Origin of the sequence: Paenibacillus sp. FSL R7-0272, assembly GCF_037969905.1 — a bacterium.
GTDB lineage: Bacteria > Bacillota > Bacilli > Paenibacillales > Paenibacillaceae > Paenibacillus > Paenibacillus polysaccharolyticus.
On record NZ_CP150221.1, the window covers coordinates 2,189,277 to 2,246,947 of the forward strand.

The 57,671-nt window shown below is 45.7% G+C and carries 57 protein-coding genes, 1 tRNA gene, 1 other RNA gene and 2 pseudogenes (2 of these 61 cut by a window edge); 35 read left to right on the forward strand and 26 right to left on the reverse strand.

Annotated features, from left to right (window positions below):
- Nucleotides 1-634, reverse strand: partial view of a Gfo/Idh/MocA family oxidoreductase gene (locus MKY23_RS09710; RefSeq protein WP_154983084.1) — the 5' portion only. It extends 359 nt beyond the left edge of the window; only the first 634 of its 993 coding nucleotides appear in the window; it begins with the start codon at nucleotides 632-634; its stop codon lies beyond the left edge, outside the window.
- A gap of 222 nt (nucleotides 635-856) precedes the next feature.
- Between MKY23_RS09710 and MKY23_RS09715 the strand changes: the two genes are divergently transcribed.
- Nucleotides 857-941: transfer RNA gene (locus MKY23_RS09715), tRNA-Leu, on the forward strand.
- A 65-nt stretch (nucleotides 942-1,006) separates the two neighbouring features.
- Here MKY23_RS09715 and MKY23_RS09720 read toward each other — a convergent pair.
- Both MKY23_RS09720 and MKY23_RS09725 read right to left on the reverse strand, forming a co-directional pair.
- Nucleotides 1,007-1,198, reverse strand: coding sequence for a hypothetical protein (locus MKY23_RS09720; RefSeq protein WP_090920438.1), 192 nt, complete (start codon nucleotides 1,196-1,198; stop codon nucleotides 1,007-1,009).
- A gap of 189 nt (nucleotides 1,199-1,387) precedes the next feature.
- The gene (locus tag MKY23_RS09725; RefSeq protein ID WP_090920440.1) at nucleotides 1,388-1,984 is read right to left on the reverse strand and encodes a helix-turn-helix transcriptional regulator; all 597 of its coding nucleotides are present in this window, start codon (nucleotides 1,982-1,984) and stop codon (nucleotides 1,388-1,390) included.
- Nucleotides 1,985-2,431: 447 nt separating this feature from the next.
- Between MKY23_RS09725 and MKY23_RS09730 the strand changes: the two are divergent.
- The 9 genes and pseudogenes from MKY23_RS09730 to MKY23_RS09770 all read left to right on the forward strand — a co-directional run.
- Nucleotides 2,432-2,824: pseudogene (locus tag MKY23_RS09730) on the forward strand (phage holin family protein); the annotation flags it as partial.
- 316 nt (nucleotides 2,825-3,140) lie between these two features.
- Entirely contained in the window at nucleotides 3,141-3,428 is a 288-nt protein-coding gene (locus tag MKY23_RS09735) for a Dabb family protein (RefSeq protein WP_090920446.1), read from the forward strand.
- 174 nt (nucleotides 3,429-3,602) lie between these two features.
- Nucleotides 3,603-4,058 carry a HepT-like ribonuclease domain-containing protein gene (locus MKY23_RS09740; protein WP_090920449.1) on the forward strand — a complete coding sequence of 152 codons (456 nt, stop codon included), beginning with the start codon at nucleotides 3,603-3,605 and terminating at the stop codon, nucleotides 4,056-4,058.
- A 17-nt stretch (nucleotides 4,059-4,075) separates the two neighbouring features.
- On the forward strand, nucleotides 4,076-4,978 hold the full coding sequence (locus MKY23_RS09745; protein WP_339837580.1) for a DUF4261 domain-containing protein: 903 nt from the start codon (nucleotides 4,076-4,078) through the stop codon (nucleotides 4,976-4,978).
- Nucleotides 4,979-5,165: 187 nt separating this feature from the next.
- A pseudogene (locus tag MKY23_RS09750) lies at nucleotides 5,166-5,411 on the forward strand (YtxH domain-containing protein); the annotation flags it as partial.
- Nucleotides 5,412-5,848: 437 nt separating this feature from the next.
- The gene (gene racE, locus MKY23_RS09755) at nucleotides 5,849-6,658 is read left to right on the forward strand and encodes a glutamate racemase (protein ID WP_339839343.1); all 810 of its coding nucleotides are present in this window, start codon (nucleotides 5,849-5,851) and stop codon (nucleotides 6,656-6,658) included.
- Nucleotides 6,659-6,951: 293 nt separating this feature from the next.
- On the forward strand, nucleotides 6,952-8,178 hold the full coding sequence (locus MKY23_RS09760) for a M14 family metallopeptidase (protein ID WP_339839346.1): 1,227 nt from the start codon (nucleotides 6,952-6,954) through the stop codon (nucleotides 8,176-8,178).
- 313 nt (nucleotides 8,179-8,491) lie between these two features.
- Nucleotides 8,492-8,794: a heme biosynthesis protein HemY gene (locus tag MKY23_RS09765; protein ID WP_090920458.1), complete on the forward strand. Its 303-nt coding sequence runs from the start codon at nucleotides 8,492-8,494 to the stop codon at nucleotides 8,792-8,794.
- 21 nt (nucleotides 8,795-8,815) lie between these two features.
- Nucleotides 8,816-9,037 (forward strand): DUF1450 domain-containing protein, encoded by a 222-nt coding sequence (locus tag MKY23_RS09770; RefSeq protein WP_090920463.1) that lies wholly within the window; start codon nucleotides 8,816-8,818, stop codon nucleotides 9,035-9,037.
- Nucleotides 9,038-9,095: 58 nt separating this feature from the next.
- Here MKY23_RS09770 and MKY23_RS09775 read toward each other — a convergent pair whose 3' ends face one another.
- Nucleotides 9,096-9,542, reverse strand: coding sequence for a hypothetical protein (locus MKY23_RS09775; RefSeq protein ID WP_090920466.1), 447 nt, complete (start codon nucleotides 9,540-9,542; stop codon nucleotides 9,096-9,098).
- 158 nt (nucleotides 9,543-9,700) lie between these two features.
- Between MKY23_RS09775 and MKY23_RS09780 the strand changes: the two genes are divergently transcribed.
- A complete protein-coding gene (locus tag MKY23_RS09780; protein WP_308722085.1) occupies nucleotides 9,701-9,982 on the forward strand; it encodes a hypothetical protein in 282 nt (93 codons plus the stop codon).
- Nucleotides 9,983-10,114: 132 nt separating this feature from the next.
- Nucleotides 10,115-10,945 (forward strand): aldo/keto reductase, encoded by an 831-nt coding sequence (locus MKY23_RS09785; RefSeq protein ID WP_339837585.1) that lies wholly within the window; start codon nucleotides 10,115-10,117, stop codon nucleotides 10,943-10,945.
- 339 nt (nucleotides 10,946-11,284) lie between these two features.
- Here the strand turns inward: MKY23_RS09785 and MKY23_RS09790 are convergent, their stop codons facing one another.
- The 4 genes from MKY23_RS09790 to MKY23_RS09805 all read right to left on the reverse strand — a co-directional run bounded on the left by MKY23_RS09790 (nucleotide 11,285) and on the right by MKY23_RS09805 (nucleotide 16,069).
- Nucleotides 11,285-12,019, reverse strand: a complete 735-nt coding sequence (locus MKY23_RS09790) for a DsbA family oxidoreductase (protein WP_154958102.1) — start codon at nucleotides 12,017-12,019, stop codon at nucleotides 11,285-11,287.
- Nucleotides 12,020-12,108: 89 nt separating this feature from the next.
- Complete coding sequence (locus MKY23_RS09795; RefSeq protein ID WP_308722084.1) at nucleotides 12,109-12,534, reverse strand: cytidine deaminase; 426 nt, start codon at nucleotides 12,532-12,534, stop codon at nucleotides 12,109-12,111.
- A gap of 60 nt (nucleotides 12,535-12,594) precedes the next feature.
- A complete protein-coding gene (locus MKY23_RS09800) occupies nucleotides 12,595-14,646 on the reverse strand; it encodes an LTA synthase family protein (protein ID WP_339837590.1) in 2,052 nt (683 codons plus the stop codon).
- A 271-nt stretch (nucleotides 14,647-14,917) separates the two neighbouring features.
- On the reverse strand, nucleotides 14,918-16,069 hold the full coding sequence (locus tag MKY23_RS09805) for a class I SAM-dependent RNA methyltransferase (RefSeq protein WP_090920483.1): 1,152 nt from the start codon (nucleotides 16,067-16,069) through the stop codon (nucleotides 14,918-14,920).
- A 292-nt stretch (nucleotides 16,070-16,361) separates the two neighbouring features.
- On the opposite strand from MKY23_RS09805, the gene MKY23_RS09810 reads away from it, so the two are divergent.
- Nucleotides 16,362-16,994 carry an O-methyltransferase gene (locus tag MKY23_RS09810; protein ID WP_154886613.1) on the forward strand — a complete coding sequence of 211 codons (633 nt, stop codon included), beginning with the start codon at nucleotides 16,362-16,364 and terminating at the stop codon, nucleotides 16,992-16,994.
- Nucleotides 16,995-17,046: 52 nt separating this feature from the next.
- Here the strand turns inward: MKY23_RS09810 and MKY23_RS09815 are convergent, their stop codons facing one another.
- Nucleotides 17,047-17,619 (reverse strand): DUF1629 domain-containing protein, encoded by a 573-nt coding sequence (locus MKY23_RS09815; protein ID WP_154886611.1) that lies wholly within the window; start codon nucleotides 17,617-17,619, stop codon nucleotides 17,047-17,049.
- Between the two features lie 132 nt (nucleotides 17,620-17,751).
- On the reverse strand, nucleotides 17,752-18,963 hold the full coding sequence (locus MKY23_RS09820) for an asparaginase (RefSeq protein WP_308722081.1): 1,212 nt from the start codon (nucleotides 18,961-18,963) through the stop codon (nucleotides 17,752-17,754).
- Between the two features lie 408 nt (nucleotides 18,964-19,371).
- Here MKY23_RS09820 and MKY23_RS09825 point away from each other — a divergent pair, with 408 nt between their 5' ends.
- Nucleotides 19,372-20,574: a cytochrome P450 gene (locus MKY23_RS09825; RefSeq protein ID WP_339837597.1), complete on the forward strand. Its 1,203-nt coding sequence runs from the start codon at nucleotides 19,372-19,374 to the stop codon at nucleotides 20,572-20,574.
- Nucleotides 20,575-20,642: 68 nt separating this feature from the next.
- Here MKY23_RS09825 and MKY23_RS09830 read toward each other — a convergent pair whose 3' ends face one another.
- Nucleotides 20,643-21,863 carry an MFS transporter gene (locus MKY23_RS09830; RefSeq protein WP_154886605.1) on the reverse strand — a complete coding sequence of 407 codons (1,221 nt, stop codon included), beginning with the start codon at nucleotides 21,861-21,863 and terminating at the stop codon, nucleotides 20,643-20,645.
- A gap of 203 nt (nucleotides 21,864-22,066) precedes the next feature.
- Between MKY23_RS09830 and hemE the strand changes: the two genes are divergently transcribed.
- The 6 genes from hemE (at nucleotide 22,067) to MKY23_RS09860 (ending at nucleotide 28,539) form a co-directional block, all read left to right on the forward strand.
- Nucleotides 22,067-23,131: a uroporphyrinogen decarboxylase gene (hemE, locus tag MKY23_RS09835; protein ID WP_090924707.1), complete on the forward strand. Its 1,065-nt coding sequence runs from the start codon at nucleotides 22,067-22,069 to the stop codon at nucleotides 23,129-23,131.
- Nucleotides 23,124-24,074, forward strand: a complete 951-nt coding sequence (gene hemH, locus MKY23_RS09840; protein ID WP_221786514.1) for a ferrochelatase — start codon at nucleotides 23,124-23,126, stop codon at nucleotides 24,072-24,074. The genes hemE and hemH overlap by 8 nt, the downstream gene beginning before the upstream one ends.
- Complete coding sequence (hemY, locus tag MKY23_RS09845; protein ID WP_339837599.1) at nucleotides 24,074-25,501, forward strand: protoporphyrinogen oxidase; 1,428 nt, start codon at nucleotides 24,074-24,076, stop codon at nucleotides 25,499-25,501. The genes hemH and hemY overlap by 1 nt, the downstream gene beginning before the upstream one ends.
- Before the next feature lie 139 nt (nucleotides 25,502-25,640).
- Nucleotides 25,641-27,050, forward strand: a complete 1,410-nt coding sequence (locus MKY23_RS09850; RefSeq protein ID WP_339837602.1) for a CapA family protein — start codon at nucleotides 25,641-25,643, stop codon at nucleotides 27,048-27,050.
- 28 nt (nucleotides 27,051-27,078) lie between these two features.
- Nucleotides 27,079-27,831 (forward strand): glycerophosphodiester phosphodiesterase family protein, encoded by a 753-nt coding sequence (locus MKY23_RS09855; RefSeq protein ID WP_339839349.1) that lies wholly within the window; start codon nucleotides 27,079-27,081, stop codon nucleotides 27,829-27,831.
- A gap of 75 nt (nucleotides 27,832-27,906) precedes the next feature.
- A complete protein-coding gene (locus MKY23_RS09860) occupies nucleotides 27,907-28,539 on the forward strand; it encodes a fumarylacetoacetate hydrolase family protein (RefSeq protein ID WP_253495681.1) in 633 nt (210 codons plus the stop codon).
- A gap of 149 nt (nucleotides 28,540-28,688) precedes the next feature.
- Here MKY23_RS09860 and MKY23_RS09865 read toward each other — a convergent pair whose 3' ends face one another.
- The gene (locus tag MKY23_RS09865) at nucleotides 28,689-29,093 is read right to left on the reverse strand and encodes a hypothetical protein (protein ID WP_253495679.1); all 405 of its coding nucleotides are present in this window, start codon (nucleotides 29,091-29,093) and stop codon (nucleotides 28,689-28,691) included.
- 240 nt (nucleotides 29,094-29,333) lie between these two features.
- Between MKY23_RS09865 and MKY23_RS09870 the strand changes: the two genes are divergently transcribed.
- The 4 genes from MKY23_RS09870 (at nucleotide 29,334) to MKY23_RS09885 (ending at nucleotide 33,883) form a co-directional block, all read left to right on the forward strand.
- Nucleotides 29,334-30,143 carry a DUF92 domain-containing protein gene (locus MKY23_RS09870; RefSeq protein WP_339837607.1) on the forward strand — a complete coding sequence of 270 codons (810 nt, stop codon included), beginning with the start codon at nucleotides 29,334-29,336 and terminating at the stop codon, nucleotides 30,141-30,143.
- 14 nt (nucleotides 30,144-30,157) lie between these two features.
- A complete protein-coding gene (locus MKY23_RS09875) occupies nucleotides 30,158-30,736 on the forward strand; it encodes a TetR/AcrR family transcriptional regulator (protein ID WP_221786519.1) in 579 nt (192 codons plus the stop codon).
- A 69-nt stretch (nucleotides 30,737-30,805) separates the two neighbouring features.
- On the forward strand, nucleotides 30,806-32,743 hold the full coding sequence (locus MKY23_RS09880) for an ABC-F family ATP-binding cassette domain-containing protein (RefSeq protein WP_339837611.1): 1,938 nt from the start codon (nucleotides 30,806-30,808) through the stop codon (nucleotides 32,741-32,743).
- A gap of 195 nt (nucleotides 32,744-32,938) precedes the next feature.
- Nucleotides 32,939-33,883, forward strand: a complete 945-nt coding sequence (locus MKY23_RS09885; RefSeq protein WP_154886589.1) for a hypothetical protein — start codon at nucleotides 32,939-32,941, stop codon at nucleotides 33,881-33,883.
- Nucleotides 33,884-34,070: 187 nt separating this feature from the next.
- On the opposite strand, the gene MKY23_RS09890 is transcribed toward MKY23_RS09885, so the two are convergent.
- From MKY23_RS09890 to MKY23_RS09910, 5 genes are all read right to left on the reverse strand, one after another.
- Nucleotides 34,071-35,111: a M42 family metallopeptidase gene (locus MKY23_RS09890; protein WP_090924718.1), complete on the reverse strand. Its 1,041-nt coding sequence runs from the start codon at nucleotides 35,109-35,111 to the stop codon at nucleotides 34,071-34,073.
- Nucleotides 35,112-35,218: 107 nt separating this feature from the next.
- Complete coding sequence (locus MKY23_RS09895) at nucleotides 35,219-35,605, reverse strand: lipopolysaccharide assembly protein LapA domain-containing protein (protein ID WP_154886587.1); 387 nt, start codon at nucleotides 35,603-35,605, stop codon at nucleotides 35,219-35,221.
- 134 nt (nucleotides 35,606-35,739) lie between these two features.
- Nucleotides 35,740-37,530: an oligoendopeptidase F gene (gene pepF / locus MKY23_RS09900; protein ID WP_339837616.1), complete on the reverse strand. Its 1,791-nt coding sequence runs from the start codon at nucleotides 37,528-37,530 to the stop codon at nucleotides 35,740-35,742.
- Nucleotides 37,531-37,778: 248 nt separating this feature from the next.
- Complete coding sequence (locus MKY23_RS09905) at nucleotides 37,779-37,964, reverse strand: hypothetical protein (protein WP_090924720.1); 186 nt, start codon at nucleotides 37,962-37,964, stop codon at nucleotides 37,779-37,781.
- 3 nt (nucleotides 37,965-37,967) lie between these two features.
- Complete coding sequence (locus tag MKY23_RS09910; protein WP_090924721.1) at nucleotides 37,968-38,201, reverse strand: hypothetical protein; 234 nt, start codon at nucleotides 38,199-38,201, stop codon at nucleotides 37,968-37,970.
- 163 nt (nucleotides 38,202-38,364) lie between these two features.
- Between MKY23_RS09910 and MKY23_RS09915 the strand changes: the two genes are divergently transcribed.
- Entirely contained in the window at nucleotides 38,365-38,562 is a 198-nt protein-coding gene (locus MKY23_RS09915) for a cold shock domain-containing protein (RefSeq protein WP_056700251.1), read from the forward strand.
- A gap of 109 nt (nucleotides 38,563-38,671) precedes the next feature.
- Here MKY23_RS09915 and MKY23_RS09920 read toward each other — a convergent pair whose 3' ends face one another.
- Together MKY23_RS09920 and MKY23_RS09925 are read right to left on the reverse strand one after the other, a co-directional pair.
- Nucleotides 38,672-39,844 (reverse strand): MFS transporter, encoded by a 1,173-nt coding sequence (locus MKY23_RS09920; RefSeq protein ID WP_253495672.1) that lies wholly within the window; start codon nucleotides 39,842-39,844, stop codon nucleotides 38,672-38,674.
- A 104-nt stretch (nucleotides 39,845-39,948) separates the two neighbouring features.
- Nucleotides 39,949-41,289 carry a multi antimicrobial extrusion protein MatE gene (locus MKY23_RS09925; RefSeq protein ID WP_336122305.1) on the reverse strand — a complete coding sequence of 447 codons (1,341 nt, stop codon included), beginning with the start codon at nucleotides 41,287-41,289 and terminating at the stop codon, nucleotides 39,949-39,951.
- Nucleotides 41,290-41,469: 180 nt separating this feature from the next.
- Here MKY23_RS09925 and MKY23_RS09930 point away from each other — a divergent pair, with 180 nt between their 5' ends.
- Both MKY23_RS09930 and pfkA read left to right on the forward strand, forming a co-directional pair.
- Nucleotides 41,470-42,549, forward strand: a complete 1,080-nt coding sequence (locus MKY23_RS09930; RefSeq protein WP_186809557.1) for a tetraprenyl-beta-curcumene synthase family protein — start codon at nucleotides 41,470-41,472, stop codon at nucleotides 42,547-42,549.
- Nucleotides 42,550-42,602: 53 nt separating this feature from the next.
- Nucleotides 42,603-43,574 (forward strand): 6-phosphofructokinase, encoded by a 972-nt coding sequence (pfkA, locus tag MKY23_RS09935; protein ID WP_123064288.1) that lies wholly within the window; start codon nucleotides 42,603-42,605, stop codon nucleotides 43,572-43,574.
- Nucleotides 43,575-43,700: 126 nt separating this feature from the next.
- Here the strand turns inward: pfkA and MKY23_RS09940 are convergent, their stop codons facing one another.
- The 4 genes from MKY23_RS09940 to MKY23_RS09955 form a co-directional block, all read right to left on the reverse strand.
- Entirely contained in the window at nucleotides 43,701-45,050 is a 1,350-nt protein-coding gene (locus tag MKY23_RS09940; protein WP_336122306.1) for an MATE family efflux transporter, read from the reverse strand.
- Between the two features lie 275 nt (nucleotides 45,051-45,325).
- On the reverse strand, nucleotides 45,326-46,516 hold the full coding sequence (locus MKY23_RS09945) for a putative glycoside hydrolase (protein WP_221786524.1): 1,191 nt from the start codon (nucleotides 46,514-46,516) through the stop codon (nucleotides 45,326-45,328).
- 162 nt (nucleotides 46,517-46,678) lie between these two features.
- Nucleotides 46,679-46,873 (reverse strand): hypothetical protein, encoded by a 195-nt coding sequence (locus MKY23_RS09950; RefSeq protein ID WP_090924726.1) that lies wholly within the window; start codon nucleotides 46,871-46,873, stop codon nucleotides 46,679-46,681.
- A 167-nt stretch (nucleotides 46,874-47,040) separates the two neighbouring features.
- The gene (locus MKY23_RS09955) at nucleotides 47,041-47,862 is read right to left on the reverse strand and encodes a YitT family protein (RefSeq protein WP_090924727.1); all 822 of its coding nucleotides are present in this window, start codon (nucleotides 47,860-47,862) and stop codon (nucleotides 47,041-47,043) included.
- A 304-nt stretch (nucleotides 47,863-48,166) separates the two neighbouring features.
- Here MKY23_RS09955 and MKY23_RS09960 point away from each other — a divergent pair, with 304 nt between their 5' ends.
- The 4 genes from MKY23_RS09960 (at nucleotide 48,167) to MKY23_RS09975 (ending at nucleotide 51,617) form a co-directional block, all read left to right on the forward strand.
- The gene (locus MKY23_RS09960; RefSeq protein ID WP_154886576.1) at nucleotides 48,167-49,747 is read left to right on the forward strand and encodes a DEAD/DEAH box helicase; all 1,581 of its coding nucleotides are present in this window, start codon (nucleotides 48,167-48,169) and stop codon (nucleotides 49,745-49,747) included.
- A 202-nt stretch (nucleotides 49,748-49,949) separates the two neighbouring features.
- Nucleotides 49,950-50,768, forward strand: coding sequence for a DUF624 domain-containing protein (locus tag MKY23_RS09965; protein WP_154960063.1), 819 nt, complete (start codon nucleotides 49,950-49,952; stop codon nucleotides 50,766-50,768).
- Nucleotides 50,769-50,819: 51 nt separating this feature from the next.
- A non-coding RNA gene (ssrS, locus tag MKY23_RS09970) (6S RNA) lies at nucleotides 50,820-51,010 on the forward strand.
- Nucleotides 51,011-51,224: 214 nt separating this feature from the next.
- Nucleotides 51,225-51,617, forward strand: a complete 393-nt coding sequence (locus MKY23_RS09975; protein WP_090924730.1) for a DUF1499 domain-containing protein — start codon at nucleotides 51,225-51,227, stop codon at nucleotides 51,615-51,617.
- Between the two features lie 75 nt (nucleotides 51,618-51,692).
- On the opposite strand, the gene tpx is transcribed toward MKY23_RS09975, so the two are convergent.
- Complete coding sequence (gene tpx / locus MKY23_RS09980; protein ID WP_253495664.1) at nucleotides 51,693-52,211, reverse strand: thiol peroxidase; 519 nt, start codon at nucleotides 52,209-52,211, stop codon at nucleotides 51,693-51,695.
- A gap of 148 nt (nucleotides 52,212-52,359) precedes the next feature.
- Between tpx and MKY23_RS09985 the strand changes: the two genes are divergently transcribed.
- Together MKY23_RS09985 and MKY23_RS09990 are read left to right on the forward strand one after the other, a co-directional pair.
- Entirely contained in the window at nucleotides 52,360-52,986 is a 627-nt protein-coding gene (locus tag MKY23_RS09985) for a rhomboid family intramembrane serine protease (protein ID WP_090924732.1), read from the forward strand.
- 72 nt (nucleotides 52,987-53,058) lie between these two features.
- Complete coding sequence (locus tag MKY23_RS09990) at nucleotides 53,059-53,970, forward strand: LysR family transcriptional regulator (protein ID WP_090924733.1); 912 nt, start codon at nucleotides 53,059-53,061, stop codon at nucleotides 53,968-53,970.
- Between the two features lie 53 nt (nucleotides 53,971-54,023).
- Here MKY23_RS09990 and MKY23_RS09995 read toward each other — a convergent pair whose 3' ends face one another.
- Nucleotides 54,024-54,704: a zinc metallopeptidase gene (locus MKY23_RS09995; protein WP_090924734.1), complete on the reverse strand. Its 681-nt coding sequence runs from the start codon at nucleotides 54,702-54,704 to the stop codon at nucleotides 54,024-54,026.
- Between the two features lie 26 nt (nucleotides 54,705-54,730).
- Nucleotides 54,731-55,159: a MerR family transcriptional regulator gene (locus MKY23_RS10000; RefSeq protein ID WP_090924759.1), complete on the reverse strand. Its 429-nt coding sequence runs from the start codon at nucleotides 55,157-55,159 to the stop codon at nucleotides 54,731-54,733.
- Nucleotides 55,160-55,509: 350 nt separating this feature from the next.
- On the opposite strand from MKY23_RS10000, the gene MKY23_RS10005 reads away from it, so the two are divergent.
- Together MKY23_RS10005 and MKY23_RS10010 are read left to right on the forward strand one after the other, a co-directional pair.
- A complete protein-coding gene (locus tag MKY23_RS10005; protein ID WP_154886570.1) occupies nucleotides 55,510-56,907 on the forward strand; it encodes an ammonium transporter in 1,398 nt (465 codons plus the stop codon).
- Nucleotides 56,908-56,945: 38 nt separating this feature from the next.
- Nucleotides 56,946-57,671, forward strand: partial view of a DUF294 nucleotidyltransferase-like domain-containing protein gene (locus MKY23_RS10010; protein WP_339837629.1) — the 5' portion only. Its footprint extends 363 nt past the window's final position; 726 of the gene's 1,089 nt are visible here — the first part of the coding sequence; its start codon is at nucleotides 56,946-56,948; its stop codon lies off the right edge, out of view.

Genomic DNA, 57,671 nt, shown 5'->3' on the forward strand with positions numbered 1-57,671 from the left:
CTTCATCAAAAATCAAGGAAATACTCTGGTTAATATGTTTTCCATCTCTTACAGTCGTTCCTGTTACTTGCGTAGCTTCGCCAAACAAATAACGCATGAGATCCACCATATGTATGGCAGCCAGTTTCATAAACTGTTCTTCATTTTCACAAAAAGGCGTGCTATCTACGGCAAATTTCATCTGGAACGAGCGCACTTTACCGAGTGTTCTCTCATCAATGAGTGTCTTGAGTTTTTGATAGATCGGAGCATATCGTTTCATAAAACCGACCATGACCACAACAGCACCCTGATCTGCTGCTTGGGCCACCTTAGCGGCTTCTTCTGCAGTCCAGCCAAGTGGTTTGTCCACATAGACATGTTTACCTGCTTCAATGCATTCCAGCACAAGTTTGGTTTGATCCACTGGCTGAGCAACGACGACGACTCCGTCACAGGTTTCCTGCTTCAGCATCTGGCCGGCATGATCATAGGCTTGACCTGAACTGCCAAAGCGAAGCAGGGCAGCCCTAGATCGTTCAAGATTCCTTGTAGCCACAGCCTGAATGGTTGCACCCGCTTCGATCGCTGCAGGGTAAATATTCGTGGAGGCATGGAATCCGGCTCCGATAAAACATAGTTTTGAATTCAGCAAATGAAAGTCCCCTTCATTGGTATATGTGCTTTATGTCATTATAAAATTACTATTGATAAACATATCTGGTTTGAATTAGTGAGAAAAGGACATATGTCCCTCTAAGGGATTAAAAAAGTTGTTGCAATATAAAAATGTAACATGTATACTCTGAATTACGGTAAAACAAGGAGTTGTTTCACCGGATATACTTTTCATCGATGATGAAGAGATACATAATATGCGGTCGTGGCGGAATTGGCAGACGCGCACGGTTCAGGTCCGTGTGGGCTAACCCCCCGTGGAGGTTCGAGTCCTCTCGACCGCATAACAAAAAGGTTTGTATGTTGCCCGAATGGGCAATGTACAAACCTTTTTTCGTTTGCTTTTTCCTTAATGCTCCTGAATCTGGTTATACCAAATTTTACTGGTCAGCAATCCTGAAAGGATACCAGCTATACCGAATAGAGCAACACTGAGCATTAATTGAACGGGCGAGAAACGAAACAAAAACGCAATTCCACTACCAAAGGTGGTTCCAGCGAGAAAACCCAAGGCGACCCCCAGATGTTTGAATGACTTCATTGTATTCACCTGCTTCTAAAATAGAGTATGGAGTGGTCCATTTTTGTAATGCAATAATCCGCTCGCTACACAGTTTCATTTTGTGGTCTTTTCAGGTAAATTATGCATCGTTCATCGTCTTGGCGTATCCAACTAAAATAGGCTCTGGCCCCCGGGAGAGGGCGCAGAGCCTTTTGGCTGTTCGCTGTTTTATTGATTACGACGATCCTTAAGAATGACATCTGCGAACAGAATAGTTTTCGGGATGCGGAAAAATTGTTCCGCTTGTTCCTGAAACGCGGCAGAAGGCAGCGTTCCCTGATGCAGCCATTTGCGGAAAGTGCCGGGATGAACCCCGATCCAGTGGCTGACATCTGTCACCGACAAATCATGGACCATACACAGGCCTGTCAAAATACGGTTACTCACTGGAGAGCGGGTTACCGTCCGCTTCATAAAGCGGGAAGGCTCGGGTTGACAGATGACAGGACTGTTGCGCACGACCTCTTCATTAAAAAGAATATGTCGCGGGTAGCCAAGCAACTGACAAGTTTTGTCCAGATTGGTACTGCCGGGTATTCGCCCTTCATACACCCACGCGCTTACACTGCGTGAGGAGATCGAGAGGTCTTCAGCGAGCTGAGACAATTTAATATCGTTGGCCATCAGCACGGCAAGAAGAACACGATTGCGGATTTGACAGCGTGTCGGTTTGCGGAACCGTTTAACACGGACACCTTTTCCCAAATATTTACGGTTGATCAGAGACCACGCCTGGATGGAATGTTGTTCTGGTTGATTAGGCATATTTCCTCCGATTTTTTTAACCAAATACTACAATAAATAAAGGGGTACTTTCAAGTGCCGCAATTACTGGTTTGAAAACCGCTTGTGCGTCATTCTACATGAAAGAGGGAACTACGAACTAGACCTCTTGCGAAACACATCCTAGTATATTCCTAGATTACAATGATTCACTAAAAAAGATGGAATGAATTGTACGAGATTACAAATTAATTAGTTCTATTTACCCACTCATAGGTCTTTAGAACTTTTGTGTTAGTTTTGTTGATTTCATGCTGTTTTTCCCCTGAACTCCTACTACATTTGTAAATCTACTTTTGGTGTTCAAACCAAAAAAGTGCACAAATCTGAAATGATAAATCCGCATGTTCAGCAAGACAGATGAACGATCACAATCTCTCATTCTCACATATATTGTAGGGTGTTCAAACAAGAAAGAACAAGGGAGAGGTGAGGAACGTGAGCCCAGCGGTGAGTTCGGTTACTGCTATTTCGGGAGCGGTTGTGACGTTCGCTTTTGGCGGGTGGGATCAGCTACTTAGTCTGCTTGCGATCGCTATGGCTATTGATTATGTTACAGGTCTGGCGGCAGCTGTGAGAACGGGAACGGGATTGAACAGTAATATTGGCTTCTGGGGACTTGCACGAAAAGGGCTAATGCTGACCGTTGTTCTGCTTGCTCACCGTATTGATCTGATTATGGGGACAGATATTATTAAGGGAGGAGCAATTTATTTTTACTTGGTCAATGAATTGATCTCAATCACAGAGAATTATGCCAAAATTGGATTGCCTTTACCTGCCAAGCTCAGACAGGCTATCGCGGTACTTAAGAAACAGGAGGAACAGAGCAGTCTGCCTGACCGGGAATGGAACATGCCTAAGCCAAATTCAGCTATCCCTTCCCCAGTAAAAGAAGAGGTTCAATCAAAAGAAGATGTTCAAACTGTTCAAGGTCAGGAGAAAAGGGTTGAGAATGGGGGAGTGTCTTCTGATCGGCAGTCGGATTCAACGAAGGATTAGCCTGGGGGAATATTATTGTTGTTCGGGAAACGCATACAAAGCATCCTTTCGTAATAGACGGTGATATGATATATTTTGGATACACGAAACATAGCTAATAGTTCTAGTTATTAATCCAAACGAGGTGTTTACCAAGATGATTAAGCATATTGTCCTGTTCAAAATGAAAGATCGCTCTGCAGAAAGCGTTGAGGCGGCTGCCCAGGTTCTGCGTAATCTGGAAGGCAAAATCGATGTTCTCATGTCCCTTGAGGTGGGTATCGATGTACTGCGTTCGGACAGATCATTCGACATTTCACTGACAGCGGAGTTTGCTTCGCTGGAAGATCTTCAGGCGTATCAGGTTCACCCACTCCATCAGGATGTCATCAAGTACATGAACGAAGTGAGAGAACAATCCATTGCTGTTGACTATGTGATCTAAGGTTTTACACATTCTATTCTGGATTTGAAGGGGAATCTGCATGAGCGATTTAAGAGACGTTATGGAATTTCTATATATTTTTGTTGTGTTTCTGATCGCTTGCCCTGTTATGATCTTCTGGCTTAAGCGCAGAGGGAAACGAAACCGATAACTCACTGAACGGGAAGTGAATGAATGTATTATGTGAATAGGGAGCAGATCGCTCGCCGGCTTGACGCGATACCGGAAGTTGCTGAAGGGCTTCGGCAGGTTGTACAGGCCTGGGATGGTGGTCTGGTATTGGGGATGGTGCAAGAACGATGTTTGCATCTTGCCGTTGAGATTGTGACTGATGTGGGCAGTTATCTCATTGATGGTTTCATTATGAGAGATGCAAGCAGTTACGATGATATTATTCAGATTAATTATGAAGAGAACGTATTTGATGAATCAACATACGGGGTTTTGCGTCAACTCGTTACGTTGCGTAAACCGCTTGTGCAAGATTATTACAGCTGGCAGCGAACCGTGTTGAATCCACTTAGTGCAGCCTTGCCGGATGTGCTTGAACAGTTCTCCGGCCAGGTAAGCACTTATGTGGAAAAAGAACTTGGACCTTTTCAGGGAAATGAAGGCCAAGTGAGAGAGTAAGGAATGAGGGAAGCTGTATGGAGAAAGATTCGAAAGGGACAGATCAAGGGAAGCGGGAAAGCGATGAAATGTCATCAGGATTTCACCCCGTGTACATGGTGGAGTTCCTGTTTAATGAAAAGCCAGATGTGAATCGGCATGTGTTACAGGAGGCGCTCATCCATCGAACGGGACAAGGGAGACTGGATGTAAAACAGGAAGAGAAGGAACAGGGAACGCAGGAGATGATGGTGTTCTACCATATGGAACATAAGGTTTCCTTTCAGGAAGGTAGCATCCCCGCTCAGACTTGCTTGCTACCCGTACATGAAATTGTGGACCGTACACGTTTTGCAGGGGCTTTGCAGCAAGCATGGCACTGGCCTGAAGCAGGACAAGCTATAGCTTCTGCCCATTATTCCATTCGGATTCATGATATGTTTACTGCTGCCATGCCGCGTAAACAGCGTCTGGACTTGTTCCAGAAAACGGTGCTTGCTGTGCTGGATACACTGGATTGTGATGCGCTTTACTGGTACGGCAGTGACAAACTGGTTGAACCTGATGCTTACATTCAATCCCAGGAACGCGAGGAGCATCTCTATGCTGCGATGAATGTGCGGATGTATCAAGCGGGAGGTACGGAGCAACAGCGAGAACTGGTTATGGATACCGTAGGTTTATCTGCGCTTGGCGTACCTGATGTGCAATGTCACTTTACTGGACTTGACCCCGATACGGTGGCTCAGACACTTCTGGGTGCTGCGTATTACATATTTGATCAGGGAGATGTATTGCAGGATGGTCAGACCTTGGGCTCATCTGGTGGACAGCGCTGGCGCTGTGAGCATCAGTTTGCTTTAATTGCACCAGGGAGATACGTCGTAGATCTTAACCCGGGAGAAGAGCATGCTGTACCCGCGCCTCAGACAGTTCGGTAAAAAAGAATGAGGATGGGTATCTTAACCCAGAGATGCGTTTGTTCCGTTTTTTTTTTTCACTCCAGAGTGTCAGGTCAAGCCCATCCTGCTTATAATGCATCAACAGAGTAGGCATTGGCCTAGATGAACAGATCCTATCGTTGATTCATAAACCGATGTCTAACCCATTGAAGAGGAGAGATGGATCATGAAAGATTCGAATAAAAGCTTGTTGTGGGGGGCTTTAATCGGCTCCGTCGTTGGTTCGGTCACTGCACTGTTGCTTGCACCAAAATCAGGACGTGAATTACGTCAGGATATCACCGAGGGTGCTCGTCAAGTCACGGACAAAGGTCAGGAATTGGCTGTAAAAGTGGGAGAGCAAAGTTCGCAGATCGTATCCAAAGTGAAGGAAACGGCGGATGTAGTCATCAAGGATATCCAGTCCTGGCGTTGCTCTTCGGATGGTAAAGAAATCCGGATATCCGCTGCAATTGCAGATCCGGATAAAGCTGAAGGAGTACAGGGGCATGTCCAGCCTGAGATCCGGGTTCAAGAGCAAATAGAGGATTCAGTACAAACTCAAGGCTTGAAGTTGGTACCGACAGAGCAGGTGAACGAAAATATTGTCAAGCTTACTACCGATGAGTCCAAAGACGAAAACTAAGCAATGCGGGTTTAGCAGGCTTTCCCCAATCCGGTGGAAAGCCTGCTTTGTTGTGTGCTCGTGCCTATGCATGACAACAGGATTCAATGACTTAAATTTGAACCCGGCGATGAAATCGGGTAAGATGTAGGTACCTTTTTGCCGGAAATATCATAGGGTAGGTAGAAAGCTTTTTTAGTATGGAAGATCAGAATGAATTTAATGAAGAAGGAAGCGGTGTGTTCGTGCAGCAAGCTATTGCTATATTAGACTCCGGTGTAGGGGGATTGACCGTTGCGAAGGAAGTGATGCGTCAGCTCCCGCGGGAAAAGATCATTTATTTTGGGGACACTGCCCGGACACCGTACGGACCCCGTTCGTCCGAACAAGTGAAACAATTTACGGAGCAAATCGTTGATTTTTTGATTCAGTTTAATCCGAAAGTGATTGTGATCGCCTGCAATACGGCGACAGCCGCCGCACTGGAATATATCCGGACCAAGGTGGATGTTCCTGTCATTGGAGTGATCCATCCTGGTGCAAGGGCAGCCATTATGGCAACACGCACAGGCCGCATCGGTGTGATCGGGACTGTGGGTACGATCGGAAGTGGGGCGTATACGTCGGCACTCAAGCAGCTGTCTCCTTATGTCGATGTGGTCAGCCAGGCTTGTCCTGCACTGGTGCCGTTGGTGGAGAAAGGCGAATTTCGTTCCGAACACACAACGTATACGGTGGATCAAGCGCTCGGAGAAATTAAAAGAGAGCCTATTGACTGTCTGATTCTTGGTTGCACGCATTATCCGTTTCTGATGGACACGATTCAGGATGTCATGGGCCAGGATGTAAAGCTCATCAGCTCAGCTGATGAAACAGCGAGAGAAATCAGTACCATCTTATATGATAAACGTAAGCTGGCAAGCGGAGATGAAACGCCTGTGCATCAGTTTTTCTGTACTGGTGATCCGCGTATGTTCCAGAATATTACGAAACAATGGCTGGGAGAGCAAATTTCCAAGACACCTGTCGTCTGGCAGGTCACGAAGTTGTCGTAATCGCTGTCGGATGTATTAGCAATATCATGATATGGAATAAAAATAGGATTAAGCCTGCATTCATCTATGTAATTTTGCTTCGGTGCCCGGACCTGTAAAGGTTCGGGCTTTTATTTTTTCTTAGGCACGCTACAACTCTGGTCTGCTCTAGTGGCAAGAATATCTAACATAACATAGAAGTCTGCGAACGATGTCACATGACGGACAACCGGGCTTGCATACGATAATACAGGTACGAATAAAGGAAAATCAATTGGGAGAATCCGACCTGTGGAAGGGAGAACAACATGGAACTGCAATGGATTATCGTGAAAACAGGTGACACGTTACCGCGAATTGCTTCGGCATATCGCATGACTAATGCATTGTTGTGTGCGCTGAACCCCGAAGCTACAGCTCAGCCTTATCTACTTGCCGGTCAGATGTTACGTGTGATGCCTGGAACCGGACGCAGATATGCGGTGCCACCGGGAGAAACGGTGCAGGAAGCGGCAGAACGTTTTGCATTATCGGAAGAACAGCTTCGTGAGAGTAATCCCGAAATCTCCAAGGTGAAGGATTGGGGTGGATGCTGTATAAATATTCCTCAGACTGGTGGGAAAACCATCGTGAACATTGAGGGTGAATATGGATATCGTGAATTGATCAGAGATATACAGCGATTGGAAGCACGCTATTCCTGCGTGAAATCGGGAGAGATCGGTACAAGTGTGATGGGGAAAACATTACCTTATGTGCGAATCGGGCAAGGCCCCCGCCATATCCATGTAAATGCATCGGTTCACGCCAATGAATGGTTAACCACGCCAGTTCTAATGAGGTTTATTGAAGAATACGCTGAGGCGTATTCCTTGGACTCGCTGTGGCACTCCTATGATCCGCAGCGCTGGATGCAAGAGACGACCTTATGGGCGGTGCCCATGGTGAACCCGGACGGAGTAGAGCTAGTTCAGGAAGGTGTAGTGAATCATCATAAGTATGCTTCTGAATTACTTGCGTGGAATGGAGGACGACCACACTTTACACATTGGAAAGCGAACATCAGAGGTGTGGATCTTAATGATCAGTTTCCGGCTCACTGGGACGAGGAGGTTGCGCGCAGAAGTGTTTTTTCGCCTGGTCCTAGGGATTATGCGGGCACGGCTCCGCTAACAGAACCTGAGGCTCAGGCGCTTGCACAGTGGACGCAGGAACATGCATTTGCTGCAGTGGTATCCCTGCATAGCCAAGGTCAAGAAATCTATTGGAATTATCGGGATCTGGAGCCGAGAGAGAGTGCACCATTGTCGCGTAAGCTAGCCAAAGCGTCCGGGTATAAAGCGGTAAAACTTGGTGGTAGTGATGCTGGTTATAAAGATTGGTTTATTCAAGCGTTTGGCAAGCCGGGATTCACCGTAGAGGTGGGTCTTGGAGTGAATCCGCTACCTGTGGAGCAATTTGATGACATTTGTGTGGAAGTGGGCATGCTACTGGCAGAATTGTTATCCCACGGAGAGCGTGAGGCAGGTGCCTCGGGTTAGCGGGCATGAAACGAAAGATCGTTCAGACATATAACCGGAACGGGCGCTGAAGCGGCGCTCGTTTTTTATCTTTGTAAATCCAACCTTAATAACCCTGATTCTGATGAGTTGGTTTGTCGGCCGAGCTGAATGCAAATATCCAGTGCTGGTGGACAAAACAACATTTCGAGGTCGTGTCGAAAATATGACTTCATGTCATTTTCGCATCAATGTTATTGCGATTAGCTGTAACTTTCTTTACAATAGATGCTGGAGTTTAAAATGAATGCTGAAATTGTTGAAACCAGCAATGATAATATAGGAGATGAATTGAATGAACTGCAAAATCACTCGTAACGCAGCGAAAGTGTTGAAGCTTGAACTGGACAAGCCAGAGAACGAAGGTAAACTATTGCGTGTTGTGATTACACATGCACACGGAGACCATGCGCATTACGGTCTTGACCTGGATACGCCAGGAGATAATGACACTGTAGTATCTACAGATAAGGGCATCGACGTTATTTTGGAAAATGGACAACCTATGCTGGATGGCGTAAAAATTGATTACCTCTACTTGCCACAAGAAGGATTTGTGATCACGAATCCATCCAAAGGCAACCACGGCGACCACTAAGGGAGCGAAGAAGGGGAACTCATGGCTAACGATATCCGCGTATGCGAAAAATGTAATCACATCCGATTGAAATCCATTGTGCCTAAACTGGAGAAGATGGCTCCAGGCACAGAAATCAAGATCGGTTGTAAATCTTATTGCGGCCCATGTGCGAAGCGTGCTTTTGTTTTCATCAACGGCCGATACATCAGTGCTCCAACGGAAGAAGAAGTACTTACGAAGGTTTCCAAGTTCATCAAATAACCGAATAGCTACCTGAAAAGGAGGGGCAGAAGCCTCTCCTTTTGCGTTGCATTTTGTTTTAGCCCAAGTTTTGATGACGATCCCGATCCGAATGGAGCAAAAATATTTGGAAGGTGTCCTCCTGAATTTCAATGGCGATGCGAACGTCTTCTTTATTAAGAATATGAACATTGCCCATCTGCTCGTCCTTCAGTTCCGTCCAACCGACCTCATGTAACTTTTGAAAATAATCTTCAGGTGGATATAGTCCTTGTTCACCACCGATGTGTTTCAGTTCATACGTTTCGCTCCGAGATTGTGTGGGGTGATCGGAATATGCCGCGGATTCAATGAGTTTGGCATTGGCAGGCACGGGGATATCCTTATGCAACGATGAAGAGACATATCCTTTGATCTCATACGTGGAGTTTGTGAAGCGCTGCGTCCAAAAAATAAAAAATAAGAGTAACAGAACGGATAGCAATGAAACGGTTAGGAGGCCTATACGAATCCCTTTTGTACTCAATCAGCATTCCTCCATTTTTTTGATCTTACAACCTTCTGCTCTTTTAACGTATCTTGGAGGCATAAAGTTTGAACAAATTTTCAAAAAAAGAATAAGTCTTCTCTATGCAATCCATGCTAACGAGGTGACAGGAATATGATTCCGAGGAGGAATAACTCATGCCCAAGCGTTATGATTCCAGTTTGCAAGCGGGTACAACGGTATCTCAGGCGCAAAATGCGGTGAACAAGCTTCATTATGCTGTATCCCAGGCCATGTCCCATCCGAATGCACAGACCATTGTGCAGGCAGAGCAGCGGTTGGCTCATACCGAGCAGGCGATGAGGCAAGCAGAGTTGTCTCTGGGTGGACAGGGTTTCGAGTTAGCGCAGGAAATGTTCATTGAGGAGAAGAAAAGGTTACACTCGCTCCAGAATCAGCACAGGCAAGGGAAGAAATAAACTGTTCCTGTTACACCGTAACCTGCAGGCCGTGATGGTCTGCAGGTTTTTTTGGTTTTTTTCCAGCGCTTAAAATTCTGTCAGAAGGTTAATAGACCGAGAGCAGGCAAAAATCAATACGGGAGGTACAGGATGACTAAACATATTACAGATTGCACAATTCTGAACAACGGAGTGACAATGCCATGGCTTGGAATCGGGACTTATAAGGCAAAAGGAAAAGAAGTACAACAGGCGGTAGAGACCGCTCTGGAAGTAGGGTATCGCAGCATTGATACCGCGTCCGTTTATGGCAATGAGGAGGAAGTGGGACAAGCCATTGCGAGTAGTGGTGTAGCCCGTAATGAACTATTCGTAACGACGAAGCTCTGGAATGATGATCAAGGTTATGATTCGACGCTTAGAGCGTTCGAAGCCAGCCAGAAGAAACTTGGTTTAAATGTCATTGATCTATATTTGATTCACTGGCCAGGCCGGGATCAATATAAAGAGACGTGGAGAGCTTTTGAACGTCTGTATAGCGAAGGAAGTGTGCGTGCAATCGGTGTGAGTAATTTTCAGGTACATCATCTGCGCGATCTTATAGATGAAGGCGGTACGGTGCCTGCGGTGAATCAGGTGGAAATGCATCCGGGACTGATTCAGCAGGAACTGCAGGACTTCTGCGGGGCCCAAGGCATTCAACTTGAGGCATGGAGTCCCATCATGAAAGGGAAGTTAAATCAGGAATCTACCTTGAAGGGATTGGCTCAGAAGTACGGCAAAACACCGGCTCAGATTATTCTACGCTGGGATATCCAGAATCAGATTGTGACGATTCCCAAATCGGTGACACCTGAGCGGATTCGCGAGAACGCAGATATCTTTGATTTTGAACTGACACCAGATGAGTTGAGACAGATTGATGCGCTCGATTCGGACAAACGGACAGGACCACATCCGGATCAGCTATTCTGGGATTGAGGACGAAGCTCATTTTCCGGTTAAATAAGTATGAACGTTGGTGGGATCTCCGGGGGGACGTTGGTGGAAGCTCCGGTGACGAATCGTTCTTTTGATCGCTGTTGTTTTCGAATTTCTTTGCTTCTACAGAATCGATTTCGCCCCCTCCGCAGCAACGTTGGACAGGAGAGTCACTGGAAAAGGAGCTTCGGAGTGCGAGGGCAGTGACAAAACGGAGGGCTTCGCTTCTCCGTTTTGTTCTGATTAGGTTGTTTGTTAGTGTGTAGAGGGAGACGCTTGCAGTAAACATAAAAAAAGCAGCAAGGTCATGAGTATTTCCATGATCTGCTGCTTTTTATGTTAGTTAGAAGGTTTGTTCTGAGGAACCTCGCAACCTTCTTCTGTGCATACACCGTTACGATCTGATGCGGCATCGTTCGATTCAACAATGGTGAACGGGGAACGTTCATCCCATGCTTTTTGGAGAGCATCGAGGAAGACATCGTCGGGCTGTGCTCCGGAAACGGCAAATTTACGATCGAGAACGAAGAATGGAACACCTCGGATGCCGAGCTGTGCGCCTTCTGCCTGATCGGCACGTACGTTCTCGGTATATTGGTCGCTAGACAGAACGGCAACGGCAGCTTCGCGATCCAAACCAACCTCCTGGGCGAGATCAGCGAGCACTTGAGGATCACCAACGTGTTTACCTTCAATAAAGATGGCGTGGAACAAACGCTCACTCAGATCAAGGGCTTTACCTTGAGTATCTGCCCAGTGAGTCAGACGATGAGCGGCGAAGGAGTTAGTTGGGATCATGGCATCAATATTATATTCGAGCCCTGCTGTGCGAGCATTGGCATTCATCTGTGCATTCATCCCGCGAGCTTGTTCCTCACTGATGTTGTACTTGGAAGTCAGATAATCTACATTCGTTTTTCCGCTGTTCACTTCTGCGTTAGGATCAAGCTCAAAGCTTTTAAATTGCAACTTCACTTCATCCCGATGCGGGAATTTTTCCAGTACGTTTTCCAGACGGCGTTTACCGATATAACAGAAAGGGCACATGAAATCAGACCATACTTCAATATTCATTGGTTTAAAACCTCCATTATGTTCCTAAATTGAAACCATTATAGTTACAATTATAAAGTGACTTTCAAATTTTCGCAAGTTATTCGAATTTAATCGTTCGAGTAAGCTTTTGTCCAATGGTTTGGTTGAAGCTCATTTAATGTTTTGAAAATAAGTTGTCCGGACGGATCGTATACAGCTGCTTTGACGTCCCCTCCCCAATAAAAAAGGCGTTCCTGGCAGATTCCGCAAGGTGTAAGCACTTTGAATCCGGTATTTTCGTCATTGCGCGCTACGCAGAGAGAGTGGGTTACCCGCTCATTTAATTTATGAGCTTCCAGATAAGCGCCTGTTTCCATGCAAAGATGCACCGCATCGTTGATGACCTCTGGAGCTACGCTGATGAGCAGAGATCCGGCGTCGGTATATACAGCGCCTGCTCCGCCCCAACCTTGAGGGTACCGCTCTTTAACAAACTCGGTAGCAGCATCATAAAGTTTTTGTTCGATATCGTGTGAATGGAGGTTAGTCGACATAAGATGATACTCCTTTTTAACAAAGTGTGTCTGACATTTATTTCTTTCTTCTGTACCTAATTATTTTTTCGAAGAGTTCTCGGTAGCATCTGCTGGTCGTTCCTTCTCCTCACGGAATTGACGTATCAGATCGTAGGTAATGATCGTATCAGACACATGCAGACGTTTTGAGGCTGTTTCGAAACCAACCCTGCAGGCGTTAATATCCGTCGTTTCGTGAGTGGCTTGGTCGTAACAAGCTCCGTTGGCATAAAGGTAATCGTCCGAGGGAATATAGAACACTTTACCATCAGTGAATGAACCGTTACGTAGCACTACCGTGCGTTCCGTGTCGTTGTACACATTGTTTCCCATGTGATAATAGGATTCATCCGATATCCCGAGCAAATGTAGCACCGATGGTGTAATATCCAGCTGCCCTGAAGGTTTATCAAAGGTACCGGCTTCAGCTCCGTCAGGTAAATGTACCAGCAGTGGAACTTCGTTCATGATCTGTGCCATATCAAGATCGTTCAGCCCACGGCCTAGAAACTTCTCATATTGAGCTTTGTCGTTAATCGAGCTGTCATGGTCACCGTAGAACATGAAGATAGTCTTGTCCCATAGTCCACGATTCTTCAGATCCTCCACCATACCACCGAGTGCGGCATCTACATAGTGAACAGACTGCAGATAATTTCCGAACATGGTGCCCTGGAATTCACCCACATCCAGCTGCTGTTTCTCTTTAGGCAGAGAGGCGTAGGGATGATGGCTGCTAAGTGTGATGAGGAATGAATAAAAGGGTTCCTTCACCTCATTACTCATTTTCTCCACGGACTGCCGGAAAAAAGATACATCCGACAAAGACCAGCCAAGCGGGTCATCTTCTATGAAATCATTTTTGCTGTAGAACTTGTCGTATTTCATATTCTGATACATCGTATATCGGTTCCAGAACCCGCTCTCGTAGGCGTGGAATACGTTGGTGCTATAGCCATGCTCCTTCAAAATGGAAGGTAACGAATCGTACATATGATCTGCGTATCGCACAAACGCTGAACCTACAGGAAGAGGGTGCAGAGAGATGTTGGCGCCGAAGTCGGCATCTGACGTTCTTCCCTGTCCAGTCTGGTGATAAAAGTGGCTGTAATACTGGCTTTCTTTCATCAGTTCATTGAAGTGGGGTGTGATTTCCTGCCCGCCAATGCTTTGTCCAATCATAAAATTCATAAAAGCTTCACCTTGCACGATAATGACGTTGCTATCTTTATATTTTCCGTATAAGGGCTGGTTGAGCTGTCCTGCATTCGACTTTTGTCGATCATCAAAATAAGCTTTAACTTGCTGGATATCGGCTGGATCGGCTTCGGGGCCGGAACCTATATTATTTTTGACATAAGAGTACGTATCATAGCCGTGAAAAGCGAGCAATCCGGTTACGTTGTACATGGATACATTCCACCAATTGTTATCAAACAGCCCCTTAGCCCAGGTTTTGCTGTAATAATATATAGGGCCGGCGCCAAGACCCAATCCCAGAATGAGCGCTGTGACACCTGCCAATAGACGGCGGCGGAGGCGCTTTTTATGAGATATGGAGGAAGTGAAGGAGTAACCGCTATAACTACCGTTAGAACTGCTTGTGTACATCCCTGACGGTTGACCTGAGCGATAACGTCTGCTGAACAGCATTAAGGCTGCACACGGAATAACAATGAATAAATCGGCAAAAAACCATATATCGCGGGTATAGATTAAAGTGGCAATGCTATCACCAAGTGCGTCTACCTGTCGTGCCTGTAAGAGCACAGGAATGGTAAGGAAATCCTGAAAGTAGCGATAATAGACCATATCCGCATAGATGAGTGCAGTAAGAAACAAGTGAAGGACAGCAAGTGCAGCAATCATGCCTCTACGTGGTAGCCACCAGACCCAGAAGGACAGAAGCAACAATGATCCAACCGCAATCACTTTATCAAGCAGTCCCATGGTAATGTTATACGCGTTCAGATTGTGATGCAGGAACATCAGCTTAAGCAGGATCAGTATCGTGAAAATAACATATAGCGTCAATGGGTGACGCAGAAGCATGGGCGTTCTGGAACTTCGCATAGGCTGAGTGAAAACCATAATGTTTCCCCCTTTTTTATGTAGTTGTTCATGATTCGAGAAGCTATGGATTAAATATGTCGTTTATTTTGTTAACGGAATGTAAAAACAGGGCTTCATATATTATAGCGTGACCGCTTCGCATTTCAACTATGCTCATCTTCATACTCGCATGTCATACAGACCCTTCTTATAAGGTATGAAGTCCTGCTTTTGTTGGCTGGTTAGTGATCAAACAAAAGAAAAACGCTCCAACCGTAAAGGTCAGAGCGTTTCTTAACCATAAGTGTCTTTAAGCTTGCGGTGTTTTGTTGCGTGGCGGCAATGGCCCCAAATATTGATAGTATTGAGTTTCAATCCGTCCGTTGAACAGTTTGCGACGCTTGTCCGCTTTGTGTCCGAAATACTCTTCAAATGCTTTGGTGGAGGTTATGGCAAAAAACGACCACGTTGGCATATCCAGATAAGAGCGACCGAGGGAACGAAGTAGCTTCTGCACTTCTTTTTCTTCACTCAGACGTTCGCCATATGGAGGGTTGGTAATAATAACTCCATATTCTCCTTGAGGTCTGGCCCGGTGTGCTGGCAGCACGCTGACTTCGATATCTTTGGCAAAGCCCGCACTTTTGATCGCCGCTTGCGCAACCTCAATCGCTTCAGGGTCGATGTCGCTACCTGAAATCTGCAGAGGCACATCATCACGCACGGCATCAAATGCCTCCTCACGTGCCTGTTCCCACAGTTCAGCAGGAATTACGTCCCAGTTCTCGGAGTTAAATGTACGGCGAAGTCCCGGTGCGATATTCCATCCAATCATGGCTGCTTCAATCAACATCGTACCTGAGCCGCAGCATGGATCGTAGAACGGGCGGGAAACATTCCAGCGACTAAGCTGAATCAGAGCAGCTGCCAGTGTTTCTTTCAGTGGCGCTTCTGTAACTAGTTTGCGGTATCCGCGTTTATGGAGTCCTGGGCCTGTTGTGTCCAGTGTAATCAGAGCGCGGTCATTCAAGAGAATGACTTCGACCACATAACGGGCTCCATCTTCAGGGAACCATTCGGTGTGATGCGTCAGCTTCAATTTTTCAACAATTGCCTTTTTGACAATACCTTGTGAAGCTGGCACGCTACTTAGTTGTGATTTCTGTGATCGTCCTTCAACCGGGAATTCACCATCTGCCGGAATCCATTCTTCCCAGGGCAATGCTTTGGTACCCTCAAACAATTCGTCAAATGTAGTTGCGGGGAATTCCCCCATGTTGACCAGCACGCGGTCCGAACTTCTCAGCCACAGGTTACAGCGACAAATATCAATGTAATCTCCTGTGAAAAATACGCGGCCATTATCGACCTTGGCATCCTCATACCCCAACTGTTTCAGTTCGCGGGCTACAACAGCCTCAAGTCCCATCGCGGAGGTTGCAATTAATTGCAATCGAGCCATATGAATTCATTCAACTCCATTTCGAGCCGCAGCTGGCTTAAGCCTCTCGCGGCCAATATAGTAACGGTGCGGCCTTGCCGCTTCCCGTGAAAAAACTTACAATGAGTAATGCGGCTTAACCGCAAAAACTTCAATGCAGGTAATGCAACGTTCAATAGTCTGTGTTGGATAACAAACATTCATTATAAAACATTGGCATCCATATGAAAAGCTATCCAGGGTATTTATAAAGAAAGCTACCTGGGGGCATTGATATGGAAAGTAGTCCAAATGTGCAAGGAGGAACTTCGTGGTGAATCTGACCCCGGACGAATATGTAAATCAATTATTTCAAGAGGATGAGCTCTTGTTAAAAGTAAAAGAGGCCATTCGGGCAAATGGCATGCCGGAGGTTTCGGTGGCTGCGGCGTATGGACGCTTGCTCACCTTTCTGGCCAAAACCTCTAAAGCTGAAGCTGTGCTCGAAATCGGTGTGCTCGGCGGTTACAGCGGCATCTGCCTTGCTCGTGGGCTGAGCGAAGGGGGGAGTCTGACTTCCCTTGAGCTGAAAGAAGAATACGCGGATATGGCTCGCGGACATTTGGAGGAAAGTGGGTTCGGCAGTCAAGTCGAGTACCGGATCGGGCCTGCGGCAGATAGCTTGGAGCAACTGGCACAGGAAGGACGTACCTTTGATTTCTTCTTTATTGACGCAGATAAGGAAAACTATCCGGTTTATCTGGATTATGCAATTCGCCTTGCGCGTCCGGGTGCAGTCATTGTAGGTGACAACTGTTTCCTGCGCGGTCGCACGCTTAATCCGGACAAGCAAGGCCCGGCCGTGCTTGCTGTGCGTCGTTTCAACGAGCAGATGGCAAATGACCCACGTCTGGTTACAACCATGCTTCCGGACTATGACGGTTTGGCACTGGCTTGGGTGAAATAGGTCATTCGAAACTCCGTTGAAAGCTCGCTTGAAAGCTAAGTTAAATGTCAAACTATACCGTAGTGACATGTAGTTTTAATTTATGCTTTTTGCATGTGTCGTACAATTCACTTGAGATGATCGGTTTCAGTAGTTGTACATGTGCCAGCATGAAGAAATGGTGCCCGCCGATTTTGCCCGGATCAAGAACAAGTTTTGAAATCACTTTGACAAGTTTACGTGGTGGCTGGTGCACCGAAGCGGCAATGACCGCTTTTCGTCCGTATTCCGACCTTTCATAATCGAAGCAATCCACTTGTTTCAGGAGATGTGCGATCCAGTATGTCTTTTCAACTGGGCGGTCATTATGATAACGGACAACGGCGGGAATAAACTGCACGTTCGTTCCGGTTTCTTCCAACAGCGTTTTGAAAGCGTTCGATACAACACGGGTACCTGTAACGGTTTCGAAATAGTCTACCTTCAAGCTACGTACCGATGAAAAAAGTTCGACCTCGGCCTTTGTATCATCAGGCAACGGATAATCTATAGCCGAATAATTGGTATCCATTTCGGGAGTGAAGGTTGTGCCGCCACTGATGAATCCGGTGCGGGGATACTGAGATTCGAGAAAATAGTAATTCATACGTGTTATGTTCCTTTCCGAATGTAAGCTATTATTCATTATAAAGGCTAGTAGGACGGGAAAAAAGGCCAAAGCAGGATGAACCTCTGCTTTGGCCTTTTCAATTACATCTGGCAATTATTTTTCACTGACTTATACTTCAGGGGTGCCGTATGTTTCAAACCATTTTTTAATCGTATCAAAATCATCGCTGAAAGACAGTCCGAGCATTAAAAGAATCCGTGCTTGCTGTGGACTGAGGTTATCCCCGGCGATAATACCTTTGCCACCTCCATACACGCTGCCTGAACCAGTTCGGGTTGTCGTGACGAAAATAACGCCTTCCTCAATAGCCTTCGTACGGGCTTGACCCATTGCCCTGGAGATTCCACCTGCCCCTGTACCTGAGGTGACAATGCCTTTCACTCCACTCTTCACAAATCCTTCAATCGCTCCACCGCCCGCTTCTTGATACGAGATGGCGATCTCAACTTTGGCAAGATCGGCTTTGGTAATTTTGCTAAGATCAAATGCAGGTTTCGCTGTGCCTTCCGGTTTCATCGCGCGAGCAGGAGCCCGGTAGATCCGGATATTCTCTTCATCAATATAACCCACAGCTCCGAGCATTGGTGTTTCAAAGGTATCTGTACGGTAGTCATTGGTCTTGGTTACCCCGCGTGCAAGCTGGATGGTATCATTCAGCATCAGGACGGTACCGAAAGATTTCGTGCGACCGCTGCCAGCCAGTTTAATGGCATTGTACAGATTCGCTTGGGCATCAGAGCCGATTACTGTCCATGGTCGCATCGATCCCGTGATAATAACGGGTTTGTCGCTTTGTACGGTCATATCAAGGAAGTAAGCAATTTCCTCCATCGTATCTGTACCTGTTGTTACCACGACGCTGTCATACTGAGCTAACGCCTTATCTACCGTTTGAGACAAGTCGTACAAGTCAGACATCGTATAGGAGCCTGAACCGGAATTGCCGAATTGGAGTGTGCTCACATCCGCAATTTTCTGTTTGTCCGGCAAATCTTTGACCATATCAGCAATAAGAAGTGTACCAGCCTTATAGTTCTGGAAGCTGGTTGCGTCTTCCGATTGTCCTGCAATCGTTCCGCCTGTACCGATCACAAGCACATTAGGAAGTGTGGATTGTTTGGAAGCTTCAGATACTGCGGGGATGGTGGTATTACGTGTAGGCGTTGCTGGGGAGCTCTGAACCGTGCCGACCGTGCCTTTTACCTCTACTGTAGCTGCCTGAGCGGCATAAGTTCCGATCGGGGACAGGGATAGAGTTAATGCGGTAAATGCGGCGGTACTCCATACGGCCCAAGGGCGAAGGTTAGATGGTTTTTTCATGCTGAAACACTCCTTCAAGTGGTTTTTGTGTGAGGTATTCTCTTTTTTTATGTAAGTAGATTGAGATAATATTATTTAATGTTAGGTAATATAACAAATGTTGTATTGTACAGGAATAACGCTTACAATCATTGTTTTTGCTAGATAAATAGATGTTTAATAGAAAAAATGGCTGAATTTAAATTTTAGTTGAAAGGGAGGTAATGAGAAAATTGAAGGGATAACATTATTTTAATGTTATTTTAATTAACATAACTATCTTTCGACACTACAAGGGTAGTTGGTAGCATACGTTGGGACGAGAGGCTTATTTATGCTGAAATAGTTGGAATCGCTATCCAGTTGTGGTTATAATGGATGTGAACCTTATATGTAAATAAATATATATTATTGATTGGAGGAAACACGATGAAACAAGCACCCCGAAAATATGCCAACTACATTCCTATTCGGGAATTGCACAACAAGGAGCGACAATTATCTCCCTTCCAGGTGTATGCAGAACTTCGTGAGAACACTCCAGTCCGATATGATGAGCATCGTGAATGCTGGGATGTGTTTCGGTACGAAGATGTGCAGTATGTGTTAAAAAATCCGAAGCTGTTCTCTTCTGAACGTAACCGTGCCGGTACCAGCATGTTAACGACAGATCCACCGAAGCACAAGCAACTTCGCGATTTGGTCAATCAGGCGTTTACGCCCAAGGCGATAGAAGCTCTTGCACCACGGATTCAGGACATTGCGGATGAGTTGCTGGCTCCACACTTGTCGGGTGGAAGGATGAACCTGATTGATGATCTTGCAACGCCACTACCCGTCATCGTTATTGCAGAACTGATTGGTGTTCCGGCTACAGATCGACGTGAATTCAAAGAGTGGTCTGATGTGCTAGTGAAGGGTGCACGTGATGATAGTGAAGAAGCTTTTCAAGAGTTGGAGAAGGAAAAGCTGAAGAATATCCAGGAGTTATATGCCTATTTCACAGACATTATGGACCAGCGTCGTTTAAAGCCTCAGGACGATCTTATCTCTTTGCTACTAGATGCGGAGATTGAGGGTGAGAAGTTAACGGAGGAAGAAGTGGTCAATTTTTGCATTCTCCTGCTGGCTGCAGGGAATGAGACAACGACCAATTTGATTGCAAATGCAGTGCGCATTCTCTCTGAACAACCCGAACTACAGGAGGAGTTGCTTGAGCATCCGGACAAGGTGGCCAGTGCCGTAGAAGAGACATTACGTTATTATCCGCCGATTGTAGCCATTGGACGTGTTGCGAGGGAAGTTATAGAACTAGGAGGCAAGGCGATCAAGGCAGGTCAACAGGTTATATCCTGGGTGGGGGCTGCCAATCGTGACGGTGCCCAGTTTGAACAGGCAGATCAATTCGTATCCGATCGTAAGCCGAACCGACATATGGGATTCGGGTTCGGAATTCATTTCTGCTTGGGTGCGCCGCTGGCACGTTTGGAAGCGAGAGTTGTTCTTCACACGCTTCTCCAGCGTATGGAGCAGATACAGCTAGTTCCTGAAACGACCTTGGAGCCGATTCAAAGCGCTTTTGTATTTGGTGTGAAGGAATATCCGATTCAATTCAACGAACGACGAGTGTAATAGAAAAGCCGCTTTCAGGCCAGACATGGCACTGAAGCGGCTTTTGCTGTTTATTTCCGTTTTAAAATTTAAGTTGTCTTCGATTCTTTAATGCGGACAGGTGTTTTGTACAATTTGAATCGAACCCATACCATATTGAGTAATAGTAGGCCGCCGGATACGATAAACAGGCCCTCGATACCGATGAAACCAGCGAGGAATCCGCCAATGACTGCGCCCAGCATATTACCGAGAGCAAGTGTGCTTGTGTTAAAGCTGAATGCCCGGCTGATCATGCTATCTGGCGAATACCCCCTAATTAGCGCATTTACGCTTGGAAGCAAGCCGCCCATAAATATCCCCATCATAAAGCGAACAAGGATGAGTTGCCACACCGTTTGCACAAAAGCTTGCGGAATAAGCATGAGTCCGGTTCCGATCAGTGAAAAAGTGAGGACGCGGTGTGATCCGATCCGGTCACTGAGTTTTCCGAGTACCGGAGACATTGCCATATTGGATATCCCTGTAACTGCTCCAACCATACCTGCCCAGAAGGCCACGTCGACTGCGGTTCCATGCAGTTTTTGTACATATATAGGCAAGAGCGACATCGGACTGATCATCGCAAATTGCAACAGGAACGTCACAGCGAACAGTGCCGGCAGCTGAGGTGATTTGCTAAGCTCCTTCAATCCGGATAATACCGATTGATCTGGCAATTTTGCAGCTTTTTCACGGTCGAACGTCTCTCTTACGAGGAACATTGCAAGCATGGAAGCTGCAAAGATGAGCCCGCCTGTAATGTAGAAAATAGGACGGAACCCCACCGCATCTGCAAGCAATCCGCCAATAAGTGGACCCAAAATCGTACCTGCCACCTGACCGGACTGGCTGATCCCCATCGCAAATCCCATACGATCCTTCGGCGTTGTGCCTGAGATCAGAGCAACAGCTGCAGGGTTGAAGCCGGAGATGGTTCCGTTCAGCAACCGTAATAAGAGAAGTTGCCAAGGGTTTTGCGCGAGACCCATCAATGCGATAACAACAGCCATACCGAAACCGGAGCGAAGCAACATAATTTTACGTCCGTATTTATCCGACAACTTGCCCCAGAGCGGCTGAAACAAAAAAGAGGTGAGGAAATTGGCTGCAAAAATAAATCCGGCCCATATTCCAATTTCGTGCTCACCTACAACGCCCAGATCTCTGGCAAGGAACAGCGATAGAAAAGGCGTAATCATGGTCATGCCTGCATTGACCAGAAATTGTCCAAACCAAAGCACAATGAGGTTGACTTTCCACGTTTTCAAAGTGCTTTCACTTCCTTTCAAAGATTTTTCTGTAACTCTCAAAAAAAGCGATTCTTTTAGTATATCACAAATGGCATATCCATGAGGGGTGTAACGAATGTCATAGTATTGTCACTTGGAACACATCCCCATATGGTTGTTACGGCTGTTTAAAAAGGGCATAATGGTAGTTATGAGTCCAAAAACTATTGGAGGCTTCTTACATGAGCTATAATGATCGACTGATTCGGGCAAGTTTCAAACAGCAGGTTGACCGTGTGCCGGTATGGTATATGCGTCAGGCTGGACGTTACGATCCTGAATATCGCAAAATTAAAGAAAAGTACTCCTTGCTTGAAATATGTCAGCAACCTGAGCTGGCGGCTGAAGTTACACTCATGCCTGTACGTAAACTGGGTGTGGATGCGGCTATTTTGTATTCCGATATTATGAATCCGGTTGCTTCACTTGGCATTGATTTTGACATTGTGAAAAATATAGGTCCGGTGATTGATAACCCCATTCGTTCGGCTGCCGATGTAGATCGTCTGCGTCCCATTGACGTGGAAGGGGACTTGTCTCACATTCTGGAAACCATTCGCATTCTGGACAAGGAACTTGACGTTCCGCTAATTACATTTGCAGGGGCTCCGTTTACGATTGCAAGTTATCTGATCGAAGGTCAACCTTCCAAAGGATATATTCGAACCAAAACGATGATGTACAGTGAGCCGGAAGTGTGGCACAAACTGATGCAGAAGCTTGGCGATATGGTCATTACATATATTCGTGCTCATATCGCGAATGGCGGTAAGGCATTTCAGTTGTTTGACAGCTGGGTAGGGGCACTCTCTCCCAAAGATTTCAAAACGTATGTGCTGCCAACGATTACTCGTATCTTTACCGAATTATCCGATTTGAATGTACCGAAAATCTATTTCCCTGGAGTGGCCTCAGGTGAGTTGCTACCAACCTTGCAGGATTTGCAGGCGAATGTCATCGGACTGGACTGGAGAGTTTCCATATCCGAAGGACGTAGGCGCTTGGGCGGTAAATTTGCGGTGCAGGGTAATCTGGATCCGTACATTCTGACTGCGCCAATGGAGTTAATTAAAGAACAGGCGAAAGTCATCATAGATGAAGGGATCAAGGACCCGGGTTATATTTTCAATCTGGGACATGGTTTGTTCCCTGAAGCTTCTCTTGATAAATTAAAAGAACTGACAGCATATATTCATGAATATTCAACAGAAGCTTTGAAGACGGGAGTGACGGTAAGTAATGACTAATACTGTAGGCGTACTGGTGATGTCATATGGCACACCTGAAAATATGGAAAGTGTTGAGGCGTATTACACGCATATCCGCAGAGGGCGTCCGCCTGAGCCGGAACAACTGAAAGAGCTGACAGATCGCTATGAAGCAATTGTTGGCGGTGTTTTCCCGCTACGTGAGAACACGGATAACCAGGTGAAAAACCTTCAGGAGACGTTGCAAAAGGATGAGCGTCGCGGCGAGGTTGAATTCCGCTGTTATCAAGGATTGAAACACGCTTATCCTTTTATTGAGGATGGGGTGGAACAGATGGCGAAAGATGGAATTCATAAGGCCATTGGCATTGTGCTTGCACCTCATTTCTCCACGATGAGTGTGGGCAGTTACATCAAACGTGCACGAGAAAAAGCCGAAGAACTTGGTATCCAGATGTCCTTCATCGAAAGTTATCATTTGCATCCGAAGCTCATTCAGGCTCTTTCCGCGCGAGTAAGTGCCAAGCTTGATGCATTTGAGGAAGCGGGTGCGAAGCGTGGAGATGTGAAAGTGCTATTCAGTGCTCACAGTCTGCCTGCCCGCATTGTTGACATGGGAGATCCTTATCCGAATCAATTGCTGGAAACTTCCGAGGCCATCGCTTCTCGAGTGGGGATTGCGAACTGGCAGTTCACTTGGCAAAGCGCTGGACGAACTGCTGAGCCTTGGCTCGGCCCAGACATCCTGGACACACTCCAGGAGCTTTCGCGCGAACAAGTGGAAGATGTACTTGTGGCTCCAATTGGCTTTGTTTCAGATCATCTGGAAGTGTTGTATGATCTCGACATTGAAGCCAAAGCGATTGCTAAAGAAATGGACATGCGATTGATGCGCATCGATTCGCTTAATAGTGACCCGTTGTATATGGAGACATTGAGCGACTCTATTATTAGCCAATGGCAGCAAAGGTCTGATAACTAATGGAAGACAAGAAAAGACGTATTGTTATTGTCGGCGGGGGCCTGACGGGCCTCAGCGCGGCATTTTATATCCGCAAGCATTACAGGGAAGCTGGTTTTGAACCTGTGATTACCTTGCTTGAGAAGAGTTCGTCTATGGGCGGCATGATCGAAACGTTGCATCGGGACGGATTTGTAATCGAGAAAGGTCCTGACTCTTTCCTGGCTCGCAAAACAGCGATGATTGATCTGGCAAAGGAACTGGAGATGGATCATGAACTCGTCAGCCAAAACCCGGAGTCGAAGAAAACATATATTATGCAGCGTGGTAAGCTTCATCCCATGCCAGCCGGTCTGGTGTTAGGCATCCCGACAGAACTGAAACCTTTTCTGAGAAGTGGGCTGGTCTCTCCGGCAGGCAAGTTGCGAGCACTGATGGATTTTATAATTCCGCCTAAACGTACAACAGAGGATGAATCTCTCGGTTATATGATTGAGCGCAGGCTTGGCCCGGAAGTGCTGGAAAACCTGACTGAGCCGCTTCTGGCGGGCATATATGCAGGAGATATGCGAAAGCTCAGCCTACAAGCAACCTTCCCGCAGTTCGGAGAGGTGGAGCGGGATTATGGCAGCTTAATCCGAGGCATGATGACAGGACGCAAGCCGACCGAGACACATACAGGCACCAAACGGAGTGCGTTTCTGAACTTCCGTCAGGGGTTGCAAAGTCTTGTGCATGCGCTTGTCCATGAGCTTCATGATGTGGATCAGCGTTTGAATACAGCCGCCCAATCCTTGGAGCGTGTGGATGCACAGAACGCCAGATATCGGGTTGAACTCGATAACGGACAATTTCTGGAAGCCGATGACGTTGTAATCACCGTGCCGACCTATGTGGCTTCTGGGCTTCTAAAACCGCATGTGGACACATCGGCGCTGGATGCAATCAATTATGTATCTGTTGCTAACGTCGTTCTGGCTTTTGAGAAAAAAGAAGTGGAACATGTCTTCGACGGTTCAGGGTTCCTGGTGCCACGAAAAGAAGGACGTAATATTACGGCCTGCACGTGGACATCTACCAAGTGGCTTCATACCAGCCCGGACGACAAAGTCTTGCTTCGTTGTTATGTTGGCCGCTCTGGAGACGAACAGAATGTGGAGCTTCCCGATGAGGCACTTACGGAGCTAGTCATGAAAGATCTGAGAGAAACGATGGGTATTGAAGCAACTCCGATCTTCTCCGAGATTACTAGATTGCGTAAATCGATGCCACAGTATCCTGTCGGCCATCTTCAGCATCTCACTAACCTTCGTAAAGAGCTTGGAGAAAAAATTCCGGGTGTTTATATTGCAGGGGCTGGTTATGAGGGTGTGGGGTTACCGGACTGTATCAGACAAGCGAAAGAAATGTCCATACAGGCCTCGGCACAGCTGACTTCAACGAACTAAAAGTATGAATTATAGATCCGCCGTCTCCAATGTAGCAACATCTACAGAAGGGACGGCCTTTTTTTATAGGATGTACATCCAGAATATGCTTGATATAATGGTATGCATATGGATTTATTGTTAAGAAGAGGAGTTGCTTATGTATCCCCCAAGATCACAGCGAAGCTCAGAAAAGAAAAAAGTAAGACGTACCCGTAATACAAAAATCAGGATTGTAAATGTAATATTAATTGTAGCCATTGGTCTTATCGCCTTATATTACCTCTTGAACACACGTGAACAACAACCATCCCAGCCTGCTAATTCAGAGGTCGTGCAACAGGAGCCGCCTTCAGGAGCGGACGATAAGGGTGGGGATGCATTGAACCAGCCCGAGTCTGATGCTGATTCAGCTGAAGCACCGGATAAAGATGCAGCTTCGGTAGATGGGAAGCCAAATGCAGAGCCAGATGATGATGTAGATAACTCGGGATCTGGTACCGATGAAACTTCGGGGGCAGGCAGTGATAAGCCGACAACGGGAACAAAGCCTGCCACCACTACTGAAAAAGGAAATTCGGGTAATACAGATGTAAATAAGGGAACCCCCTCAACATCTGACTCATCCAAGGATGTCACCATTCATTTTGTTGGCGATATTCAATTTTCCGGAAAAGTTGCAGAATTGCTGGAGAAGAACGGATATGATTACCCCTTTGCCAAGCTTGGCTCTATGTTTCAGAATGACGATCTAACGATTGGTAATTTGGAGACCCCGGTGACCCATGGTGGTACGGGCGCTGCGGATAAAACCTATGTTTACAAATCCTCCCCTAAAGCGTTGCAGGCGATGTCTGCAGCGGGGTTTGACGCCGTTAATCTGGCAAACAATCACATTCTGGATCAAGGCGTGGAAGGGCTGGTCGATACGTTAACGTATCTTAATGATTACGGTATCGCACATGCTGGCGCGGGTATGAATGGTACCGAGGCTTATGAACCTGCCTATTTTGAGCGCAAAGGCATGAAAATTGCCTTGCTTGGGTTCAGTCGGGTTGTTCCTGTAGCTAGCTGGAAGGCAGACGGGAATCGGGCAGGCGTAGCGGAAGCGTATGACTCCACAAGAGCGATCGCAGCCATTCAGTCGGCCCGTAAGAAGGCTGATCTGGTTATCGTCGTTGCGCATTGGGGGGAAGAGCGTGTAAGTACACCGAATGCCGATCAAACGAGGCTTGCGCACGAATTCGTGGATGCGGGAGCCGATCTGATTATTGGCGGTCATCCTCATGTTTTACAGGGGCTTGAGTACTATAAAGGCAAATGGATTGCATATAGTACGGGGAATTTTATTTTTACGAAATCGACGAATGAAGAAACGTGGAAAACAGCTGTCTTTCAGGCGCGTTGCAGTCGCGAAGCGGTGTGTAGTATGAAGGTGATTCCATATGAGGCTGCTCTTGGGCAGGCTGTTCCAATGCTTGATGAGGCTAACCGGCTTCTGCTGGAGCAGATGGCTAAGATGTCATCAGGCATTCGAGTGAACGCAGATGGAACTGTAGTGCCCAACTAAGTAGCGTTTTTGCTGAGGAGAGATGATGATGAACAATCTGTGTGTAGCCCATCGTGGATTTTCTTCCATTGCACCGGAGAACACGATGGCCGCATTTAATATGGCGATGGAAAGACCGGAAGTCCAGTGGATGGAACTGGATGTGCAACTATCCCGGGACGGCGTGCCTGTGGTGATCCATGATTTCACATTGGAGCGTACGACGAATGGTAAAGGTCGAGTGAAGGATACCGATTGGTCTGTCTTGAAACAACTGGATGCAGGATCATGGAAAGGTAAGAACTACAAGGGAGAGCGTATACCTTCCCTGAGTGAACTCTTGGATCGTTCCTGTGGCAAAGTTCGATTAAACATCGAATTGAAAACACAAGGAGATATGTATCCGGGTCTGCCTGCAGCGGTGATTCATGAAATTAGAAAAAGACATATGCAGCATGATGTTGTCATCACATCGTTTGAGCCAGCCGCGCTGGTTGAAGTAAAAAAGCTTGCGCCTGAATTAGAAACGGGTCTCATCATTGATGCCAAACCCGGGGATCTGCTTGTAGCATTGAAACAAATGCATTGCACGTTCCTCTCCATCGGATACACCAATGTAGATAAAGCGTTAATGAATGAGATGAATGCTGCCGGCATTCGAGTGATGGCGTGGACAGTGGATGACAAGGCAAGTATGAAAAAGCTGGCTACCATCGACCCGGATGTGATGATATGTACGAATCGTCCTGATGTTTGGGAAGATGCATTTCAGGAGACGAGTAGCCGCTTTTTCAGACCTTAATTGTAAGGCTGTAATCGAACTAATACACGAAGCAATGAACGAAGTAATTAATCCAGTAAAGGTGGTTGCAACTCTATGTTGACGAATATTCGCAATGTGTATTGTGTAGGACGAAATTATAAGCTTCATGCGGAGGAACTGGGTAATGCCGTTCCAGATGAACCGATGATTTTTATGAAGCCTTCTCATGCGGTTGTGCCATTGAATGGAGAAAGTTTAGAATTGCCAGCTTCTAAAGGCGAAGTTCATTATGAGGCTGAATTGGTTATTCGCATTGGTCAGGATTACAAGCCGGGAGTGCGTGTCGATGAACTGGTCGATGCCTATGCTTTTGGTATTGATTTTACGTTGCGTGATGTGCAGACTGTGATTAAGAAAAAGGGACACCCGTGGACGGCCGCCAAAGGGTTTAAAAACTCCGCACCCATCACACCCTTTCAGACATTTCCTGGAGCAGTAGCACTACTCGAAAAAGATTTCACCTTGACGAAGAACGGCGTTCAGGTTCAGCGCGGCAATATCGTCAACATGATCTTCAGTTTACAAGATATTGTGGATTATGTAGGTCATCATTATGGCCTGGGGCCGGGAGATATTATTTTTACAGGTACACCTGAGGGAGTAGGTGCTGCGCAGCCTGGAGATGTGCTTGAGCTGGCGTGGGCGGATGAATCATTAGGAGCATGTACGATCAAGGCAGCGGAGTAATTGAATCAACGCTATAATCCATAAGGTTTATGCCACCCGAGCACAAACAGAATCAAAATAGATTCGTGTTAACAGGAGGAGCGTGATTATGCGCTCCTTTTTTGCGTTGCGCTGCCTTGAAGTTTTTATAGATTGAAATGAAACGGGAACTAGATATATGTTTTGTTAGCACTCTCTGTGAGCAACTCTGCAATTTCCAGGGACTGAAGAGCGTGCTGCTCAGAACTGATACTTCCGCTAGCAAGGCGCTCATCCAGCTGTGACTGAAGCTGTTTAATCTGAATGGCAATGGCCTTAGCAAAATCGCCTCCGCTACCCTCTGCAATTGTTCGTAGTGAATGTCCCTGATACAGTTTCTCCGCCAGCTCCTCTTCTGAAGCCTGGTTCAGTGCACTAAGCAAATCATCATCTTCATTCTCATTGCTGTTCTCCAGATCGACAATAGACCATTTGGGTTCGGGAATGGGGGAGATGGTAGATTTACTCCATGCAGAACCAGCGAAAGACATTGTAACAATCATTGTGCCTAGAATAAAAACTCTTTTCATATTCATCGTTATTATGCTCCTTGTTTTGTGATGTTGTGTATGAACTGAATCGAAGTAGTTCAGTTAATTTTGTTGTTTGAGCTAGATCAATTGTAACTCGGAAACCTGAAGTAAAACTTAAAAATAAATAAGGTTTTGTCTAGCCGCATGTTCAGTTTCTGCTTTGGCGTAAAACCGTGGTATAATTAACTTTCAAAAATATAAAACGTCATGTGCATGGTATTGGTGTCACATGCAGGAGAACTTATGGATTGGATTATAGGCGCTGTGTGCGCTTCTCTGGTAGCGGGGGCCGCTTATGCAAAGAAATCGCTAACCCTGTCTGGATGCCTTGCTGCAATTCTGATGGGTACGATATATTACGGTGCAGGCAATCTGTTCTGGTTTGGCACACTGCTGTTATTTTTTATCACGTCAACACTGCTTTCCAGGTTTCGCAAAGATCGCAAGCAGGAGATGGAGAAGTCTTATGCCAAGACGGGTAATCGGGATGCCGGGCAAGTGATGGCCAATGGCGGTATAGGTATGCTGTTATGTCTGGCCAACTGGATCATGCCGCATCCAGCGTGGTTGTATGCTTTTATCGGAGTTATGGCAACGGTCACCTCGGATACATGGGCAACCGAAATCGGAAGTCTCAGTCGCAAGCCCCCTCGCTCTATACTCACATGGAAGGTGTTAGCCCCCGGAGCCTCGGGAGGCGTTTCTATGTTAGGGAGTTCAGCGGCTGCGCTCGGCGGTATTGTAATTGGTACCGGGGCATTTGCTTTTGCGTCGATTAGCGGATTGGAGCAAACATCCTGGTTTGGCTGGACTCTGGTTGGACTGATCGGTGGGCTAGCGGGAGCGTTCGCTGATTCCTATCTCGGTGCAACCGTGCAAAAGATGTATCGTTGCACAGTATGTGGCCGAGAGGTTGAAGTTCATGAACATTGTGGTCAGCCAACAATACAGGCTCGGGGCTGGACCTGGATGAGTAATGATCTGGTCAATGTGCTCAGTTCTGTGATTGGTGCATGTATAGCTATAGGATTAGGTAGCCTTTTGGCGTTGTAGGGAGGGGATACAGATTGAATACGGTGCAGGGAGACAAATCGGAGGCGATTTTGGATGCGGCCTACGGCATATTTGGATCAAAAGGATTCTATGAGACTAAAATGTCCGATATTGCCGATGAAGCTGGCATTGCCAAAGGCACGATTTATTTATATTTTAAAAGCAAGGAACAACTGTTTGTCGCTGTATCCAAGCGGGATTGTAACAGCTTTATCAGCCGCCTGGAATATGCATTACAAGCACATGAGAACACGGGTGACAAGCTTGGCGCGATCGCCAAGACACATCTGACGTATTATTATGAACGGCGCAATCATACGAAGTTATTTTTTATGGCACCGAATAATGATCCGGATTTGATGAAGTTTATGAAAGCTTTTATGAACGAGTATATGAGCATGGTATGCAAAGTTCTGGAAAGTGCGGGTGTACCTGAGCCTGTGTTACTGGCTGAAGCGTATATCGGCATTCTGGATCGGCTGAAGATGGATATTATGCTGAATCCAGAGTTTAATGAACAAGACCTGAACAAACGAATTGCTTTTGCAGCGGCGCTGTTTTTGGACGGATGCCGTTCATTTCTGCGAGTATAAGCTGGTATGCAAGATCGTGTAGTTGAGGATAGAGCATTTCAAATTATAGAGAAGTGTGGGTAACGTGCAATGAATATAATGACCGTAGAGCAGATTGCAAAAAGTTATGGCGAGAAAATCCTGTTTAAGGATGCTTCATTCGGTATGGCGGATCAGGATAAAATCGGTGTTGTTGGTGTAAACGGGACAGGTAAATCGACATTTTTGCGCGTTATTGCAGGTATGGAGCCTGCGGATGAGGGACAGATTTCCATCGGCAATGATGTACGCGTGCAGTTTCTGGCGCAGAATCCGGATTTTAATTCGAACAACACCGTATTGCAACAAGTGTTTGAAGGTGACAGTGCCGAGATGAGAACCGTGCGTGAGTACACGGAAACGATGGAACTACTGGAATTAAATCCATCAGATACGGCTTTGAATGAACGTCTGATGCGCCTGAACCAACAAATGGAGCAACTTCAGCTTTGGCAGATGGAGAGTGAAGCGAAGAGCATTTTATCCAAGCTGGGTATACAGCAGTTCGATGCACTTATGGGGACATTGTCAGGTGGACAACGAAAAAGGGTTGCGCTTGCTTCCGCGTTAATCCATCCTTGTGAATTGCTCATTCTTGATGAGCCTACGAACCATATCGATAATGATTCTGTTGTATGGCTGGAGCAGTATTTACAGAAACGCCGTGGCGCATTACTTATGATCACGCATGATCGCTATTTCCTGGATCGAGTGGCCAATGTCATGCTGGAGCTTGATCACGGGCGTTTGTTCCGATATGAGGCGAATTATACACGGTTTCTGGAGCTGAAGGCTGAACGGGAAGAACGGGAGTCAGCCTCAGAACAAAAGCGCAAGAATCTGTTACGAACCGAACTTGCGTGGATTCGCCGCGGAGCTAAAGCACGGACTACAAAACAAAAAGCGAGAATTGATCGCTTCGAACAACTGAAAGATCAGCAGGGTGTCCAACGCTCGGGCTCTCTGGAAGTGTCTGTTGGTTCTACGCGTCTGGGGAAAAAGATACTGGAGATTGAATATCTCTCCAAATCTGTTGATAACCGCAAGCTGATCAACGATCTCAGCTATATTGCTGTTCCTGGCGACCGCGTAGGCATTGTAGGTCCGAATGGTAGCGGTAAGTCTACTTTACTACAGATGATTTCAGGTCGATTGCAACCGGACGCTGGAGAAGTTGTTCTGGGGCCAACCGTGAATCTGGGTTATTTTACTCAAGAACATCAGGAGATGGATGAAACGTTGCGCGTGATCGAATACATCAAGGAAGTGGCTGAAAATATAAAAACAGCAGATGGTTCATTGATCACCGCTTCACAGATGCTTGAACGCTTTTTATTCAACCCAACCTCCCAATGGACACCGATTGCCAGGTTGTCGGGCGGAGAGAAACGTCGTTTGTATCTGCTTCGCATTTTAATGGCTGCTCCGAATGTACTGCTACTGGATGAGCCGACTAATGATTTGGATATTCAGACACTTGCTGTGCTTGAAGATTATCTGGATGATTTTCCGGGGGTTGTGTTTGTTGTATCCCATGATCGTTACTTCCTTGATCGTACAGTGGACAAAGTGCTGGCGTTTGAGGGGAACGGCGCTGTACGTGTGCACGTAGGTGATTATAGTGAATATGCGGAATGGATGCTCAAAAATGCCGCCGGGAATCAAGAGAGCGGTGCGAGTGCAGCCAAGAAACAGGTCACTGAGAAAAGCGTTGAAGCTTCGACTCCAGTTACAACGCAGGCAAAACCTAAATTGAAATTTAGCTTCAAGGAACAGCGCGAATACGATCAAATTGACGAAAATATCGAAAAGGCTGAAGCAAACCTCGCCCGGATTAACAAGGAGATGGAAGCTGCCTTTAGCGATTCAGCGCGTCTGCAAGAGTTAATGGCAGAACAGGCTGAGGCAGAGCGTCACTTGGACGAATTGATGGAGCGCTGGACTGTACTTAACGAGCTAGCAGAGCAGATTGAGCAAAACAAATCTTAATTTGGTTGACGTAAGCAAACAAACCATACTATACCATACCAATGCCTTTCTTCATCAGGCGGCTTAGTGCCGCTTTGGAGGAGGCATTTTTGCTTTAAATAACATAGATGAATCCAGACATTGAACATAAAAGATGAAACGTTACCCTTGTTTGTTACGTTTTATTAGTAATGAATTCCATAGAAGGGAGAGAGCGTGAAATTGATCAATAATGAAATCAATGAACAACTCGCCATGCTTAAGGAAAAAGGAAGAATCTACAAAAAATGGACGAAAAGACTCCATAAGCTCCAAGAGGAGGAGAAGCAGTGGGAAGCGAAAGTGGAACATTGCACCGTAGCTCTTCAGAAAGAACAGAAGGACGTGGATCGGCTGAACGGCATGAGCTTGGCCTCATTTTTCTATGATCTGATCGGCAAGAAGACGGAACGTTTGGAGAAAGAAGAGCTTGAGCTGCTGGAGAGCAAGTCAGCTTATGATACAGCTTGCCGAATGTTACAGGATGTACAAGAGCAACGGATTCAAGTTGAGCAAGAGCTTCAAAGACAATCGCAGTATAAGTTATGGGAGAGTGACTACCTAGTTTTATGGGGGAAAAAAGAACAAAGCCTGCTTAAGCAGGATGAAGAACTGCAACAATTGGCCGAAGATCAGGAACATCTGGCGAGCGAACTTCAGGAGCTTAACGAAGCTCTCAGAGAAGGGGATTACTTGGTATATGCGCTTGAACGTGCAGAGAAAGCTTTAGAATCAGCAGGAAATTGGGGGATATATGACATGATGGGTGGAGGTGCAATCTCCACACATATCAAGCGCAGTCGTATGGATGATGCACAAGTGGCTATTATGGATGCGGGTAAGCGTCTGCGTCGTTTTCAGAAGGAATTAGAAGATGTAGAGATGGCGGTAAACGCCGATTTAAATTTGGGCGGTCTGCTGTCCTTTGCGGACTATTTCTTTGATAACTTCTTTGTGGATTGGATGATTCAAGATAAAATTCGTAGTGCCGAGAAACAGGTGAAACATGGACTTAGCATGGTACGACAGACAATACAGGTTTTACATGGAGAGATTAAGGATCACGAAGCCCGGCTTCAGGTTCAGGAACGCCGGTATCGAGAGTACGTGGAACAGGCCTGATCATGAGATGTACCTATTGTGCCTACTTGGTTTAAATAATAAAGGACACAACTTCCACGCCGTTCATGCGGTGAAAGAATGTGTCCTTTTTAATATTGAGAAAAGCTCAAATTAACTGAATGAACTGAATCAAAGCAATAAACAAAGTAATTGTGAATTAAGAAGTAACCTAATCTACCGTCATTCCTTACTTCGTAGTGATGTATGCAGCAAGTAGCTTGGCTGTATTGATTACCGCGCTTTTGTGTGTGCGCTCCATAGAATGAGAAGCGTGAACGCCTGGGCCAATCAGGGCAGCACGAATATTGTTTCCTCCGCGCAAGGCAGCACTGCCATCAGAGCCGTATTGAGGATAAATGTCTACTACGTAGTCCATGCCATCCTGTTTGGCTAGTTCAATTAGACGACTTGTCATATCGTAGTCATAAGGACCGGAAGAGTCTTTTGCACAGATGGATACATCCGTTTCTTTACAGCTAAGATCATCACCCATGGCACCCATATCCACAGCAATCATTTCGCTGATCTCTGCCGGAATATATGCCGCTCCGTGTCCAACTTCTTCATAGTTTGAGATGAGCAGAGAAACGTTATGTACAGGCTTCCAGCCTTCACGATGAGCGGATTCAAGAATACCAAACAGGGCCGCTACACTGGCTTTATCGTCGAGATGGCGAGATTTGATGTAACCGCTTGGTGTAATGACAGCCCGGGCATCAAAAGAGATAAAGTCACCTACACCAATACCAAGCTTTAATACATCCTCCTTGGACGATACCACTTCATCAATCCGGACTTCCATATGATTTTCCGAGCGTTCAAACGTACGAGCATCAGGGTATACGTGCACGGATGGATGCAGAGAAAGAATCGTTCCCGTATATACCTTGCCGTCTCTAGTGTGAATGGAGCAATACTCGTTCTCGATGCTATGCATCGTAAACCCGCCAACAGAGGTCAGTTTTAACGTGCCGTAAGAGGTGATGGACCGCACCATGGCACCGAGCGTGTCTACATGCGCACTTAAAGCAATGGTTCTGGAAGGATCTTCACCGGGCAGTGTGAGCATAGCTCCACCTTTGTTGTTCAGTTCACAGGAGATGTTCAGGGAACTCGCTTCCTTGCGAATCATCTCTATAATGTGGTGGGTGTATCCGCTTGGACTGGGTGTATCCAGTAATTTTTTCAAAAAAGACAGAACGTAAGATTCATCAATAGTAAAACTCATCAATATTTTCCTCCTTTGTCTTGCAGGTACAGGTCAAATAGAATACAGCCTGTCTGGGGGAATGCATGTCCATTCCGATCTACCAGCAGGCTGTTTCTGATTGATTTCTACAACGTACCTGTATTGTTGCCTTTTTGCTGAGTCTGGATTGAATCGTTGTGCAGCTGGTGATCGTGTTCAGGTTCGGTTGAGCGGGTGGAATCCATGTTATCGTAAGAAACGGGTGTAGTAGCGCTGGCTGCAGAAGCTTCCAATTCAGCTACACGCAGATGCAGGCGTTTATTCTCCCGTTGCAGTCGATATTGACGGTAAATTCCGTAAGAACCTACAATGATACCCCCAATTAAAGTACAGCCTAAAATCAGCAAAATCAATGGAACCCGAACCGTATTGAACAGCAGGTTAACCTGAACAGAATCTACATTGATGACTGCAAAAATTCCTGTCAGCAGCGCAAAAACAAGACCTGCGATAAGTGCCCATTGCATTTTCATGATGTTGCCTCCTTGTTGTGAACCAAATGCGAACTAGAATGCATTACCCTTTTTCAAGAGTACTGCATCTCGCTTGATTATAAAATCCCTTGCCCGCCCGGGGCAAGGGATATAGATTACAGGGGATCGCAACCTTATTTGGTTAACTGTTCCATTTGCTCGATTAATTCCTTGAATACACTCATCGCTTCGCGGATAGGCTGCGGTGTTGACATATCCACACCCGCTTTTTTCAAAATATTGATGGAGTAATCACTTCCACCGCTCTTCAGGAATCCGAGATAACGATCGACTGCAGGCTGGCCCTCTTCCAGAATTTGCTTCGAGAAGCTGGTCGCTGCCGAGAAACCTGTAGCGTATTTATATACATAGAAGCTGTTATAGAAGTGGGGGATACGTGCCCATTCCATCTCGATATCTTTGTCAACGACCATATTTTTGCCATGGTACTGTACATTGAGATCGTAATAAATTTCTGACAGTAACTGTGGTGTAAGAGCTTCGCCTTGTTCAGCGCGTTCATGAATAATTTTCTCGAACTCTGCGAACATGGTTTGACGGAATACCGTAGTCCGGAACTGATCTGCATAATACGTAAGTAAATACAGTTTTTCCTTCGGATCTGTTGATTTATTCAACATGTAGTCCATGAGCAGTGCCTCGTTTGTCGTTGAAGCTACTTCTGCAAGGAAAATCGTATACTGTGCATCACGATACGAAAGGGTTGTATCCGAATAATGGGAATGAAGCGCATGACCCATTTCATGTGCCAACGTGAACATGCTGTTCAGATTGTCCTTATGGTTGAGCAGTACATACGGGTGAGTGCCATAAGCACCCCAAGCATACGCACCTGAGCGTTTGTTCTCATTTTCGTATACATCAATCCAGCGGTTATCATAACCAGCTTGAAGAGCTTCTGCATACTCCTTACCGAGCGGCGCCAGACCTTCCTTGACCGTCTTTTTAGCTTCTTCATAGGTGATGTCCATTTTGTACTCATCTACAAGCGGGGCGAACAGATCATACATATGCAGTTGATCCACACCCAGCAGTTTTTTACGGAGATCCATATAACGGTGCAAGAGCGGAAGACTTTCATGAATCGTGTCTACCAGGTTGTTATACACATCCGTTGGGATGTTGTCACCATATAGGTTCATTTCCATGACAGAAGGGTACTTCCGCACGTTGGCATAAAACATATTTTTGGTTACGTTGGCATTCAGTGCTGCGGCGATCGTATTTTTCTGTTTTGCGTAGGTTTCATATACCGCTTTGAAAGCACGCTCCCGAACTTCACGGTTTGGGTTTTCAAGAAACTGAATATAGCTGCCGTGAGTCAATTCGACTTCTTTGCCATTCTCATCTTTAATCCGTGGAAACTTGAGATCCGCATTGTTCAGCATGCTGAAGATGGTCTGCGGTGCTTGGGACAGATTGCCGACCTGTGCGAGCAGTGCTTCTTCCGCCTGGCTTAATACGTGTGCCTTTTCCCGTTTCATCTCTTCCAAGGTAAACGTATATGCGGAGAGACTCTCATTCTTAATAAGAGCGTCAAGCTCTGAATCCGGTAAAGAAAGAATCTCAGGTGTGACAAAGGAAAGTGCTTCGCCTACCCGTACTCCGAGTTTCTGAGCTTTTTGGGACAGGCTTTGATATGTAGGATTAGCTGTGTCTTCATCTTGGTGCATGCGAGCATATACGAAAAGCCGTTCAAGCTTGAGCCCGATTTCGTCTTCGAATTCGAAGCTGGCTTTAAGGACGTCAGGCTGATTTAATTTGCCTTGAAATTCGGAGGCTTTTTTCATCATAGAAGATACTTCTTCATACTCCTGATCCCAAGCCTTCTGATCGGCAAATAAATCTTCCAGTTTCCATGTATGCTCGGCTGGCACCTCGGAACGTTTCAATAGTTTACTCATGGGAATCCTCCTTTGATTATGTGCTGAAAATACGGGCATAGCCGCCTTCGTCTCCTGTGCAAGTGCAGCAGGAGACGAAGGAATAAGACTAAGAGCCAGAAGAACAGATAACGATTTCTGATATTTCAACGGCCTTCCTCCTTACCATACGAATCACTCGTCCCTAATAACTTCGTATAGTATGACCTGGGCACAGCCGAAATATTTGAGCGCCTTGAATCCCGTGTAAACACGTTCAGAATTCTGTATCAGGCTCCCATGTTAACGAGGTAATACACGATGAGGAAAAAGGCAAAACATACGAGCAATGTAGCGATTAGCGCCATTCCTCTTCTTAGACGATCCGGAACGGAATTACGTCCCAGGATCAGTGCGAACCCGAGCGCGAAGGCAAGGATAATGAAGATAACGACATTGCCTGAATCAAGCTGCATCGATTAAACTCCCTTGAAGGCAGCCATTAGCGCACGCCATTCCTCTTCACGATTTTCGAAATCCTCTTTCGGGAAACGACGCTCGGCCCAATGCATTAATGCAGGGCGGCTAAGGAATGTGTGGCATTCTTCGCCCCATTCTTCTGATATTTCCCGTAGAACGAGATACTTGCCTTGTACTTCTACAGTCATCATATTCCACTTGTCTGTTTTGTATATTTCATGTTTTTTTATCATAGGTAGTCTCCAAACTAACGGTTTTGGTAAAATGATACCGTACACTACGATGCAAAGCAAATTTTTTCATCAATTATGCAAAAGATAAATTGCAAAATGGAAGCCCATACAGTATAATAAGGATATTCGCCATAGATGGCGATATTTTTAGGAGGTTGTTCATTTGAAAGGTACAGTTAAATGGTTTAACGCAGAAAAAGGCTATGGCTTTATTTCAGTTGAAGGCGGCGAGGACGTATTCGTACATTTCTCCGCAATCCAAGGCGACGGCTTTAAAACATTGGAAGAAGGTCAAGCGGTAGAATTCGAAATCACTGATGGAAACCGTGGTCCTCAAGCAGCTAACGTAACTAAATTGTAAGATTTTTCCGTAATTCACGGACTTCTTATAAATGATCGATTATAGCTGAACATCACAAACACAAGCACAGTCCCCATTTGGAGACTGTGCTTTTTTTGGTTTTCAGCGCTCATGTGGAACGATGCGTTGTCGTGCGTAACAATTGAAAGCCGAAACCAATCAATGAAGCTAGTGCAAAGGACATTGCGGTAAGATAGAACGTCTGACGTCCTGTAAGCTCTAATAACAAGCCACCCAAGGTTCCACTTAAAAGTCCAGAAGCGCTAGACCACACAATCGTAAATAAAGCCATGCCCGTTGCTCGAAAATGATCGGGAACGAGTCGGGTTATATAACGAACCGCAGTGACATAAAAGATACCGAATGTAACGCTATGCATCGTTTGAATAAAAACAACGGCTGCTGGTGTATGCGAGACAGACATGAATAATAATCGAATGGTATACATCAAGGCCGCTAAGGTGAGAAGTGGGAGTTCCTTATATTTGTTCCCGTATTTGCTTAGTAGCAAAAATATAGGAATCTCACTCACAGAGGAGATGAGCAGGGACCAGCCGATTAATCCTTCACTGGCACCCAAATCTTTGAGTGTGATCGTCAGAAAGGCTTCGTTCATCCGATGACCCATAGCCAGCAGAAACACACAGCCGAAAAAAGCAAGAACATCTCGGCGTTTCAGGATAGCCCACAATCCGGATAAATCCATTTTGCTACTGCTACCAGCAGGCTGGTCCCGTAACTGGAAGCTGATCAGTAAGGTTGCAGCTGCAAGGCTAATGCAGATCCACATCGTCCATTCGGAACCAAAAGAGCCGAGGACATAACCGATGCTAAGGGCAAAAAAAGCATATCCGATGGAGCCAAACACTCGAATAGACGTGAAATTTCGACCATATTTATTCGCCGTTGTAATTGCCATCGTATCCGACAGTGGGTAGACCGGATAATAGAAAAAGTAAAATAGAGTTACAAGGACAAACACTTCGCCAAAGCTTGATGCATTGGCAAGCAGGATGCCAGTGATTAGCTGGCCGCCTAGCAATAGAATCATGACTTTTCGTACTGTTTTGTATTTGTCGCTAGCCATGCTCCAAAACATATTAGAGAATACCGAGATGAGCGGGCCAATACCGTACAAGTAACCAATCTCGGCGGGGCTAAAGCCAAGGTGGCTAAAGTAAAGCTGGAAATAGGATACTACGAGTGCGGTAGAACCAAAGATGGTGAACATCAGTGCCCGGAGCCAGTTCTGATCTGGCCGGGCCGTATGACTTGATTTCATGATGAGAGACTCCGTTCTTAAATCTAAATTCAGATTATTTCATGATTTAGACTTCTTATAATTTGTTTCATAGATCATATGATATGAATGTGTTCCCAAATGGACTAGCCTTTCAAGGATGAAGAGTCGCGAGATGGCGGTATGGACATCGTTGGTTCTTTTTGCGTGCGCCGGATGACCAGCCAGACAATAACAAGTTCTGCAAGCAAACCAAGTGATTGGGCGGCTGCCCCGATCATACCGTTCCAAGCGGGGAAAATGCTTACCAGAATAAGCAATACTATAATTGTGCAAATCGCATTGGCACTCTGTGAACGAAACATCGTTTTGGTCTGACCGCGAAGCAGAATAAGACCATTGCTGAAGTCCAGAAAAGGAGAGATCAGCGGAAATAACACAAAGGCGCGAAGTGTCCAGAGACTTTGCTCCAGTAGCTGGCCCTGAACGCTCATGATATTTTCGAGTACCCATGGTCCCAGAGGCGTATACGCAATGGAGACAGTCATCGCGAACGGTATAAAACCGGTAACGAGCGCAAATTTCTTAACGAGTTTGGCATCGATCAGATAGAAGTTGAGCACGATCTGATGAATGTAGGTAAAAAAGCTTAACATGAGCTGCATCAGACTGCTCGCTACAGCAAAAGAGGAGATAGCCAGCGCGATTCCGGTTGTTTTACCGAGAACAATGTTAATGACAGGACCTATAAACAGGGCTACAAAACTGGAGAGCAACAACGGTTTGTAAAAGCGATACACATCTCCCTTGCTCTCAACGGGATGATCCTCAAGCTTGGCAGGCATTTTTCTCATAATGTTTCTGCCTTCCAAGTAGCTAACCAGAGCTTCAATCATCATTCCCGCAGCAAAGATGATAGCGCCTACACGACCGCTGTTAATAGAGTCTGTGTAGATGAAGTACAAGGATAACCCATACATACCTGCTAACCTGAATACCATACCAATGGTGAGCCATTTGGTTCGATTGTTCGTGATGATTATGCCTTGGTAGATGTTGCGGATGACAGAAAAAATACTAACGTACATCAGGATCTCGTATACGTCGATCACTTTGCTTAGTAGATCCGGGCTGACGCCGAATAAATATTTGAACACACCGGTACCAATGGGTGAGTACACAATAAGAAATCCGATGAGTAGCACGCAAGCCAGAAATATTTTGGTCACAAACGTAAGAGCCTGAAAAGAGAGGCGGTCCCGCACCAGGGCGGAACAGGTTTGACGCAACAAGGTGGAGGGACGCTCCGTGAGGGTCAGCAAACTTCCCGCAATGGCATAACTTGCAATAACAGTCTCTGGATGAGCAGAGCGTGCAAGTGTGCTGTTAATGATTACGTGTGATATCGTAACTAGAGAGGCGGAGATGCCAAGTGGCACAAAAAAAGAAAATAACCGTCTCCACGAAAGTGGTTCACCTGACGACATGTCAACGACTCCTTTGATGGATAGAAATATGGATAGTATATCATAAAGCTTTGAACGGGGATGCGATTTTTTACGCGGTTTATGCGGTAGATCATTTGTACAATTAAGGGGATCATATTATAATAGGAATGGTTAAAATCGCTCTAATACGTATTCAACCAAAGTGGAGGCACATTTATTTTGAGCCAATCAAATCGAAAACGTCATCAGTACCCGCGAGGACCGCTGGCATTGATGAGAGGGGTGTACAAATACACCATTCCGGAAACGCGTAAGGCATTGGATGGATGGCGTGCTCAGGCAGAGACAATTCCAAATGAGGAATTACGTACTCAAGCACTTGCCAGTCTAAGGGATAAGCAATTTCACTGTGAAGGTGGAACTGTCTATGCATTAGCGGATATGTCCAATAGACATATTCTTATTCCGCTAATCGTTTCGTATCAAACCATAAGTGATTATTTGGACAATCTGTGTGACCGCAGCACCTCGATGGACCCGGCTGATTTTCGCTTGCTCCATCAATCTATGCTTGATGCGGTAGATCCCGAGGCAACACCTGTCAATTATTATGCGCTCCGTGAGGATCAGGATGACGGTGGTTACCTACGGAATCTGGTGACGACATGTCAGGAGCTCACTCGTCAGCTACCAGGATATGCGTCAGCCAAGCCCCAAATACAGGATCTGGCAGGCCTATACACGGACCTGCAGGTATATAAGCACATCAAACCGGAACTGAGAGAAACGGCTTTGCTCGAATGGTGGTCGGAGCATCGCCACCGCACACCTCAGTTTCGCTGGAACGAATTTGCCGCTGCTACGGGCTCTACTCTGGGTGTATTTATGCTGTTTCTCGCTGCAAGTGACGATCAGCTGACCGAAGAGCAGGCGGTATCGATCCACACTGCCTATTTCCCGCACGTATGCGCATTACACATCATGCTCGATTATTTGATCGATCAGGATGAGGATCGTGTCGGTGGGGATCTCAACTTCTGCAATTATTATGAGAATGTAGAGATGATGCTGGATCGAATTGCTTTTATTGTGGAGATGGCTCGCAGTGATGTGCAGAAGATTCCGGGAACTTCTTTTCACCGGATGATTATTGAAGGACTGATAGCCATTTACCTGTCTGATCCCAAAGTCAGCGAACAGCATGAAGTTCGCGTCGTGTCCAAACGCTTGATGAAGAACAGTCCAATGACACGTGTGTTTTTCTTCATTTTCAGTCGGTGGATACGGAAGCATATGTAAGTCAGGTGTATTGTTGCGGAGCCTGAAGTGAAACTAGAGGAGGAAGAAACATCATGACAGCAGTAAAGAAAATCGCAGTGCTAACGAGCGGTGGCGATTCACAGGGGATGAACGCGGCTGTTCGTGCGGTTGTTCGCAGCGGACTATTTCACGGATTGGAAGTGTTCGGTATTCAGCGCGGATACCAAGGGCTTTTGAACAATGATATTTTCCCGATGGATCTGCGCAGTGTTGGGGATATTATTCAGCGCGGGGGAACCGTTCTGCAATCTGCACGTTGTAAAGAGTTCTATACCGCGGAAGGCCAGCAAAAAGGAGCAGATATTTTGCGCGCACGCGGTATTGATGGTCTTATTGTTATTGGCGGAGACGGTTCATATCATGGTGCAAACAAATTGAGCAAGCTTGGCATTAACACGATGGGTTTGCCAGGTACGATTGATAATGACATATCATTTACGGATTACACGATCGGATTTGATACATCCGTAAGTGTTGTGGTTGATGCGGTGAACAAATTGCGTGACACGATGTCTTCGCATGAACGTTCTTCCATCGTTGAGGTTATGGGCCGTCACTGCGGAGATATTGCGCTCCATGCCGGACTTGCTTCGGGAGCAGAAACCATTCTGGTGCCGGAAGTACCCTTTGACATGGACGAAGTGGCTGAACGTATGAAAGCAAACTTTGCACACGGCAAACGCCACAGTATTATCATCGTAGCTGAAGGTGTAGGTAAAGGCGAAGACGTGGCCAAAGAACTGATGGAACGCTGCCCGACATATGAGCCGCGTGTTACCGTTCTTGGACACATCCAGCGCGGTGGTACACCAACGCCATTTGACCGTAACCTCGCTAGCCGTCTTGGTGACTTCGCTGTTCGTAGTCTGATTGCGGGCGAGACGGATAAAGGCTGTGGACTTGTCAAAGGTGAGCTGGTTCTTACGGACATCGATAAAGTCGTAAATACGAAAAAAGCATTTGATATGGAAACGTATGAGCTTGCACAACGCTTGTCTCAATAATTCCTTTCAACAAAAAAAGAGCACACTCCGTATGATTCGGAGCTGTGCTCTTCTTTTTGTATTCGGTGTATTCTCTTTCTTCTGTGTGAAGAAAGAAGAAAAGCGTGCGAGGAGAACGCAGTTTGCTTACGCGCGAAGGGAGGCTTGCTTTTGCACCCTGAATAGTCTCCACAACAGCGCTGTGGCTCCCACTACGAGCCCGGCAATGAGACCAATCCAATATCCAAATGCGCCAAGCGAAGTATAAGTTGCTGTGAGATAACCAACGGGCAGACCGATAATCCAATAAGCGACAAAGGTAATGATCAACGCAGGATTCACATCCTTGTATCCGCGCAGTGCCCCTTGTGTCGGCGTAGCAATGGCATCGGAAATTTGGAAGAAAATTGCGTAGATTAGAAAATGCTGCGTTAGTGTAATTACTTCCTGTTCGTTGGAATAAATTCTCGCAATCGGCTCTCCGAAAACCAGCAAAATGATCGCTGTAATCAAGGAAAGGCCAATAGCTCCCCCGATTCCTAGCAGACTATACTGTCGGGCGTCTTTCAGCCGGCCTGCACCATTTTCAAAGCCAACCAGAATGGTGAGTGCCATACAGATGCTCACAGGTAACATATAGAGTGTAGAAGCGAAGTTCAGTGCTGCCTGATGGGCGGCTATCGTGACCGTATCGAATCGGCTCATCAGCAAGGTGACCGCAGCGAAGATAGACGTTTCAAAAAAGGTTGCAAATCCAATCGGGACCCCAATGACCAGAAGTTCCTTCCATTTGCTAAACGAGATCCGTGACCATTGACGGAAAATAGAATACTTGGCGAATGGCTCGATACGATGGGCGAAAAACAGGCTAATCAAAAAAATAAGCCAATATGTACATGCTGTGGCCACACCTGCACCAACACCGCCTAATTGAGGGAAACCCCACCGCCCAAAAATGAGCAGATAGTTGAGCAAAATATTGACGGGGAGCGAGACGAGTGTGATGAGCATGGTAACACGTGTCTGTCCAAGTGCATCCATAAAACTGCGAAGTACTGTATATCCGAATAGGGGCATAATGCCAAAAGCTAGCGCACACAGAAAATAAAATGCTACATTTGCAACATGCGGCTCGAGGGGCATCGCGTTTAAAATGGGACTCAACAATAAAGCGCCTGCTGCTAGCACAATAAGACCTACAGCAATGCCCAGGTAGAGCGCCTGAATGACGCTCCGTCCAATCTGATCATGTTGCCTGGAGCCGAGCAGGTGAGAGACAACAGGGGTTATTCCCATTAAAATCCCGCTAAGTCCGGTCTGCACGGGCATCCATAGGCTTGTACCTATAGCGACTCCTGCGAGATCAGCTGGCGAAAATTTACCGGACATATTCGTATCAAAGAACGACATGGCCGAAAGCGCAATTTGAGTGGTGAAGATGGGCAAAAATATAATCAGGAACTGTTTGATCTTTTGTGGAAAGCTCGATGTGTTCATATTCACTTAAGGTGCCTCGCGATCTATATAGTTATCATGCTGATGTCATATCAGACAGCTATTAATTGTAGAGGATTTTTACGAATTTGAATAGTGTAACAGGAGAAAGGGGATTGAAGCAGGAACGGAGTACCTTAACAAATATTCAGGATGTAAAATATAAAAAAACCTCGCTCCCGCTATAAACGGGACGAGGCACGAGATTACGGAGTTCGTGACCAAATCTGGAGTTAGATGAGTTCGAACAGATAAATTTTTTCTAAGTTCAAATTAAGTTATTTGTACTGTACGCCAGGAGTATAGCGATTGGATGCATTCCATAGCAAATATTCATCCACATTCATTTCTTTCATCGCTTTAATCTGATCTTCGACCTGTTTTTTACCGTATTTGATATAATGTCCGCTACCCAGCCAGCTTGCGGTAAAGTCTTGAATCCATGGCCGAATGATTGGTTTGAGTTCTTTGGTAGGGTCGAGCTTCTTATGTGTATCCTTCATAGAACCTTTAATCGTTGTGTAAGGGTCTTTGTCAGGGTCTTTCACACCATACCAGCCGGTGGAATAATGACTTGGATAGACCATAGGTGAGATGACATCCACGTTTTCTGAAATTTTCACAAAATCCTGACCAATACCTTCGGCTGCCGGCACAGAGGCTGCATATCCAAAAATATCTACCGAAACTCGGACACCAAGAGGTGCGAGCTCTTTACGTGCGTATTGCACAAATTCGGCGACAACGTCAACGCGTGATTGATCGGTCTGTGTGTACTTTAGTGTATCTGCGCGTGTTTCAAATCCCTCGGGAAAGCGAACGTAGTCAAACTGAATTTCCTTGAAACCGAGCTTCGCCGCTTCTTTGGCAATTTCAATATTATAATCCCATACCTCTTTGCTGTAAGGATTCACGAAACTGTCTCCTTTACCGTTGGCCCATACAGAGCCGTCCTTATTACGAAAGGATAGTTCGGGGTTCTTCTTCGCTAGAATGGTGTCCTTGAATACAACAACTCGTGCGATAGGATACACCTTGTGTTTCTCTAATCGTTTCATCAAGGCATTGATATCTCGAATAAAAGATTTTGCTTCGCCCATAGTTTTCACGGCTTTGTTTTTGGACGGATATGTGATATACCCGAGATCATCCTTGATATCAATAACCATAGCATTTAGTTCTGTCTGATCGGTCAGTTCGAGCAGTTGTGCCATTCTTGCGCCACCAGCACTGTACGCTGTGACATATATGCCTTTAACAACAGGAGCATCAGGTTGCGGATCGACCTTGGCAGGGGGATTGTCAGCATCAATGACGACTTGTTCTTTTTGTGATTGAATAATGGCTGTGTTAAAACTGTTGCTTAACGAGGGTAATTGACTATTATTGCTATGACCCAGATCCGGAGCTACCGACGTTCCTCCGAAACCTCCCAAGGCCATTGCGAACAAAGCCCACAGTATGTTCATACTTTTTCACTCCCTTTATGTACATTACATACTTGATTATACAACAAAGCCTCCGTGCTTTTAACCATATTAATCCTTTTATGAAACATGTGGAAAAAATGAAAACCGCTCCCTGACTGAGGAATACCTCGTCAAGAAGCGGCGTAATCGATCTGAAAAATATTATTGAATATACACATCATTCTGATGCTCACAAATACTGTACTGAATGATTTCCATTGCATCTCCCTGTTCCAGGATGCCCAGCCCATCCCGGAGAACAATCAAAGAGTCGAGTTCATTCGGTTTTAAGAAAGGGAGCATTTCCGGGCACCATTTGTTGACAATTTCAAACAGTTTTACCGTTTCCGTATCCACAATAATCACCCTTTCCTACTCGAATTCCAAAATGGTAAGTCATTCGGCGCGAATCGGGAAAGCATATGGCTTTGTGAAAAGTAAAGGTTAGAACCTGCTTACAACATATTTAAGAGCGGTGCACCATTATTATACCACAAACTTGCGAATTGTTAACGGGCAGATAACTAACTGCGGCGGAATGAGCCCATCACGCCTACGGTTTCCACGATGTTAACAAATGCTTTTGGATCGGTCTCTTTGATAATGCGTTTGATCTCAACCAGTTCGTAACGGGTAGTCACAGTCATTAACATATCCTTTTCAATGTCAGTGTATGCCCCTTGGGTTTTAATTTTTGTGACGCCGCGTGGACGAGTCAGAAGTTTTTTCAGCATCGCTTCGGTTTCATTGGTGATGATGTAGAGCGTAACCTTGACGTGACTGATATGAATGAGATCCAGCACTTTACCTGTAACGTAGATCGAGACCATGGAGGCAAGAGCGGTATTCCAGTTATTATTCAGATAACCAGCTAGTAAAATGATCGCTCCATTCATACCCGCCATGACGGTGCCAATCGGGAAATCACGATTTCTGGTGAAAATGGAACCGACAATATCCAAGCCTCCAGTAGAGCCGCCCACTCTAAAGGAAACACCGGTACCTATTCCAACCAGCACGCCGCCAAACACACAGCTTAGAATTGGATCGGTCGCTACAGCAGAAACAGGCAGCAGACCAATAAACCAGGAAGTGGCTGCTACCGACACAATGCTCAATATAATGAAACGTCGTCCAAGAATAAACCAACCTGCAATGAGCAGAGGGATGTTAAGAACAAAATACATTATACTAAGATTCAAATTGGTAAAATAACCTAAAAGCATGGAAATACCGGATACTCCACCGCTCAGAAGCTGGTGGGGCACCAAAAACCAGTTAAAGCCGCAAGCAATAGCTGCAGCACCCAAAATGATCACCAAAGAGTGCCAAATTATTTTGGGCAATTTAATCACCTCATTTTTATTTAAAACCAGATTGCTGGTAATCTTGAATAGTTTTATGATATAATGATTTGTGGATATTCTTGAGTAGGAAACTTTTCCCAAATCGAAAGCTAAAATTTGAAATGTTTCAAACACATGATTGTAGTTTTAGTCTTATCTTGGGGACCCATTCATGGAATTATGTTCGTTCATGAAAATAATTCGTCCCGTTGGGATACCCTATAAATATTAACGCTACTTAAGAATACAGACAACAAAGTGGATTGTCCACCATGTCCACCATATAAAAGGAGTATGAATAATTTTGACAAATTTAAATTTCACAGATTTCAATCTTGAACCACTGGTGCTGCAAGCCATCACTGAGCTCGGGTTTGAAGAAGCAACACCGATTCAATCCAAATCGATTCCTTTTGCACTTGAAGGTAGAGATTTGATCGGTCAAGCTCAAACAGGTACAGGTAAAACCGCTGCATTCGGTATTCCGTTGATCAGCAAAATCTCCAAAACGGATGATAAAATCCGCGCCCTCATTATGGCACCTACACGTGAACTTGCGATCCAAGTCGCTGAAGAGATCGAAAAACTTACTCGCTTCAAAGGTCTACGCTCCCTGCCAATCTACGGCGGACAAGATATCGTACGCCAGATTCGTGCATTGAAAAGAAAACCACAGATTATCATCGGTACACCAGGACGTCTCCTTGACCACATCAACCGCAAAACAATCAAACTTGATGATGTACAAACTGTTGTATTGGACGAAGCAGATGAAATGCTCGACATGGGTTTCATGGAGGATATTCAATCGATCCTGAAACAAGTTCCAGACGACCGTCAAACGATGCTGTTCTCTGCAACAATGCCTCCTAACATTCAAAAATTGGCTCAACAATTCTTGACTAATCCAGAACACGTTTCTGTTATTCCTAAACAAGTCAGCGCTCCGTTGATTGATCAGGCTTATATTGAAGTACCTGAGCGCCAAAAATTCGAAGCTCTTAGCCGTTTGCTGGATATGGAATCCCCAGAACTGGCAATCGTGTTCGGACGTACCAAGCGTCGTGTTGACGAATTGGCTGAAGCTTTGCAAAAACGTGGATATTCCGCTGATGGTTTGCATGGTGACCTGTCTCAAAACCAACGTGATACGGTAATGCGTAAGTTCCGTGATGGCAGCATTGATGTACTCGTTGCAACAGACGTGGCGGCGCGTGGTCTCGACGTATCTGGCGTAACACACGTTGTGAACTTTGACCTTCCGCAAGATCCGGAAAGTTATGTTCACCGTATTGGCCGAACAGGTCGTGCGGGTAAAGAAGGTGCGGCATGGTCTTTCGTAACTCCGCGTGAGATTGATCACTTGCACTTCATCGAGCGTGTAACACGTCACCGTATTCCGCGTAAACCGTTGCCTACGATGGCAGAAGCGGTTGAAGGAAAACAACGCGTAACGGCTGAACGTCTCCTGGAGATTGTACAATCCGGTGAGCTGAACGAATACAAAGGTATTGCCATTCAAATGCTGGAGCAATATGATTCTGTACAATTGTTGTCCGCAGCTTTGAAACTCCTGACAGGCGACAAAAAAGATGCTCAGGTTGATCTGACTCCTGAAGATCCAATCCGTGCTAAACGTCGTAGACCAGATGTTCGTTCTGGCGGACGCAAACCATCAGGTTACAGCGGTAACCGTAGCAGTGGTGGCGGTGGTGGTTATAACCGTGATCGCAACAGCAGTGGTGGTGGACGTGGCGGTTACAACCGTGACCGCAACAGCAGTGGTGGAAGTGGAAGCAGAGAAGGCGGCTACAACCGTGATCGCAAACCGCGTCCAAGCAATAACGAAGGACGTCGTCCGGCTAGAGATAACTCTTTCGAATAAGTGTAACATTTAATGAGGATGGGGCAGGAAGCTGCTCCATCTTTTTTTACTTTGTAAAAGTTCATAAACTTTCCATTTATTAGAACGATCAGTCTTGCCTAAAGTGATCTACTTTCGGGAAGTGCTGGCTTTTCCTATATATAATAAGGTATATTAATATTAGAATTCAGGTTAGACGCAAGGTGCGGAGGAGGAGAAATGTTTGGAATTTAAAGGAGCTATGGGCGGGCTTTACCGGCTGACAGAATGGATCACAAGACTGGCCGCAAGCAATCTCTTGTGGGCGATCTGTTCTTCACCTTTCTTGTTTTTCATGATTATGAAGCTGCTCGTCATGCAACAGAATCTCGCGAACGAATCATTACAAATGAACTGGGCTATAGCCATTGTGGCACCGCTTACACTGTTTCCGGCGACCTCGGCTTTGTTCACGGTTGTTCGTAAATGGAATATGGGAGATACGGATGTGCCGATCTTCCGTACATTCTTTACAGGTTACAAGGAAAACTACAAACAAAGTTTAATTGGTGGCATTTTTTACACACTGCTGTTCGCAATCATGTATCTGGACTATACGGTTTATATGACCCAGTTCCGTAATATGCAACTGGTTGGCATAATTATGCTCGTGTTGTTGCTGCTATTGTTTGTATCACTGTTTAACTTCTTTTCTATGGTTGTACATTACCATATGTCGATCGGCCTTATTATTAAAAATGCAGTCCTGTTAACGCTGATTCGACCTTTCCGTGTGTTCTCCACATTACTGGGAAGCGGGTTGTTGTTCTATTTCGGATTGCGTTATCCGGTGCTGTTTATCTTTTTCATCATGAGCATCGTGGCTTGGTTTGCGTTCTTTAACTTCTATGCAACCTACAACAAAATGCAGGAGCAGATGCAAAAGATTCAATTGCAAAAAGAGGAAGAAGAGGCAGCTGCTTTGGCTGAAAAATCAGGAGAACAGGATGAAGCACAGAGTTCTGAATCTGCTGAAAATAAAGAGTTTACACAGCAAAAATAAAACATGTCTGTATGGCATTTACTTTTTACACAGTTAGGGATATAATAGGTGTACATCCTGCGATGTACGTTTCGGTTATTCGTTGTTTTGAACCAATGATGATGTCTTCGGGAGATTAATACAAAGTGTTGCTGAAAAGCCCTGTCTATACGACATGGGGACTTCAAATGCATTTTTGCAGTCACCCACCTGCCAAGCAGGTTCATAAGACAATGTAGCCGGACGGCATAGGCGGGTTTCTAATTTCACCATGTACAGCACCCTGACTTTTCCTTTTTACGAGGAAGCCGGGGTGTTTTTATGTTGATTTTTGGGTGGATCTGATGAATGATTTAATTCGGATTATTGTTGATACTAGTATTTTTGTTAAATATGATGCTTACCCTTTTGTTACTACTTGAACAATGTTACACTAGAATACATAATGGAACGGTTACACTCAAAGGAGGAAGGGTCTTGACCTTAAAGAGAACGCTCGTCGGTATCATCCGAAGTATGGAGGGGACCAGCGATCGAGCCAAGGATCCCAAATTAAAAACACGCTATTACAATTTATCCAAAGAAAAAGCCTGGGAAGAAGTATCTTCGACACTAAAAAAAATTCCGGGTTATAAAGTACTGCATGAGGTGCACTCTGTAGGCGAGATTATACTGGAAAAACGCACGACGTTTGGGCGTACAATGGATATTACGGTTTCCATTATTTCGGTGAGTCCTGTACGAAGTGCAGTGGATATGTACTCTGCTTCCCGCGGTTCATTGGGAGATCTCGGTTCCAACTATCGTACGATTATGCACTTGTTCTCCGTACTTGATAAAAAGCTCAGCAAGTATAAGGCGAATGAGTGAAATAAATGATGAAATAATAAAAAGCGAGAGAAGGATGACCTTCCTCGCTTTTATTCTGCAATTACGAAAGTTGTTTTACAGCAAAGCTTTTACTGCAGCAATGGCTTGCTCGAAGTTAGGGGAGTCTGTCATTTCAGGCAAGTACTCCACATATGTAATTTTGTCTTCGGCATCCAAGACAAAAATAGAGCGCATATCCAGTTGGAATTCTTTGATCAGAACGCCATAGTTTTGGCCGAAAGAGCGTGTTTTGTAGTCGGAAAGGGTAACCACGCGGTCAACACCGGCCGCACCGCACCAACGCTCCTGTGCGAATGGAAGGTCTACGCTGACGGTCAGAACAACAACGTTCTCGCCGAGTTCAGCTGCCTCAACATTGAAGCGGCGAGTCTGAGCATCACATACGCCAGTATCCAGAGAAGGAACAACGCTGATTAATTTAATCTTGCCTGCGAAGTCTTTCAGAGATGCATCTTCAATCAAGTTTTTGCTCACAGTGAAGTCAGGTGCTTGATCGCCCACTTTCAATTCAGGTCCGATCAATGTGATAGGGTTGCCTTTAAATGTGGCTGCGCCTTTACGTTCTTGTGTCATAAATAATGTTCCTCCTTATAAATTGGTGATCCGTGCCAAAATCCATTATAATCTTTTATGAAAGACATTGTCCAATCTGGACGTGTATCATTGTGATGGATTCAAGAGAAGGTCTGATTTTAACAGGGTGGAGTGAAAGTAAAAATCTATGATATTTATCCGTTATGAAAATTGGAAAGATTACTTGAAGTATTTCCCTTTGACGTCGATTCTTTTAATTGCGAATGTTGTTATGTTTATCGTGTTAACGTTTAATGGTGGTTCCACCAACAATATGGTATTGCTCAAGTTTGGGGCGCTGACGAATTATGAATTGTTTGCCCAGGATTGGTGGCGTTATGTGACTTCCATGTTTTTGCATGCAGGGTTCGGTCACCTCTTGTTTAACAGTTTTGCGTTAATTGTATTTGCTCCGCCAATGGAACGCTTGCTTGGATCGTTGAGATACGGTGTCTTGTATCTTGGGGGAGGAGTAGTAGGTAATATTCTTGCTGTTGCCTGGTATAATTCGATCGACAAAATTACGATTTCGGTAGGCGCGTCTGGTGCGATCTATGCTGTCTACGGGGCATTTCTCTACGTGGCATTGTTCCAGCGTAACATTATGGATGAAACCTCGCGCAAAACGATGTATACACTGTTGTTGTTCGGGATTATTTTCTCCTTTGCAGTGTCTAATATCAATTGGATGGCGCATTTAGGTGGTTTGCTCGGTGGATTCTTTATTTATGGTTTGATTATTCGTTTATGGAAACCTCGGATTTTTAGGAAATAGGTAGAACGTTCTCGAGATGGAATGTGCGGTGAACGATATAGTAGGGTATAACAGATTGGAGCGATCAGGCAAGTGGAATTAAGACAGTTGCATTATTTTCTGAAAGTTGCTCAAAAGGAACATGTTACACAGGCGGCGGAAGAGTTGCACGTGGCACAGTCAGCGGTCAGCAGGCAGATTCATCAGCTTGAAGAGGAGCTTGGTGTGGATCTTTTTATGCAAAAAGGACGGAATTTGCAGTTAACTGCGGTAGGACAGCTTTTTTGCAAACGGGTTGAAGGTATTTTGAAGGATCTCGACAAAGCTGTAGGTGAAGTACATGAATTTCTTGACCCGGAGCACGGGGAAATTCGGATCGGCTTTCCGCACAGTCTAGGAATTCATCTCATACCTTCTGTAGTGGCGGCTTTTCGTCAGAAGTATCCGAATGTAAAATTCAGATTCAAGCAAGGGATGTACCCGACATTGATTCGGGATGTATTGTCGGCAGAAGTGGATCTTGCATTTATTTCACCATTTCCAGAAAAACATGATCAGGTTGCTGGTGATATTGTGCTTACTGAGGAATTGCATGCGATCTTGCCGCCGAATCATCCGCTTGCGGGAGAAGAGACCATTGCACTCGAACAGCTGAAGGATGAGAAGTTTGTGTTGTTCAGCAAAGGTTACTCCCTGCGGCCTATTGTATGGCATGCCTGCCTGGAAGCTGGATTTACACCGAAAATTGCCTTTGAAGGCGAGGAGACGGATACGATTCGTGGTTTGGTAGCGGCAGGTATGGGAGTAAGTCTGTTGCCAGAAATGGCTTTATTCCAGACGAATCCCTTGCAACCTGCTCATGTGGCGATCTCTCAGCCGAAAGTAACCCGAACGATTGGATTGATTCACCGTGCAGATGATAAGTTGCCACTCGTTGCTCAGTCTTTCCGCTCATTTTTGCTTCATTATTTTGGTTTACAACAAAACAATACCCCATCCGAATAACGGTGGGGTATTGTTTTTATTTATTTAACTTGTTCATTGAGTATTCGCAGCAATTAGTCCCGGCTATTAAAGATTCCGATGTAACGAATCAGTTCAAGTAAAGAGATCAATGCAGCGGCAACGTAAGTCAAAGCTGCGGCATTCAATACTTTGGCTACGCCTTTTTCTTCTTCATTACGGATATATCCTTCAGATACCATTATCTCACGTGCTCGATTGCTGGCATTGAATTCGACCGGTAATGTAATCAACTGAAATGCAACAGTGACAGAGAAGAAGATAATGCCGATTCCGACCAGGTTCATCGCGTTAAAGAGGAAACCTGCAATCAACAGGAATGGTGCGAGCCCAGAGGCAAAGTTCACAATCGGAAAAATCCGGTGACGCAATGCAAGCATAGGGTAACTTTCCTTGTGTTGAATGGCATGACCGACTTCGTGACATGCAACGGATAATGCCGAGATGGACTTTTCGTAGTACACAGGTTCTGACAAACGTACAACCCGATTGATCGGATCATAGTGGTCAGAGAGTGAGCCACGAACCGGTTCAATCGGCACATCGTGCAGGCCGTTAGCATCGAGCATATGACGGGCTGCATCATAACCGGTCATTCCGTTCTGGTTTGGTACTTCGGACCAACGTCTAAAGGTGCCCTTAACGCGAAATTGCGCCCATAACGAGAGCAAAAAGGCGATGATAATCAATACGAACATACCGTTATTAAAACTCATATCCATTCCTCCGCTTTCATAATAAGCTACATCATGGTGTTTTCAAGCAAGATTTTTAATGCCTCCATTGTACCCGCGCTTTTGGTGAGTAGTCCTGCCATCATCTTACGTGCTTGTACAGGTTTCATCTCTCCAAGCAATGGTTTGAGTTCATTGACCTCTCGCTCAAGTTGCTGAACATGAAGTTCAAGTGTTGTCAGTTTGCTGGCTACTTGTTCTTCAGTACTAACCAGACGCCACTTTTCAAGAGATTGTTTAATCTCTTCGAGACTATACTTCTCTTGTTTCATCTGTACAATACGTTCAAGTCTGGTTAAGGTTTCATGACTATAAAGACGATAATTTTTTTGGGTTCGTTCTTCAGGAGCGATTAACCCGAGCTTTGTGTAATAGTCAATTGTCCGTTCGCTTACACCAGCCGTTTTGGCAAGTTCGCCAATTCGAAAAAGTTTCATATCCCCAATGATATTCACCTCGCTTGCAAGTTCAAATGTAGGGAAATGTAGTTTCCACAAGCGCCTCAATGTACACGCTCAATTTTTCTTTCTAATAAGTATGATACATGATCATGAACCGTACAGTCAAACGTTATGCTTTGAAGATAGCTTGCTTTATTCCTATATCTATGTACTCAAAGTGTATGGATATGTACTTAAGTGCAAGAAAAAGACGTAAGACTTTATTCCCATAAAATATTTTTGGAAATGATAAAAATACTCTTGTCAACTTTCCTTACTTCTGCTTATAATGACATTAAGAGTTTCACGATATGTAAAGAAACATAACACAAGAGGGAGTGGGGCAAATGAGAAAGAAATGGTTGGTTTCAATGTTAGCAATGCTTACTTTACTGGCTTTTCCGGTAAGTGCATTCGCTGCTGCGGAGGGTCCAAGTACTATTGAGCTTCAAAGCGGTCTGAACTCGGCATTTACGTTTCTGGCTGTAGTGCTGGTATTCTTTATGCAAGGGGGATTTGCACTCCTCGAAGCGGGTTCGACACGAATGAAAAATGCAGGACACATTGCGGGTAAGACGATCCTGACATTGGGCATTTCAGTTATTGCGTTCTGGGGCCTAGGTTTTGGCCTCGGGTTTGGTAACGGTAACGGATTCTTCGGAACAACCGGTTTCTTCATGAGTGGAGACAACATGGCAGCTTCCTTTGAATCACTCGCTTTCTCTGATGTTCCACTAACGATTAAATTTGTTTTCCACCTTGCATTTGCTGCTGTCTCCCTGGCTATTGCCTGCGGTGGTATGGCAGAACGTGCAAAGATGAGCGTATATATCGTGTTTGGTACACTGTATACCATTATTATGTATCCGGTCGTTGCTCACTGGGTATGGGGCGGTGGCTGGCTCGCAGAGCTGGGTATGCAAGACTTCGCGGGTTCAACAGTAGTTCACTTAACGGGTGCGACAGCAGCGTTGGTAGCTACCATCTTGCTGAAACCTCGTATCGGTAAATATAACAAAGACGGCAAACCTAACATCATTCCAGGTCACAACCAAGTGTATTCCGTACTCGGGGTCATCATCCTCTGGATCGGTTGGTTCGGTTTCAACCCAGGTAGTACGTTGTCAGCGATGGGTGAAGGATTCTTCGGTTACGTGGCACTCACTACAAACGTGGCTGCTGCTGCGGGTGGTGTTGCCGCACTGTTGATCTCCTGGGCAGTTCTCGGAAAATCAGATATTCCTAGCATGTTGAACGGGGTGCTTGCTGCACTCGTAGCGATTACTGGTGCTTGTGCGTTCGTAGAACCTTGGGCTGCACTAGTCATTGGTGCAATCGCAGGTATCATTACATTCTTCACGGCTCAATATTTCGATCGCAAAGGTATTGATGATCCGATCTATGCGTTCTCTGTACACGGTATTGCTGGTATGTGGGGTGCCATCTCCACCGGTTTGTTCGCAACACCTGAGCTTGCTGAGAAAGTAGGCGTAGGTCAAGCGGGTCTGTTCTATGGCGGTGGATTCCACCAACTGGGTGTTCAATTGTTAGGTCTTGCTGGCGCATTTGCCTTCGTACTCGTGATGTCCTTCATTATTCTCGGCGGTATGAAAGCTGTAATGGGTATTCGTGTCACGGAAGAAGAAGAGACAATGGGGCTTGATCTTAGTGAACACGGGACATATGGATATCCTGAGCAAATGAAACATGCAGAATCCAAATCAGGTGGTACATTCAGCTCCTGAGGTAAATCAAGATTGAAATTGCTTCAAGGAGGCTGGATATGATGGAACCTATCTCAATAACAAACCTTTCCTGGTCTTATCGAGGGATCGATGGTGCAACTTCTGCACATGAACTGCGCCAGGCACGTGTTATTTTGCAGAGAGAACTCCAGAAATCAATGTCCGTTTCCTTGTCGCTGGTCGAATGGTACGAGATGGTAAATGAACTGCATGACCGCATTGCACGGAAAGCATTAGAGTTATGCATTCAGGGGATGGTAGAGGAGGGCTTCGGCCAGCCTCCCGTCCCCTATGCCTTTATCGTATTTGGAAGCTCCGGCAGGGAAGAAGCGACATTATGGAGTGATCAGGATAATGGCATGATTATCAGTGATGCTCCGCATGCAACTAAAGAAGAGTATTTCAAGGAACTGGGAAACCGTATTGCGGATTTATTGGAAGAGCTGGGTTATGCCAAATGCGAGGGCAAGGTGATGTGCTCGGAATCACTTTGGCGAAAAACACTGGCGGATTGGCAAAAGCAATTATTCGAATGGAGTTCCGACTTAAACTGGGAACCGGTGCGTAACCTAATCATCGCTTCTGATATGCGTTTTATTGCAGGGGAATCTAATTTGGCAGAGGCTTGGCTTACGAGCTTTTATGAACAGTTTCGCCGGGTTCCAGAGCTCTCTGATGCGGTATTACGTAATACGGTAAAACATAAGGCGACATTAAATATACTGGGTCGTGTCGTTACAGAGCGATTTGGTGAACATGCGGGC

Bases quoted from the DNA above. Each gene is read 5' to 3' on its own strand.
- MKY23_RS09790 (WP_154958102.1), bottom strand. From the start codon at position 12,019: ATGAATATTGAAGTATGGTCTGATTTCATGTGCCCTTTCTGTTATATC.
- MKY23_RS09910 (WP_090924721.1), bottom strand. From the start codon at position 38,201: ATGATAAAAAAACATGAAATATACAAAACAGACAAGTGGAATATGATG.
- MKY23_RS09805 (WP_090920483.1), bottom strand. From the start codon at position 16,069: ATGGCTCGATTGCAATTAATTGCAACCTCCGCGATGGGACTTGAGGCT.
- MKY23_RS09725 (WP_090920440.1), bottom strand. From the start codon at position 1,984: ATGCCTAATCAACCAGAACAACATTCCATCCAGGCGTGGTCTCTGATC.
- MKY23_RS09745 (WP_339837580.1), top strand. From the start codon at position 4,076: ATGGAGAAAGATTCGAAAGGGACAGATCAAGGGAAGCGGGAAAGCGAT.
- MKY23_RS09880 (WP_339837611.1), top strand. From the start codon at position 30,806: ATGAATATAATGACCGTAGAGCAGATTGCAAAAAGTTATGGCGAGAAA.
- MKY23_RS09785 (WP_339837585.1), top strand. From the start codon at position 10,115: ATGACTAAACATATTACAGATTGCACAATTCTGAACAACGGAGTGACA.
- MKY23_RS09720 (WP_090920438.1), bottom strand. From the start codon at position 1,198: ATGAAGTCATTCAAACATCTGGGGGTCGCCTTGGGTTTTCTCGCTGGA.
- MKY23_RS09850 (WP_339837602.1), top strand. From the start codon at position 25,641: ATGTATCCCCCAAGATCACAGCGAAGCTCAGAAAAGAAAAAAGTAAGA.
- MKY23_RS10005 (WP_154886570.1), top strand. From the start codon at position 55,510: ATGAGAAAGAAATGGTTGGTTTCAATGTTAGCAATGCTTACTTTACTG.
- MKY23_RS09995 (WP_090924734.1), bottom strand. From the start codon at position 54,704: ATGAGTTTTAATAACGGTATGTTCGTATTGATTATCATCGCCTTTTTG.
- hemH (WP_221786514.1), top strand. From the start codon at position 23,124: ATGACTAATACTGTAGGCGTACTGGTGATGTCATATGGCACACCTGAA.
- MKY23_RS09940 (WP_336122306.1), bottom strand. From the start codon at position 45,050: ATGAACACATCGAGCTTTCCACAAAAGATCAAACAGTTCCTGATTATA.
- MKY23_RS09795 (WP_308722084.1), bottom strand. From the start codon at position 12,534: ATGTCGACTAACCTCCATTCACACGATATCGAACAAAAACTTTATGAT.
- pfkA (WP_123064288.1), top strand. From the start codon at position 42,603: ATGACAGCAGTAAAGAAAATCGCAGTGCTAACGAGCGGTGGCGATTCA.
- MKY23_RS09870 (WP_339837607.1), top strand. From the start codon at position 29,334: ATGGATTGGATTATAGGCGCTGTGTGCGCTTCTCTGGTAGCGGGGGCC.
- MKY23_RS09735 (WP_090920446.1), top strand. From the start codon at position 3,141: ATGATTAAGCATATTGTCCTGTTCAAAATGAAAGATCGCTCTGCAGAA.
- MKY23_RS09770 (WP_090920463.1), top strand. From the start codon at position 8,816: ATGGCTAACGATATCCGCGTATGCGAAAAATGTAATCACATCCGATTG.
- MKY23_RS10000 (WP_090924759.1), bottom strand. From the start codon at position 55,159: ATGAAACTTTTTCGAATTGGCGAACTTGCCAAAACGGCTGGTGTAAGC.
- MKY23_RS09945 (WP_221786524.1), bottom strand. From the start codon at position 46,516: ATGAACATACTGTGGGCTTTGTTCGCAATGGCCTTGGGAGGTTTCGGA.
- MKY23_RS09765 (WP_090920458.1), top strand. From the start codon at position 8,492: ATGAACTGCAAAATCACTCGTAACGCAGCGAAAGTGTTGAAGCTTGAA.
- MKY23_RS09895 (WP_154886587.1), bottom strand. From the start codon at position 35,605: ATGAAAATGCAATGGGCACTTATCGCAGGTCTTGTTTTTGCGCTGCTG.
- MKY23_RS09855 (WP_339839349.1), top strand. From the start codon at position 27,079: ATGAACAATCTGTGTGTAGCCCATCGTGGATTTTCTTCCATTGCACCG.
- MKY23_RS09920 (WP_253495672.1), bottom strand. From the start codon at position 39,844: ATGAAATCAAGTCATACGGCCCGGCCAGATCAGAACTGGCTCCGGGCA.
- MKY23_RS09890 (WP_090924718.1), bottom strand. From the start codon at position 35,111: ATGAGTTTTACTATTGATGAATCTTACGTTCTGTCTTTTTTGAAAAAA.
- MKY23_RS09985 (WP_090924732.1), top strand. From the start codon at position 52,360: ATGATATTTATCCGTTATGAAAATTGGAAAGATTACTTGAAGTATTTC.
- MKY23_RS09925 (WP_336122305.1), bottom strand. From the start codon at position 41,289: ATGTCGTCAGGTGAACCACTTTCGTGGAGACGGTTATTTTCTTTTTTT.
- MKY23_RS09865 (WP_253495679.1), bottom strand. From the start codon at position 29,093: ATGAATATGAAAAGAGTTTTTATTCTAGGCACAATGATTGTTACAATG.
- MKY23_RS09815 (WP_154886611.1), bottom strand. From the start codon at position 17,619: ATGAATTACTATTTTCTCGAATCTCAGTATCCCCGCACCGGATTCATC.
- hemY (WP_339837599.1), top strand. From the start codon at position 24,074: ATGGAAGACAAGAAAAGACGTATTGTTATTGTCGGCGGGGGCCTGACG.
- hemE (WP_090924707.1), top strand. From the start codon at position 22,067: ATGAGCTATAATGATCGACTGATTCGGGCAAGTTTCAAACAGCAGGTT.
- pepF (WP_339837616.1), bottom strand. From the start codon at position 37,530: ATGAGTAAACTATTGAAACGTTCCGAGGTGCCAGCCGAGCATACATGG.
- MKY23_RS09740 (WP_090920449.1), top strand. From the start codon at position 3,603: ATGTATTATGTGAATAGGGAGCAGATCGCTCGCCGGCTTGACGCGATA.
- MKY23_RS09820 (WP_308722081.1), bottom strand. From the start codon at position 18,963: ATGAAAAAACCATCTAACCTTCGCCCTTGGGCCGTATGGAGTACCGCC.
- MKY23_RS09905 (WP_090924720.1), bottom strand. From the start codon at position 37,964: ATGCAGCTTGATTCAGGCAATGTCGTTATCTTCATTATCCTTGCCTTC.
- MKY23_RS09800 (WP_339837590.1), bottom strand. From the start codon at position 14,646: ATGGTTTTCACTCAGCCTATGCGAAGTTCCAGAACGCCCATGCTTCTG.
- MKY23_RS09860 (WP_253495681.1), top strand. From the start codon at position 27,907: ATGTTGACGAATATTCGCAATGTGTATTGTGTAGGACGAAATTATAAG.
- MKY23_RS09780 (WP_308722085.1), top strand. From the start codon at position 9,701: ATGCCCAAGCGTTATGATTCCAGTTTGCAAGCGGGTACAACGGTATCT.
- tpx (WP_253495664.1), bottom strand. From the start codon at position 52,211: ATGACACAAGAACGTAAAGGCGCAGCCACATTTAAAGGCAACCCTATC.
- MKY23_RS09825 (WP_339837597.1), top strand. From the start codon at position 19,372: ATGAAACAAGCACCCCGAAAATATGCCAACTACATTCCTATTCGGGAA.